Source organism: Neobacillus bataviensis LMG 21833 (assembly GCF_000307875.1).
In the GTDB taxonomy this organism is placed as follows: Bacteria; Bacillota; Bacilli; order Bacillales; family Cytobacillaceae; genus Neobacillus; species Neobacillus bataviensis.
On record NZ_AJLS01000135.1, the window covers coordinates 1 to 48,724 of the forward strand.

A 48,724-nucleotide genomic window follows, 5' to 3' on the forward strand; every position below is an offset into this window, starting at 1 on the left:
CTTTTTAGACTAACTTTAATTTTGCTTTGCATAAGCGGAAAATCTACGCTTATATACCCCTAAACGAGCTCCATTCTGCATTTAACCGGAAAATCTCTGCTTATTTTACTTTTGCTGGTTACTCTATTAAGGACAGGACATATTATTTAAAAGGGAGTGAGGTTTATCTCAAAAATTCAAGAGAACCTCGGTGAACCTTATCACAAGTAAGTGAGGTTTTATATTATAAATATGGTTTTTGTATTCTTAAGGCAATCCTTTATCTGATTATAACTCGAAATAATCATTAAAATAGCACCGGTTTTAGCATAGTAAATAACATACGTACGGAAACTTCTGTACACAGAAAAATTTGATGTCTAAAACGTTATCTAAATTGACGTTTAATGGACTCTAAACATTAATAAATCAAGAAAAACAAAGGCTCTAATTTAGTTGATAAATTAGAGCCTAATTTGATATTTATTTGATGTTTTGCACCCAAAAACGGAACCCGTTAATAAAAAATGTGGGTTTCTTTACCTTTCATTATGACAATTTTCTTTTTTATGACATTTCTAGACAAGCACTTTTTTCAGCTTGTCCGTTAAAGCTGGGATCACTGTCTTGTAGTCAGCAATCACGCCAATATTAGCGCGTTTAAAAATGGGTGCCTCAGCATCAGTGTTAATGGCAACAACGGTCTTTGCGCTTGTGATGCCTGCAAGGTGCTGGCTTGCGCCGGAAATCCCAACGGCAATATAGAGGTCTGGAGCGACGACGGCCCCGGTTTGTCCTACCTGCAGGTTAGAGGGAACCCACCCAGCATCGCAAGCAGCACGCGATGCACCTACAGTACCTCCAAGCAAGTTAGCGAGATTCTGCAGCTCAGTAAATCCCTCAGGGCCACTAAGACCGCGTCCACCGGAAATAATAATTCGGGCATCTTCAAGCCTGACATCGGATAAGGCAGCCTGGATTTTCACCACGAGCTTGGTTACAATTTCCTCTTCAGATGCAGCATATTCGAAAGGAATAATTTTTCCGAAACGATGCTCATCCGGTACAGCTGCCTTTTGGCTCTTTTGACGAATACCAACTATCACCTTTGGCCGTGTTGTTTGGTATTCTCCAAATGCCTTATCGCCATAAATTGGGCGGATCCACGTTAGTTTTTCATCATCAGATTTGAAATCGACGACCTCTGTAATGGCCGATGCATTTAGACGAGTAGCCAGCCGTCCAACTAAATCCTTCCCCATTCTGTCAAATGACACTATCATCATATCAGCATTCGTTTGTTGGAACACATGGGAAAGACAATTCACATATAAATCTACATCGTACTCTGTGAGCAGCGGATTTTGCACGTTGTATGCAATACTCGCTCCATATGAAATGGCCTCTTTAGCACTTTGTTCAGAAGTAGTGCCTAATAAGACAGCACGAACCTCTCCGCCAATGGAACTAGCTACACGGGAGCCGAAGACAAGCGCTTCTCTGCCGCCCGGTGTTAAAGAATCACCCTGTTGATGTGCAAAAACAAGAATATTGGACATGTCGACACCCCCTATAAAATCTTCAGTGCAACAAGTTTGTCAGCCAGCCCGCCTGCAAGTTCGGCACCATCATTGCCAGGCAATACCTCGCAGTTTACTTCCTTATTCTGCACGTATGCTTTAATTAATCTTGATCCTGGTTGACTCCGCTCACTATCTAAATCAAGATCATCGCTTTCAAACAATGTTATTGGCTTGCTTCTAGCAAGTCTAATATCCTTAACCTTCGGCAGACGCGGGACATTTGTCTCAGCGCTGATTACGGTAAAGACTGCCGGGGAAGGAACACTTACCACGGAGTAACCTCCCTCAGCCTCATATGAAGCCTTTACATGGTCTCCATCTAATTCAAGGTCTGAGACGAGTGTCACACATGGAATCTTAAGTTCTTCTGCCATTACAGGACCAACCAGACCCTCCTCTATATCACTTGCTTGGTATCCTGTTAAAACTAGCTCTGCTCCGCCAAGTGTCTTGATTGTTTGAGCTAAGATATGCCCAATTACCTGGCCATCAAGATCGAGACCTTCCCACTCTTCGTCCCAGACACGAATGGCTGCATTTGCTGTAAATGCAAGGGCCCTGCGCAGGACTTCCTCAGAGTCTTCATCCCCTAGACAAAGAGCTGTTACCGTAGCGCCCGGTGTTTTATCCCGCAGTTGAATGGCGAGTTCGAGCGCATTCTCAGCGAAGGAATCCAGCACCATATCGGAATCACTGGCATCAGGTCGATTGGTCTCGGGATCGATCTTAAAATAACGTGGTGTGATTTCCGGATCAAGGACATGTTTTAGGCATACAACGATATGCATTTCTGGTTCACCTCGTTCTATTTGTTAAAGTTAATCTATGAAGTTTGGAATTTATTCATTTTAGTTCCAGTGCCCTAGCGGACTGCCCACGGTCACTTTTCGGATCTGGGTTCGGCTCCAGCCCATACATTTCTCTTAATCTAGCAACTGCGTCATATGGTGGTTTTGCATTGAAATAGCCGCGTCTGGTCATATAAACCCCGGACACTCTACGCAAATCTGCTAGTGACTCACACATTTTGATTCCTGCTCCAAAGGAATCGACAATAGGCACATCCCCAATTCTTGAAACTCCATGTGTTGCAAGAAAGACGTTCATTGGACCTTCCCCAGGTACAATCACATCGGCGCCTTCGGAAATCGCCTTTTCGGCCGCCTTTTTAAATGAGGCAATGACAGGCTCTGGATCATTAAATCCTGCTAAAACTGCATCAAATCCGGCCTCGGTTTGAATAATTGGCCCTAGTTTGCCACCAAGCCCATAGCGGGCAGCATTTTGACGGAGTTCATCTGCAAGCGGTGCCAGAAAATTGACAACGCCAATACAATCACCAAGCATGGAAGCCATATGGAAGGAAGCTTGCCCATATCCTACTACAGGAATATCCACTAGTGTTCTTGCTTCTAATAGCCCTACATCTGGAATAGTCGCAATGAACATAGCATCGTATCCCGCTGCTTCAGCCGTAAGAGCAGCCCGAACAAACTGTTCGCGGTGGAGGTTTTGCAAGTAGGCATGGGTGATAAATATTCCCGGATAATGAGTAGGATACGTTTCCTCTGTCATCCCATGTAAAACTACCTCAACGTCTGGACGGGCGATCCGATTTACGTGATTCATAATCGCATCACGATATTGCGGTACCCGATCAATCGTGGTGAGACTCTGATGCCAGATTTTCATTTCTTTAACCCCCTTTTTGATATTTTTTAAGTAAAACCTGCAAAATTTATTCATCAATTCGACGCGTTAAATAACAAACCTACTCTTATTTTTAAAAAAAGTAATTATTTTCTCGAAGATATGAATTTTATTTGCGAAACTAGGCGGTTTATTTGCGAAACTGCCCCATTTATTAGCGAAAGCAACAGTTTTATTTGCGAATCGAGCCATTTTATTTGCGAATCTATGATTAAACCTTTATCTCAGCTATAGCTGTTTGAACTGCAATCCTTCCAAATACTGCCGCTTTCCCCAGCGAGCTGCCCGTCATGTATCCAGCACCATGGAATCCACCGGTTATTTCACCAGCTGCGTACAAACCAGGAATCGGCTCCGCATATGGGTTGACAACTTGCCCCGCGGCATTCACCGCTATCCCTGCATAGGTTGCCAGCATGGCGACTGTCGATTCAAACGCATAAAAAGGTGCTTTTTCAATTGGTGTTGGCTTGCCATAATTATGTGTTAATGACTTCCGGCCGAAGTCTGGATCCTCTCCGTTTTGGATTCCTTGATTGTACCTTGAAATGGTATCTTCTAGAACCTCCGGAGGAACATCTATGCAATCAGCCAGCTCCTCTAATGTGTCAACCACATATAGTAGGCGACGGCGGCGAAGTAATTCAAAATCATATAACGGGTCATCAAACACACTCTTATCCATTACCGTTTGATCCCATACCTGATACGTGATTTGCTCCGGCTGCTCAAATGCTGCTTTGCCTAATAACTTATAGGAAATTGATTCGTTGACAAAGCGCTTTCCAAGCTGGTTTACAATAATACCGCCTTTGTAAAAAGCCAGACCCTGGGATTTAACCGCACCAGATGCAGTCGGATGGAAACCGTATGTTCCATTTAAGTAAGGCAGATCCTGTACCCATGCACCATGCTCCCAAGCCATCTGTAATCCGTCCCCTTGATTACCGGCACCACCAATCCGTAGCGCCCCATTTAGTTGGGGAGCAAACTGCTGCAATAGCTCCTCGCTTTTCGCAAAACCACCAGAAGCAAGAATGACCCCTTTTATCGCTGCGACGGTATGATCCGCTCCATCAAAATCATATACAATCCGGTCAATTCGACCCTCTGTATTCTTCAATAGCCGTTTTGCCGATGCACAAAAACGAATTGTTACGTTTGGAAGATCCTTAACCTTGCGATATAGTGACTGAATCGCTTGATGCGGATCAATAATGTGCCCCCTTGGAACGCTGTGACCGCTGACGGCTTCAAGTGCACGGAACTCAATACCATGTTCCACAAGCCAAGAATAGGTATCAAATTGATGACGGCCGTACGTATTGACCAGTGAAGTATCATTGACCCCTCCACCAACTTCAATCATGTCGTCCAAAAGGGATTCAGTTGAATCAATAATTCCTGCTGCATCTTGCATATCCGTTCCAGCAAAGGCCATATACCCGGAACTAAGCACCGTGCTGCCGCCAAGTTCATCCTGTTTCTCAAGAAGGAGGACGTGTGCCCCCTGCTCACCTGCCTCGACTGCAGCACACATCCCTGCTAAACCTCCGCCTAAAATAACCAAATCATAGGATTCCATCGGTATTTACACCTCTTACTCTAATGTATTTAACACTTCTAAGGCCGCCTGGCATACCTGCATATCATGAGAATAGTGTCCACCGCTTACACCGACACCGCCAATAAGTTCGTTATCAATTTTAATCGGATAGCCTCCGCCAAATATAACTAATCTAGGTGTGTGGACAATACCGTGCAATAATGGGGGATCGTCCTTCAGTCTGTCGTACCATTCGTGTGTTGCTCTGTTATATGTAGCTGCGGAAAATGCTTTGTTCTGAGCAATATCTAAACTCAGTACTGGAGCTCCATCCATAGCGGAAAATGCTTTAATATTTCCAACCCGGTCAACAATCGCAATGCTGAACGGCATTCCTAGTTCTTCTCCCTTAACTAAAGCTGCTTCCAACATTTTTTGCGCTAATGCGAGACTAATATTTTTAGATTCAATTGCTGGTTTTAATTTTTCCATTTTTTAAATCCCCTTTTCCTATTTTTATAGATTTACTGGTCGCCCATTTCCAAATGCCTCAATTGCTGTAGCCGTTACGGCTTTACTTTTCGGCAGACATAAATCAACGATTACATTTGCAAGATCAATTGGACGCAGCCAATTTTCCTTATTCACATCCGGTGCAAGATCCTCCATCATTTGAGTGTCAACAGGACCTGGACAAACGGCATTTACTCTTATTTTGTATGGCTTAAGTTCTTCCCCCAACGCTTTTGAAAAACCAATGACTGCATATTTTGAAGCAATGTAGGCACTTCTGTCCGGACCGCCTTTTGTTCCCCAGATGGATGAAAGATTGATAATGACTCCTTCTCTTTTTTCTCTCATTTGTGGAACAACGGCCCTGGCACATAAAAATCCCCCGCGCACATTAACATCCTGAACGAAATCCCATTCTTCCACTGTTGTTTCATGGAATGGCTTCAGAAGCATCACACCGGCATTGTTAATCAAGATATCAATCGAGCCCAATTTTTCTTGTGTTTCTTGGACAGCCTTATTTATATCGTCTTCATTGCGAACATCTCCAACGAGGGAGATGGCTTCCCCGCCAAATTCTGTAATAATGTAGCTGGCTGTTTCTTCACTTTCAGACTGATTATTGGAAAAAACAGCGACTTTAGCGCCTTGTTTCGCCAACAGAATACAGGTTTCTCTGCCGATTCCTCTACTGCCTCCTGTAACAAAGGCTACCTTATTTTTTAATTCCAAAAAGACATCCCCTTCCTTAATAGCAATGATTCCTGCTTATACCTCAAGCTTCGCTGAATCCGTTACATATGATACGGCATGGGCACCCGCACGGCGGCCAAATACCAATCCTCTAAGTACAGAGGTTCCTCCAGGATATTTTCCGTAATAGAGACCAGCTGTTTCCCCTATTGCATATAAACCCGGTATCGCATCATTGTCTTGGGACAAGACCCGCCCGTTTGTATCAGTTGCTAACCCGCCATTTGTAAATACATTAGAGCAGACAATTGGATAGGCAATATATGGTGCCTTGTCAATTGGAATCGCCCAGTTTGATTTTGGCGGCGTAATCCCCACAGCTTGTTTACCGTCCTTTTTATCCCAATGGAATTCACCCGGCTGTACTGCGGCATTATACTCATTGACAGTAGAAGCCAGCTGATCAACAGGCACCCCAATTTTTTCTGCTAGTTCTTCAAGCGTCTCAGCTACAATAGCAGGTTTATCCGTTTCCACTGCCCGTTCATAATTTGGAATCTCATACATCTTTTGATCGCCAATCATATACGCCACGTGACCTGGGAGATCGTAGAAAATCTTCCTGGCAACCTCTTCATATTGCTCGTCGATGGTCGTTTTCCCCTCATCCACGAACCGCTTGCCATTTTGATCGACTAAAATAAAGTAAGGGAATGTCATAACGGCAGCTTCTTCACGTTTGCTTCTTGGATCAACCGGTTCGGCATGGAAAGAATCAAACTGTCCTGCCGTTTTGGCCCCAATCTCCATTGCCATGCGAATGCCCTCACCCTTGTTAAATAGACCGCCCTCTGCTACAGTCGGGATTTTATGGGCATCCCGGCCAACGTATTGTGCCATCATTTCCTGATTTCCCTGGAAGCCCCCAGCGGCTAGGACAACTGCACCTACTTTTAATTGGAGTGACGTTCCGCCTTTTACACGGACATTAAGGCCATTAACGTTGCCTTCATCGTCAAGCAGCAATTTCCAGGCAGTTGCCTCGTAAATAATCTCTACACCAAGTCCGCCAGCCCTGCGGGACAAAGTGTCTATAATCGCACGGCCCCCGCCAACTGGGAGCAGACGCGGCCTTGCAGCTGTTAAGAACATCGTCGGCAGGTAATCAAATTCAACGCCTTTTTCCTCTACCCACCTCAGGGTGCTGCCAGCATCCTTGGCGAGAGTTTCTATGTACTCTCGATCTGAAAAGTTATCAGAGAATGCCATCATATCTTCAACAAAATTGTCAGCCACCTCATCGAGATTTTTCATTCGCATATAAGAGGCCGTCCATCTTGAATTGCCTCCTCGATGATCAAAATCAGCCCGTTCTAAGATGGCGATTTTTAAGGTCTTATCTGCTTTTTTTGCCGCCTCTGCTGCAGATAATGCAGCGGAGGTACCGGCCACCCCGCAGCCAATTACTATAATGTCATAATCTACTTCTCTACTCATGTCCGCTTCCCCCTCATAAATTAATTACCTTTTCAATAATTCTTGATTTTCCGAGTACTTTTCTTCCCACTCTTTGATCTGATTGAGTTTAAAGAGCGATTGTCTTTCTTCCCACGTACAGATTAAATTGTGAACATTTTCTTGTGATCCTTCAGCTTTTAATATTTTTAAAGAATCCGTGATTCCTTTTATTGCTGAGCGAAGAACGGTATTGGCGCAAAGCATGATTTTAAAGCCAATTTCTTCAGCCTCTTTTAACGAAATGAGCGGAGTTTTACCACCTTCCACAAGATTAATAACTTGAGGAATCCCTTTTAACGAACCTGTAATTTGTTTTAACTGTTCTATTGTTGTAGGCGCTTCCACAAAAATGATATCGGCTCCCGCTTCCTTATAGGCGTGCGCCCGATCTAATGCATCATCTATGCCATTAACGGCCAAGGCATCTGTGCGGGCAATGATTGCTAGGTTTGAATCATTCCTTGTGTCCACGGCCGCCTTGATTTTTCCCACCATTTCACCTTTGGAAATCACGTCCTTTCCATTAAAATGGCCGCATTTCTTTGGTGAAACTTGGTCTTCCATTTGAATGGCTGCTACTCCAGCTCGTTCAAACTCACGGACAGTCCGCATCACATTAATAGCGTTGCCAAATCCAGTGTCTCCGTCCACAACAATCGGAATGGTCGTGACATCAGCCATTCGGGCAACGATATCCACTACCTCTTTTAAAGAAGTCAAGCCGACATCTGCCCATCCTAATTGGGCATTGGAAATCCCTGCACCTGTGGCATAAATCGCTTTAAAGCCGATTTCTTCTATTAATCTAGCAGACATGGCATCATACGCGCCTGGTAGGATAAATGATCCTGGCTTTTTCAAAAGATCTTGGAACTGATTCGTTTTATTCATTTATCGGATCTCCTTTTTTATTTATGCCATACTTAAATTTTAGAAAATTACAAAATTAAATACAAAGGTAAAAACTAATCAACTTTTAGAAATTTTCCAATAGATTTTATTGGTTTTTCTTTGAAAATTTATTTCACAGCTTTTAGAGTGCGTGAAATTTAAATAAAAAATTATTAAAGACTTATAAAGGACTTCTATTTGATAACAATCCAATAAAATAGTTTATGGTAGTAAAATTAAAATCAAAATTAATGGAAAATTAGAGGTAATTTATTTACTAAATCATAATCGGGATTATTACTTATCGTTTTCCACACCTCTTCAGGAGCAACTATGTTTGCAAACAGACAACATTCAATAAATTTATTCTTTACTTCATCAATAGTAACTATTGGTAGAAAACGTTCTATATGTCTTTTAGTTCCTTGAGTAGTTTTTACCTCAATATCACCATGGGGTAGCCCAAGCGTATCAGGTTGTGTGTGTTTAATTTTTACAAGTTTAGTTAATTCTAATACTTGTGAATCCATAAGAGCCTTTTCTGTTAGGTTATTCAAATTGACCCTTCCATGTACAAATGTAAAGGCAACCATAAAAGGTATGCTGAATTTAGCATCTTGTAAGGTTTTGGGACGGCAACGCTCCTCTATTGGATGACACAACATACTTGCTGTTTCATTTACCCCTATTACAAGGTTTTCAATTTGAGTATGTTTAAATTGATTACGAAGGATTAGCGCCGATTTTATATAAGGGTGTGAATAACGACAGCTCGGGAAAAGTTTAATAGCTGTATCTGAAAATGCCCACGATTCTGTATCTAATAAAATTTTTCGCTGATCTTCGCTTAGATTTTCCCCAAAATAGTTTCGAAAAAGACCTGTTTTACCATCCATACTGCTTTCAGGAGCTGATACCCCCTCTCGAGCCAAAAATGCTGCTTGAACACCTCCCATAGAGGCAAATGCAGGATAAATTGATCTAGCTTGAGAACCTACACCTACTCCTGGCTCTTTTCCACCGGCTAATTGCATGTATGCTAGACCTAATGCGTTAACCAATTCTGAATCATCTAACCCAAGAACAAGACCAGCAGTGATTGCGGCACCAAGATAACCAAAAAGTTGACTTAGAAACCATTTTGAATCAGCTCCAGTACCTCTCGGTTCAATAGCATATCCAAGCCTACAAATTAACTCATTTCCAAGTCCTACCGCAGTGACAAGATCCGTAGCTCTAGAATCAGCAATGTCAGCAGCAGCTAATGCAGCCGCTAAAATTATGGGAGTAGGATGTATTCTCGCTAAATCATTTATATCATCATAATCTAATGCATGTGCCAAAGCAGTATTCGAAAATGCTGCATAGGCTGGTGGTAATTGATGTTTACTTCCAATTACTCGACCAGCACCACCTTCGACTCCCAAAGATATCCCCGATATCGATTGTAAGGCAATTGGTGCCCCTTTATGAGCCGCCAATGAGATTCCAATAGTATCAGAAATATGAAGTATTACCTTTTTATGGATTTCCTCAGGCAAACCACGATTTTGTCTTTGACGAATGGCATTTACAATATCAAAGCTCAATGATGTCAAAAATAGGCCCCCAAAAATATTTCTTTACTTATGATCCACTCCAGACGAAACTATATTTGGTAGAGTGTAACCAATTCTGCCCAGTAAAGGAATCCTTTACTTCCTCTCTAATTCTTTGGTGCCAAGTAACCGATACAGTTGTATTACCATTTAGAAATAGTTCTGAAATACTTAAAAGTGGAATTATTTCCTTCTCACTTGTGACAATCACATCCATCTCTTGTGAATAACTTTCTCCAGTTAACGTAACCGCATATCTGCCGGAAGCAGGAATGGTATAGTAAGGCCTGGCCGTTAAACAACTGCCATCCCATTCACAGCCCACTTCATAAGATCGTCCCAGGAAAGCGGGTAAGTCTTCCACATTTCCTTTAGCCAACTTTTCCCGGATACAGGTGGAGCTAATTTTTTCCCCGTTGCATTCAACTTTATTAACCTTCGTTACCTCCAAGATTCCCATTGAATCCGCTTTCAATCGATCCATATTTCCCTCACCGCGAAAGCCATATGAATAATCAAAACCAGCAACTGCATGGATGACACCGAGATCAAGCAAATATTTTGCAACAAACTTTTCTGGCAGCAACGACGTGAACTCCCGATCGAATTCAACAATATAAAAAATATCGACTCCCAGATCAGAAAAGAGTTTCTGTTTATCAGGGAGCGGCATGAGATAATCCACTTTAGTTTTTCCATTTGATAAAACGGTTTTGGGATGTGGAAAGAAACTCATAACCGTTAAAAGTAGATTTTGTTCCCTAGCCTTCTGAAGAGCTATTTGAATGACTTTACGGTGTCCGTTATGAATACCGTCAAAGAACCCAAGCGCCATGACACTCTGTTTTGCCTTTTGCTGCCAATACTTCAGATTCTCGGGATTCAAATAAATCGTTTCCATGCAGGTGCCCCCTTCTTAATTACTTTAAGCCTCAATGATAATTTTGCTAAATACTTTTTGCATTGCTTCCTTTTTTCTAATTTATTATTCATCTATATCAGTAAACAATTAATCCATTTTTAGATTCCTGATTAATTTTAGAAAATTCTGCATCCTTAAACTAGAGTAAAAATAGTTTAAGTTCAATAAGATTTTCAATAATTTTTATTGGTTTTTTGTTCAATCTGAGGTTTTTATTGATATGAATATGTTGAAAACGAATCGACTCCATAAAAAAACACCTAAAATGAGATTTTAGGTGTCTCCTATGCTGCTGTTTCCTTATTACCCATTAATCGATACATCAAAGCCAAATTGTGTCTTTCCAAACGACTCAACAGAGTCTTCGTAAAGATTGGATCGATGTGTACATACTGCCAAAAGATCACGTATGAACATTTCAATTGGATCTCCTTTGAACATGGAAAATCCGCCAAGTGTCAATAAAACTTTCACCGCAATGTCTGCTACGTTCTTCGTAATTTTTGCCCTTATCGCGGCGAATTCACCACGTTTATCTTCTTTTCCCATTTCATAGTTTTCTAATAAAGAAATATATTTATCTAATAGACCTTCTGATTCGTAATATTTAATCGTTAATTCTGCCAATACCCCCTGATGCCGGGAATCTTTAGCAGAATTTCCTCCCATTCTGACCCGATTTTCCGTTCGGTTCTTAAATTCCTGCAGTAAACGCTCAGCACCACCCAATGCTACCATTGGGAACCCGACACAAAAGGATGAGAAAAATGGAACATCATAAAGGGGATAGTCTTTATCATACCCCTGTGGCGGTCTGCCTGTACGATCGGCAACCGTCAGCCGTATTAAATGGTGCTTTGGCACATAGACATTATCGACAATAACCTGGTTGCTTCCCGTACCCCTTAGTCCTAACGTATCCCAATTTTCTACTATTTCCACCTCAGATATCGGTATATTTAGCATGCATAGTTCAGTCTCATCACTGTCTTCCATTTTCATTTTCACAGCAAGAGCCACCCAGTCACTGTATAAAATACCGCTTACAAAACTATACTTACCGGTTATCCGATAACCATCCCCATCTTTTTCTACTTTTCCTATAGGAGCAAAAATATCTGCTATTAATCCGCCTTGATTCATCACTTCTTCTGCTCCTTCATTCGTCATAAAAGCTACTAAACTATTATGAATGGAATAAAGAAAGGTTAACCACGCGGCAGAAGTATTGTATTTTCCAACCGTACGGATAATTTGAGAATACTCTCTTAAATTTACTTGCGGCTCCCCGTATTTTTTGGGCAGCAACAACTTGGATAAACGAGCCTCTTTTATCGCATCTATAACATTCTTTGAAACTGTTTTGTTTTGATCTGCTTCTAGCGCTTCCGATTCTGCAATTTCCCCAACCTTTTCTGCCCCTTTTAATAACAAGTCCAAATCGGATTTGTTTTCATCCAAAACATTGTTTACCATATTTCGCACTCCTTTTTCATTTATCTACACGTTAATGTTTGCTTGCTGTATAAAGCGTAAAGCATTTTCACCGGCTATTTTCCCAAAAACAGATCCTGCCATTAATCCGGCGCCCCCAGGATAATTAAAATAAAATAACCCGCCTACAAGTTCACCGGCAGCATACAATCCCGGGATCGATTGATATAAAACGTCTTGCACTTCACCGTTCGAATTTATTTTCAAGCCTCCAAAAGTAAAGGTGATGCCGCATGTAACAGCGTAGGCTTCAAATGGGCCTTCATCCAGCGTATTTGCCCAATTGGATTTCTTTACTGCTATTCCTTCCGTACAACGGCCATCCTTTTCATTAGGGTTGAAGGGGATAGCTTTAGTGACAGCCTCATTGTATTCCTTTACCGTCCGTAAAAACCCTTCTTTATCAACACCCTCAAGTTTCTCTGCTAACTCTTCTAATGTACTCGCTTTTACTTTTGTGACCTGTTTGCCACGATATTCTTCACGCAGAAGACCGGACACTTTTTGATCAAATATCTGCCAAGCAAATTGGCCGGGCTGTTCAAGAATCAGCTTGCCATACTTTGCGTACGTATAGTTGCGAAAGTCTGCACCTTCATCCACAAAGCGTTTCCCTTCAGCGTTAACCATAATCCCAAATGGATAGCTTAGCTTTTGGAAACCTTCTGTGAATTCCGGTAAATAACGGTCTCCGCCTACCGAATGGCACCCAGACCAGTTTCCATTGGCAATCGCGCCAATATTTAATGCCATTTGAATCCCCTGACCCGTGTTATAACGGCTGCCTCTCGCATGAGCTAAATCCCATTTCGGCCCTAGATACCGCGTCCGCATTTCCGGATTGGCATGAAAACCCCCAGAAGCTAAAATCACTGCTTTCGCATGGACTTCCGTCGTTTTCCCTTTATGTTTAAAAATAACCCCGCGAACCCCACCATCGTCATGAATGAGCTCTGTTGCCATAGCATCGAATAATACTTGCACACCTAGTCTTGCTGCTTCCTTATGCAGTGAGTCGACTAAACCAGGGCCGCCACCGACCGATTCAGCAATCATGCCACCCCAAAATTTGAACTTACCGTCGACTTTAAAAGCTTGGCGGCCATAAATCGGTACAAATCTTACCTTATGAGACACGAGCCATTTCATTGTGTCCAAACTTTTTCCAGTTAGGAGAGAAGCCAGCTCTGGATCGGTTCGGTAATCCGTCATCCGGCACATATCATGAAAGAATTCCTCTTCCGTGTAAGATCCAAAGTCGGTAATCGCAAAATCTTCCGCCGTTAGATCAGGCATAATTTGTTTTAAGTCCTCATTGCCATCATAAGCAAACCGGATGGAACCATGTGTATAGGTGCTGTTCCCGCCTTTCTCCGCCTCAGGTGCCTTCTCAAGTACGATGACCGAAGCACCATTTTCCCCTGCTGCAATGGCAGCACACATCGCAGCATTTCCTGCTCCAACGACTACAATGTCTGCTTCATACTTTTTAATTTCAGTCACAACCCTCTTCCTTTCTTTTTAAAAAAGCTGACTCAATCTGGTGTTGGGTCAGCACATAATTTAAGCTTTAATAGTTGGTTTATTCATTTCCTTATCCATCACGGAATCGCCCCAATAGGTGTTGCCAATCGAATGCTCCTCTTCGGTCCATTCAACAGGCTCCCAATCCGGTTCAAAGATTAAGTAGGATCCGCTGAACAATTCAACACGGCAGCCGCTTCCCGGATCAATTACATAAAGATAAAAGGCTTGAGAAACACCATGCTTTCCAGGTCCGATAAAGTTGATGCCGTTTTCTTTTAGAATATCTGCAGCCCTTAAAATATCTTGGGCATTATCATGCCAGTAAGAGATATGATGAAGTTGATTTGGCGTTTCAGCCTGTGGTCTTGAAATGACCGCAATATCATGAACTAATGGAGTGACACTCATCCAACCAGCGACAACCGTTTTTTGATGATACTTTACATATTCACGAAGCTTAAACCCTAATTGGCTGCCCAAATAATCTAGAATTTCACCAACGTCCATGGAAGTCGCAATATTAACATGGTCAAATCTTCTTGGTGAGCAACCGCGAGCCCATGCCTTGTATGTTTGATTTTTCAAAACCGACCGTCTTTTTTCATCAGCCTTAGGTTTTTCCACATCATAGTAAATTTCAAAGGAGTGCTGACTAGGCAGTTTAAAACGGATTGCCCTGCCTTGTCCCGTCTCCTCGCCTGCTTCAATCCACCTGACTTCTGTACCTGCTTTTTCTAGCAACTGGGCAAATCCTTCCACATCCTCAGGCCGCTTAGTTCTCCAAGCAATATGATCAACGTAGCCGCTGTCGCCTGCTGTTAACGAAAGGCTGTGATGTTCGAAATCCCCCCATGCCCGTAAATAGTGGGTTCCATTTACTTCTTCTGTTACTTCCAATCCAATTACATCCCTGAAAAACCAAAGTGATTTTTCAATGTCCGGTGTGACAAGTGCTACGTGACCTAGTTTTGCAATCTCTGGTAAAGACATATTTCCTACCTCCATTTTAGAGTTTATTTGAAAAATAATTTTGAATTAAAAGATTAAAGCTATCCTTCTGTTCAATTTGTGTCCAGTGACCGGTTTGCCCGTAAACATGGAGCTGGACATTCGGCAAATAGGATAATAGATAATAACTGGACTCGACAGAGCAAACCATGTCATCGCGGCCATGTACAAGTAAAACTGGATTTTTGATTCGCTTAAGAGCGGTCACCGGGACTGGTACTGCAGCTGTTGCAAATATAGATTCATTGGAAATGTGGATTTCTGACCGCATTGCTGTTTCATAACGTGTTTGTGCGAGAGCATCAATTTCGGGTGCCAGTTTTTCATCATCATACACAAACCAGCTCATAATTTGACGCATTTTCTTTTCGGATGGATTGTCGTAAAAACCTTTAGCACGGGCGAGTTCCGTACTAAGCTTTGTATTAGGAGTCCCACCTGGCCCCATAAGGACAACCTTATCAAATCGTTCCGGATGTTCTAAAAGCAGCTCAAGTGCAATGGAGCAGCCTAATGAGTTCCCCACAATATGGGCCTTTTGAATACCAAGCACATCTAACATTTCAATCAACTGGTTGACCCAATGATCCATCCATCCCTGTCTATTCTTCGGAATTGGATTAGGATGACCGCTATTCCCGAAACCGAGCAGATCCGGTGCCAGACAGTCATACTTTTCATTGCATGCATTCAAAGCATATCTCCAATTGGCCCAGGCGAACACACCAGGCCCGGATCCGTGCAGGAATAAAATGGTTTCTGAATTACCTTCACCCGATCGATTTAAATAGGTTTCATAGTTATTTGTTTTAATTAATTTTTGCGTAATATTTGACATACTAGATTTGTTCCTCCTTTTTTTAGAAGATTGAAAGCCTTTCCATTCATTTTCAGAAAGGGCTTTAACTTACTTTAATTTTAGAAAATTCACTAATCTCTTTCTAGAGAAAAAATCATTTGATTCCCACTACTTTTTCGGTAATTTTTATTGGTTTTTATCAAAAAATAAATGAAACCGGGTTATTATGGCCCGGTTTCATCACCTGAAACAGTAGTAGGAATATTAATTCGGAATCTCCACGGATCCACCATCCACTATATCCTGCTTATCATTTTTCACTAATTTTAAGCTAAAGAGCGTGATCAAACTGATCAGCAAGAATGCTGCAATGATGTACATTGCTTGTGTAAAATTGAAGACCCCCATGATCATTGGTCCAACAAAGCCGCCTAAAGAGGAGAGAGTGCTTACTAAAGCTATACCAGCAGGTGCAGTTGATTCCGAAAAGAAAAAGGTTAAATAGGCATAAAAAGTACCAGAAATACCATATAAACCTGCAGAAGTAATCGAAAGCATTAAAATCATTAATGGAACAGTAGTTGCAAATGAACAACCAATGAATCCAATCATTGCAACAGATACACAAATGCCTAAGTGCAGTTTATGTGAATTTGTTCGATCGGCGTTCCACCCTGTAAAAAGGATAGAAGGAATAGCAATGATAGAAGGAATCATCGCAAGCCAGCCGATTTGCAGGTTAGTAGTTGAAGAAGAGGATAAAGATTTAATAATCGTTGGCATCCAATAGGACAGGGCATTCACTGCGATAAAACCAGCAATATTAAATAGGGATAATTTCCATAGTTTTGAATCCTTTAACATACCAGTGTGGGAGGTTTTGTTTACTTTCGCGCTTAACTGACGCTCCTTTTCTAATTCACCCTCAAGCCATGTTTTTTCAGCTTCCGTTAACCATTTGGCGTTGGCAGGCTTGTTGGTCAAGTAGAACAAAACGACAATACCTAAAATCACTGCCGGAATTCCCTCCATAATAAACATCCATCGCCAGCCAGCCAAACCGTTCCATGAGATATTATCCATGATCCAAGTTGACAACGGTGCTCCAATCAAACCGCTTACTGGCAAGGCTACAAAAAATAGGGCCGTTGCTTTTCCTCTCTCTCGGGCACGGAACCAATAGGTTAAGTAAAGAATAATCCCAGGAACGAAACCGGCCTCCGCTGCCCCGAGTAAAAAGCGTAAAATATATAAATGTGTGGCTGATTGAATAAACCCAGTACATATAACCACAATTCCCCATGTGATCATAATCCTGGCGATCCACAGGCGGGCACCCACCTTGTGCAAAATTAAATTACTTGGAACTTCAAAGAGAAAATAACTGATAAAGAATAATCCAGACAATAAACCAAATGTCTCTGCTGTTAAAGCCAAATCCGCATTCATCTGTAAAGCGGCAAAACCTAAATTTATCCTGTCCAAGAAAGCAACAACATAAAGAAGTAAAATAAATGGCAGGATTCTTTTCATGGTTTTCTTAACCGTGATTTTTTCAAGAGCATCAATAGATGGAGCTTGTTTCAAATAAATTCCCCCTAAAGTAATTTTGGAAACCCTTACATATTTAAATTTTAGAAAATTCAATATTTTTATTCTAGAGGAAAAGCTATTTAAGTTTTCACTATATTTAAGTGGTTTATATTGGTTTCCGTTTTTCGTTACTTTTTATTGGTTTTTTCTCCGAAACAAAAGTAAAAAAATAGCAATCCTAGACTAGGACTGCTTTTTTTATATCTCCAGCTCCCCCAAAGCCTGTAGAGAATCAAGTATGAGTAAAAGCTGATAGCTTTGCGTGGAATCTCGTAAATTTTTATTGATTAATGTTTCAATTTTGTTTATCCGATACATAAGTCCACTCATAGACAAAGAAAGGTCATCCATAGTTTGCTGGAGCTTTCCGCCATTTGCTAAAAATACATATAGCGTTTTGATTAACTCTTTTTGTTTCATGTCTTTCTGCTGATAAAGCGGTCCTAATTCTTGTTTGGCTATTTTTTTGATGCCGCTGATATTTTTTGAATTAATTAGTACCCCAACAATCCCTAAATCTTTAAAACTGATTATTTTCTTTTCAGTGGCCATCCTCAATGCTATTAATGATTCTTCCAGGTAATCTACTATACACTCAATTTCTTCTGATTTATCACTTATGCCGATTTTATATTGGTAGGAAGGATAAGTAGTTTCTACATGTTTTAAAATTTTTTCCATTTTCGGCAGTAGATTATTCATTTCAGGAATCAGCATAATAATTTGACCCTCATACAGGCCAATCAACACTTTATATCCTTGTATATCAAGATATTTTGCAATAGTCTCTAAAACCTGATCATAGTGATCAATCTGATTTTTAACTGTCTTTCCTCTCTCTTGATAATCTATTGCAGCAATATAAAATGGTTTTTCCAGTTCAAAGCCCATATGCCTGCCGCGGTTGATGATTTCCTCTTTAGTAGAATATTGTCCTTTTATAATTTGCTCCAAAAAATACCCTTTCATTTTTTCCAACGCTTCAAAACTGGTTTTTTGATTCAAAAGGTATAAGGAAGCGGCATTGGCAAACCGCTCGATAAACATAATATTATTCTCTATGTTGTTCACTGTATTCTTTTTATAAAGGAATGTGCAATAACCAATTACCTTTCTTTGTACAATGATTGGTGTTATAAGACGTTCTTGATTTTCCGTTCTCAATTTAGTGGTTTCATTAAATAGTGGCAGGATGTTATTATTTTTCCTATTTTTTCGAATCAAGCTCTGTTTCAATTCATGATTAAGCCGACAATACTCTTCCTCGTCATCCCCTGAGAAAACTATTTTTTGAAAACTCAAGTCCTCTATCGATATTGGAATTCTAAATAATTTAAAGGTGGTATCGGCAATATCCTGCAAATTGCTCCCATTCGATACACTTTCAGTTAATTTCTTATGAAATTTCGATACCTTATCGATATAATTCCGTTGCTCTAACAACTGTTCGTACGTATACTCTAACTCTTCAATAATATTTGATTCACTATAAAATTTTTGCTCCTCATGAATTTCACTTCCCCAATCCTCCTGGAGCCTTGCTTCGAAGCAACATTCAGCGTCCCCTTTAGCAATGCAGCTAATTTCCTTTACAATGACGCCCTTCTTGCAAACTGTTGTCATATAACCGCTTGCATACCCAGTCAAGGTATGACAAACAGGAATGTCAGATGTACCATGATGCTTAAGGTGCTCATTTGCTTCAAATGAATCAATCCATTTTCCCTTTCCAAGAATCGATTTAATTGTTTCCGAATCGCTCATTTCAAGGATTCTTTCAGATTGAATATCTTTAATATGCCCTGTACTTAAATGTAGAATGGAAGCCTGTCTTAAAAGTTCGTCAATAGAGGTAGTAGTTTTCATTGCTTCTTCCGCATCAGTGGCTCCTAAGCTCCAGCCATACCGAAGAAGAAATCCCTTAGCCCTTTTTGTACCTAAATTTTCGATTATACCTTTACGTAAAAGTCCAAATGCGCTGGTCGTGGTTAGAATTTTTTTATTATCTTTGATGTCGCTAGGTTCCAGTATATTAGCTTGATGACCGTTCATACTCTCCCCCATTTCCTTCTATGGATTTTCAATAGAAAATAATCTATCTATTTGAAATCGACAAGTTTATTTCTTTACTCATGACAACGGTATTTAGTTGTTCTCCTAAATCGATTTCACCACTTGCACTTTTAATTTTGCAGCGAATGGTATCGCCATCCTTTAAGTATTTTCCACTTTTCAATTGATTTTCCACCAATAATTCTAGTTTCTGTTGATAAGGAATCGACAGGTTTGCTATGAGTGCATTTACCTCTGGTGTTAGGTTCATTGCCACCCCGCCTGCTGTCCCTGTCAGAATGAGATCCCCTGGTGATAAATCCATTACTTCTGAAAGATCTGTTAATGTTTCGGCCGGTTTGTAGAGCAATTGACTGGAGTTGGCAGATTGCCTAAGTTCATCATTCACCCAGAGATCAAGCTCTAGGTCATGTATGAATGGTAGTTCTTCCTTATCAAGCAGGTAAAGATAAGGACCTGTTGGACAAAAAGTCCGGTAACTTTTTCCCTTTAGCCATTGGCCTTGAGGAAGCTGAACATCCCGTGCAGAAACATCATTTACTATAACCAATCCAGCGATATATTGATGAAGATTTTCATCTGTTACTTCTACTGCTTCTGAAATTTCTTTCCCAATCACAAGTCCAAGCTCTAATTCATAATCTAATAATTTTACATGGGAAGGTCTCTCAATTTCACTGTAAGCCCCGGATAAAGAACTATCGGCCTTGTTAAAAATCATGTTATAAGGGGGTCTAGAAGCTTCCATTCCCGTCTCAGAGCGATGTGTTGAATAATTTACTCCCTGGCAAATAATTCTTGCCGGCTTTGTTACTGGGCTTAAAATTGTCACTTCATTGAACGGAATGGTTTCAACGTGTTCCTTTGTTTGAATCAATGCAGCCTCTTCTTTTCCCTTTTCCAAAAATTCTGCTAAACTTTTATATGTATTTGTAAGAACAAGTATTTGATCATCAGATACAACGCCCCACTGCTCTCGGTTTTCTCTTTCAAATCTAACAACTTTAATTCCCATTTCGCACCTCCTGATTTTTATAAGAAAGACTCCTTCAGTTCGAAAAGGAGTCTTTATCTATTATGAAATTACAAATGATAGTAATTAAATAGTAACAGGCGTTTCTTCTGAAAGTGCCCGGTACCGCCCACTGTAAAAAATCAGCGGTTCTGCATCTTCTAAGTGAATATCGGTAACCCTGCCGATAAACAGCGTATGGTCGCCTTCAAGATGTTCCGCTGAAACCTCGCAGGCAATTTGAGCTACCGCACCAGCCAAAACTGGCTTTCCATCAAGACGATCAAACGTCACTTCGCGAGGTTCTTTTATCTGCCCTGCAAAAATCATCGACAGTTCTTGTTGGTCAGCAGCTAAAATATTTACAGAAAATGTATTGCTTTGTTTAATTTTTTCAAGAATGCGAGCATTTTCCCCAATTGAAATGACAACTAGCTTTGGACTAAGTGAAACAGACATGAAGGCATTGGCTGTCATGCCATGCACATCCCCCTCAACATCTGTGGCAATAACGGTTACACCTGTTGCAAATTTCCCCATTGCTGTACGAAATTGACGATCATCCATTTTTTGTTCCCCTTTCTGCATTTAAAATCTGTTAAAGGTCTACTATTCTATTAAAAACGTTCCATTATGCTTCAATCGTTGGATTGTTTTCCGGAAGCGTATCCATTTGGTCACCCCAGAAGGTGAAACCGATATCCATTTCATCTACCGTCCACTCGATTGGCTCCCAATCAGGTTCAAATATTAAATAACCATTTGTGAATAATTCTACGCGTAAACCGCTTCCAGGATCAATCGCGTAAATATACATTGCTTGTGAGATTCCATGTTTACCTGGTCCTTTGAAGAAAATTCCATGTTCTTTTAAAATATCTGCAGCTCTAAGAAGGTCTTGGGCATTATCCAGCCAGTAGGATATGTGATGAATTTGATGTGTAGTTGGTGCAAATGGGTCATGACTGACAGCAATATCATGTACTAAAGGTGTGACACTTAACCATGCACCGACTAATGAGTCGTCAGGTGCTTTTACGTATTCACGCATTTTAAATCCTAATTTCTCTTGTAAGAAATCAGAAATGACATTTGCCTTTAATGATGTAAGTAGATTAACATGATCAATTCTTCTCGGTGAGGCACCGCGTGCCCAGGATTTATATGTTTGATTTTTTAATACGGAACGTCTAGATGGGTCAGCCAATGTTTTTTCCATATCATAATAAATTTCAAAGTGATGTTCACTAGGCAATTGAAAACGAATCGCTCTTCCCTGTCCTGCTTCTTCTCCTGCTTCAACCCAGGTCACTTCTGTACCGGCTTCTTCGAGAAGTTTGGCAAAGCCTTCAACATCTTCAGGTCGTTTTGCCCGCCAAGCGATATGGTCAAGATGCGCTTTATCTCCAGATTTTACGGAAAGAGTATGGTGTTCGAAATCTCCCCAAGCGCGTAAATAATGGGTACCATCTACTACTTCTGTTTCTTCTAAACCAATCACTTCTTTATAGAACCAAAGTGATTTTTCAAGATCTGTAGTCACTAAAGCAACGTGCCCTAACTTTGCAATCTCCGGTAAACTCATTTTGAATCCTCCTATTATTTTTTTAGTAAGAAAGCCCTTCCATTTTAGATAAAACAAGTGTTATACAAAGTAACTATTCGGTTCCTGACCACAGAGCACTCTTCCATAGGTTTCGATTAAACTTGAAGGTGTGATGAAACCATGCAAATGCATCGTTAGAAAATCACGATACACAACTTGGAGTGGGTTTGTCTCGTAGGTGAACATCGAGCCAACCCCAGCGACTAGAAGATCAATGGCTTCCTTACATAATTGATTTACATATCCAAAATCTGCCTTCACTTTGACAATTTCCGCTTTATCCATCACTTCACCACGTTCAGCATAGCTGTCAATTTTGTCTACAGCCCGATAAAGATGAAGTTCAGCAGAGTCAATTTTAAGCTGTGCCTGGGCTACTTGGTGGTGTGTAACAGCTGCTTCGCTTTGTTTTCTATAGAAGGTATTTCCTATTCCTGCCTTTGGGAGCCTTTCCATATATAAATCCATTGCCGCCTGAGCGAGTCCTAATGCAGGTGCAACAATTGACAATGTTAGGGACGGTACGAAGGAAGAACGATATAATGCAACATCTTTTAACGGCTCAATTAGATAGTGGCCTTTGCTAGCTAAGCGATCCAACGACACGTGATGATCGGGGACAAAGACATTTTTAATATTGCAGCTGTTACTGCCTGAGCCCTTTAACCCCATAACATACCAGTCATCAAGAACCTCTAGCTCATCACGTGGAATGATCATAATCGCCATCTCTACGCCGCCATTATCATCCTCGATTGGAAATCCAAAGTAACACCAATCTGCATGCGGGCTTCCCGAAACAAACGGCCACTGTGCTTCCTCAATATAATAGCCGCCCTCCACTTTCTTGATATCACACTTAATAGGTTTAAAATTTCCCGCTAAAACAACTTCTTTTCCCGGTTGGTAAATTTCATTTAAAGCTTTCTCACCAAAAGTATAGGAAATCATATAATCTCTGATATTACTTAGTGCTACAAACCAGCCTGCAGACCCATTGCCACGGGCAATCTCGGTTACAACCTCTGTATAGGTACGCATATTTGTTTGATAGCCGCCGAAGAGATGCGGACGTAATACTTTTAAAGTGCCTTCTTTTTGCAGATCTTCAATGATCGTTTTAGGCAACGTATTCGTTTTCTCAATTTCTCCACTATATTCCCGTAATTTTGGGATTAACGACCGTGCCTTTTCCACTAATTCCTTTTTTGTATCCAGCACACTTTGTTCCATTATAAATACCTCCCGCAAAAATATGTTTATTCCTTTTTCTTTTGCTTGGTCATTTGGCTAATTAAAAACCCGCTCATTTATTTTAATGTCCTGATATTTTTCCCCGACTAACTGAGAAACCCGCCGCATATGCTTTTCCATCAATCTATTTGCCATTCTACTGTCTTTTTCTATTAAACTGTAAAAAATACTCCAGTGTTCTGTTTGAGATTGTTTCCTTCGTTGATCGTTAAATAAATCCTCTGGATTTCCAACAAAATTCAGGTAATCCCACAATTGATTAGCCAAATTAAATGTATAGGTTAACTTTGATGCTTCATAAATGGTCTTATGAAAATCAATATTCAGGCTGGCATAATCTTCGGGTGACAACTTTGGATTATCCATCTTCTTTAATATTCTCTCCATATAATGGAAGTCTTCTACGGTCAAATGCGGGGCTGCTTGCTCCGTCATTAATGCATCAAGATTTGCACAAACCAATAAGCGCTCGATGATTTCATTAGGATCAGGTCTTTTTACATATACCCCTACTTGAGGAATAATTGACACAAATCCTTCTAACTCAAGCTTCGACAGTGCCTTGTGGATTGGCGTTTTACTGATGTTTAATGTTTCGGAAAGTTCATTCACATTAATGGCTGCTTCAGGTTCCCATTTGCTCTCAATAATTTGTCTTTTAATATAACGATAAGCCTTATCTATTTTCATTTTCATACACCCTCGATTCTCTAGGATTCTTGTTTTATCCCTATATTATGGTAATTTATATGTAATTGTCTACCAAATATAATATGCTGCCATACTAATAGGGAATCAACGGTGTATTTAATGCCTACTTAAATTGCTCCATTTTCATTACCTTCTACAGTTCACCGTTGAAAAAATTTAATGTTAGTTTTACAAATCTTTCTTTTTGCTCCACTTGGGCCCAATGTCCGCAGCGCTTAAAGATATGCAGCTGTGCATTTGGCAAATAATCCATTACATATAGACTACTTTGGAGCGGGACAAATCGATCTGCATGTCCATGAATCAGTAAAATAGAATGGTTCATTTGTTTTAGTGCAGATGGTGGAACCAGCATATCTGATAAATGCGATTTCGAGAAATTTTCTTCATAAGATCGGCGGACTTCCGGTTTTAAAAAGAGCTCCAATCGCTCAGCAACAATCTGCTCAAGCTCATCTTCGAGGACACTTTGATCATATAAAAACCAGCTTAATAGATTTTTAAACGCGATAGGATTTGGATCTTTATGGAAGTTTGCTAATTTAGCAAGTTCTGGTGTTGGTTCTGTTAATCCGCCGCCGGCCCCCATCAATACTACACGGTCGAATCGTTCAGGAGCATACATGAGAAGATGCAGGGCAATGACACCCCCAAGGGAGTTTCCAACCAAATGGGCTTTTTCAACCCCTAATTCGTCCATTAATGCCAGAACTTGTTTAATCCTTTCATTCATCCATTCTGCCCCATTTTTTGGGTAGGTTTCGGGATGGTCTGTGTTGGCAAACCCGAATATGTCCGGTGCCACTACATGAAAATTCCCTTTGAAATGTGGTAATATATGCTGCCAATTTGACTTTGCACTTACTCCAGGTCCGCTGCCGTGAAGAAAAATGATTGTTTCAGAGGCTGATTCACCACCTTCATGGATAAATGTTTGATAGTTTCCTGTTTGTACTTTTCTAGATATCACTTCTGTCATTCTTTTATAACCTCACTTTGTAAAAATAATTTAGAATCATCCATGAATCCGTTTACTGGAATTTCAGTCTCGTGTTTTCACTATGAAAATAGTGGAATTATTTCTATATAAAGCGCTTTCTCTTCTTAACTATAATTTTACCTTTGTTTATTTCACCTTGTCGATGAATTCTAAATATTTTTTTAATTGTGATTATAGGTTTCTTTTTTTTTTATTTCTTTAATATAAGCGGTCTTTTAATCACTTCCATAATTTCAGTGGCAGGTAGTCCATTCTCAATGAGTTGAACCATTACTTTTAAGTACCTATGAATATGGTGAAAGTATTTTTTATAGCCTGCACATAAATAATTTAATCCCGGTTCCCCATCAGGTGTGAGAAGAAAGCGATGCTTCGGGCATTCTCCATTGCAGGCAAATCGGACTTCGCAAGTCTGACAGTAGCTTGGCAGTGATGACTTTTTATTTTCTCCAAATGCACGCTGCCTGCTCGATTCAATCATTTCCGTAAATGTATCATTGAAAATATTCCCTAATTTATAGTCTGGATACATAAAATGATCACATGAATAAACATCTCCATTATGCTCCACAATTGCCGCCCTACCGCATGTCTCAGCGAAGAAGCAGGATGTTGCGGGAAGGCCCAGCCATGCGGTAAGGGCGTGTTCAAAATTCATGACATGCACTTTTCCTACATCCTTTCTCACCCACTCTTCAAATATAGCAATTAAAAACTCACCATATTTCTCTGCTTCAACTGTCCATGAAGAAACGGCTTGCTGAGATTCTTGCCGATTAATAGAAAGTGGTGTCGCATGCCGCAGCCCTAACTTTTTGGCTTCTATATCCGGCATTCGCTCTACAATTGGGATGAATTGAATGAACTCTACCCCCTCCTCTTTAAAGAAGTGATAGATCTCGAGCGGATAGTTAGAGGAATCCTTAGTAACACAAGCTAAAACATTAAAAGCCACTTTATATTTTTTTAATAGACGCAAAGCGTTTACAACTTTTTTAAAGGTCGGTTTTCCCCCGCGATCCACCCGATAGCGGTCATGGATGTATTCCGGTCCATCTAGACTAAGGCCGACAAGGAAATTATTTTTTGCTAAAAACTGACACCATTCTTCATTCAATAACGTGCCGTTCGTTTGCAGTGAATTTGAGATTTGTTTACCTTTTCCATACTTCTTTTGTAATTCAATCACACGCTTATAAAAATCAAGGCCCATTAACGTCGGTTCGCCCCCCTGCCAGACAAACGGAATATCAGGGGCATTTTGTGTGGTTATGTATTGGCGGATAAACTCCTCTAATGCTTCATCAGTCATCCGAAAGCGGCTATTTCCGGTAAAAAGAGCCTCTTTCTCCGTATAAAAACAATAATGGCAATCTAAATTACAAATCGGTCCTGATGGTTTGGCTAAAATATGATATCCTTTTGTCTGTTCAATTGAATTTGTCATTATTTTCACTCGTTTCTTTTTATAATGATAGGCCAGTAACAATAAATCGTTACTGGCCTTTTGACTTACCTACATAACTATTTGTTAGTGAAGTTCGTAAACAACCTTTTCCAGTTCACCTGTAAATGTAAATATGCCTTTATCTGCATATTCTGGACTCACAGGATAGTGAGTGTCTCTACCAATATCTAACCCTTCAAAACTCACTTTAAATTTGTGCGTTTGGTCGATTGTTACCTCTCCGGTTTTCTTGTCGTTAATATAAAGGCTGCCAATTCCTTTATGTTGTTCGGTAGGTTTAAACTCATATTTAATTGTTGCTTGGCCTATTGGAACTTCGGATTCAACTCGATAGATTTTCGTACCGATATTATACTCATAAACCAATTTGTTATCTTTTATATATAATGTATAACCACTTTCATAGTTCCCTAATGCCACAAGTACTCCTTCATCTGATGCCTTTTCCCGATTAATAGGGACCGTTATCGTATACGGACGATTAATAATAAACGGTGATGCCCCTTCGGGAAGCAAGGACATGCCAGGATAGAAAGTAAAGGTATTTCTGGCACGGATCGAATCACTAGGAATGGCTAAAAACCCATCTCCCATCACATCTGACATTGGCAGTACATCATATTTCTTCGCTTCTTTCTCCCATAACTTCTGTAGTTCTTTTAGTTTTTCCGGATGCTTTGCAGAAAGGTTGTTGGTTTCAGATGGATCTTCAACTACATTGTACAATTCCCATACATCTTTATCGTAAGGCTGTCCTTTGGCATGAAGCGCAATTGCCTTCCAGCCATCATGATAAATAGCATGCTGGCCATTATTTTCATAATACTGCATTTTCTTTCCCGGGGCTTTTGCATCCGTGAGTGTATTGGCAAAACTTTCTCCATGCAGCGGCATTTGTTTAACTCCCTTTATTTCTTTCGGAAGTTTGATTCCAGCTAAATCATAGACAGTTGGAGTAATATCACTGACATGGACATATTGATTTCTAATTTCTCCTTTAGCTTTAATGCCTTTTGGATAATAGACAATCATAGGTGTTCTCGTTCCAGCTTCGAACATAGTAGACTTATATAATTTAAATGGTGTATTACTTACCTGAGCCCAGCCTGCTGGAAATTCGATTTTCGTTTTATTACTGCCGAACTGATCCATTTTTCCGACAATATCTTCTAGCTTTTCCGGTATATCGTTATAAGCGAGTGTATGGTTAATTGAACCTGTATTTTTTCCCATTGCACTTGCACCATTGTCTGATAAAAAGACAATCATCGTGTTATCTAATTGACCGATAGAACGTAAGTTGTCAATGAAGCGGCCAATTTGTTCATCCGTATGGGTTAAGAAGCCCGCATATGCCTCTTGGAAATGGGCGAATGCTTTTTTCTCGTCTGCAGACAACTGATCCCATGGTTTTACCCCTGGGTTAAGGGGAGCTAGTTTGGCATCTTTGGAAATGATGCCAAGTTCTTTTTGCTTGTTAAACCGTTCTTCTCGGATTTTATCCCATCCTTTGTCGTAAACACCTTTATACATATCGATGTATTTCTGTGGCACCTGTACTGGCTGATGCTGCGCGCCAAAGGCTAAATACATGAAGAATGGCTTTTCTGGGTTGACTGAAGCCTGATCGGTAACATACTGATTAGCGCGATTCACAATATCCTCTGAAAAATGGTAGTTTTCTTTTTCAGGAACATCTATAAAACTATTATCTTGCACAAGTTCTGGTTTATATTGATCACTGGAGTCTTCAAGGATGCCGTAGAAACGGTCAAAGCCTTTTGCTAACGGCCAGTTTTCATACGGACCAGCAGCTGTTGCCTGATGGGATGGTGATAAGTGCCATTTCCCTAATGCATAGCTATTATATCCTTCATCCTTAAGGACTTCGGCAATAGTCCCTGCTTCAGGTTTGATTCTCCCCCGTTTATTTGGGTATTCAGGGCCTAAATCAAAATTGGCGACGGTGGACATGCCAACCGAATGAGGATTTCGCCCGGTAAGTAAGGCTGCACGCGTTGGTGAGCAGACAGGTGTAACATGGGAATTGTTGTAGCGGAGTCCATTTTCCGCTAACATATCAAGATTCGGTGTTTTAATTTCGGATCCATAGCTTCCAAGGTCTGAGAACCCCGAATCATCTAAAACAATATAGACAATATTTGGTTTTGTCGACGACTGCCCCTTATTCTTTTGCCCCATATTATTTTGTTCTTTTGGTTTAATGGTTTCTGCTTTCACTTCTTGGGTTGTGAAATTTTTGACCGAACATCCTGATAATAATGCTACAGCAGAAGCAAAAACAGCTAACCTTTGTAATGGTGATTTATTCCATACTTTTAATTTATAATCCAACATTTATCCTCCTCTTTTGCCGATTCAATATGTACTCCGGCGCTATTTACGAGACTACTACAACTTTCGCTCCCTCAGCAGCGAATAATTTTTCAAACCTCTTCACCCCTATCCCAAAGATTGAGAATATAAAAAGCTAAAATGACGAATACATCAATCCATCATTTTAGCTTTTTTCCTCTTGTCATTGACCGACCGTTACCTCTAAATCCCGCTTCGGATCTCTTACATTCAGTGCCCAAATCAATGCTAAAACAATTAATCCAACAGCACTTACAGCTAATGGGAATCTGCCAATATCCTGCTTAAATACGGTTTGGACTAGTTGAAAACCAAAAGGTCCCAGGATACCACCCAGTCCTTGACCTACAACGACTAATCCCACAGCAGATGCACCAACAGGAGTTAGTTCAGAAACTTTAGTAAATACTCCAGGAAGTCCAACTCCCATTCCAAAACCGCCAATAATACTTCCAACAAAAATCAGTAGTAAACTTGGTGATAAATAACAAATGGCCATCCCTAATCCTGTTCCTAAAACAGCAATCGGCAGGTAATAATTAGGAAGTCTATGTTTTATTTTTCCAAATAAAAACCCTGCAATCAGTGTTCCAAAGGTAAAAACTGAGATTGCTAGACCAGCCTCGGTGGCATTTCCTAATTTATCCGCTTGGATTACTACCGAAATATTCGTTACATAACCAAAAATCAAACCGGAATAGATTACCTGTCCTAAGCATACCCAATAGATTGCTTTCGGTAATTTAACCTTTTGCCGGCCTTTGGTGTCATTTGCAGCAGCCTGTTGTTTCCTTTCAGGCTCAGGAAGATAAAGAATGGTAACAGCAAGAATCCAGATTGGGAATAAATAGGTTAAGAACCCATAGTGCCAGCCAAAAGAATCTGCTAGAATTCCACCCACTAATTGAAAGAATATCGCTCCAATACATGCGATGGTAGAAGTTCCAAAACCGATTAAGAAATCTCTTTCTCTTCCTTCAAAGAAATCGGTAATCACGTCCACTGACAACGGCATTGTAATCCCAACACCAAGTCCTAATAAACCACGCATTACAATAATCAGCGGTAAACTGTCAATAAAGGTAGGAAGTACTCCACCGATAATGAAAAGGCTTAAGCCTATGAATAACAATGTCCGCTTCTTGAACATTTTGGTAAGTTTACCGTAAAACAGCGCCGGGAAAATTTGGATTAAACCAGGAAAGGTTGCAACTAACATAACTATGGTAGGGTCATATTGTGGAAATGCCTTTATGATGTCTGCCATAATGGATCCCGCTACCCCTGCAGCAACATCCTGGAAAGCAAGAATGACAACTAAAAACTTTAAGAAATTTCTACTGATTGTTTTTACTGCCAATAGATAAACCTCCCTTTTGTTTATACTGCTTAAACATTGATGAAAAATAAGAAATGAATTCGCTTTCAGAATAGAACAAATTTGATACTGTTCCTGTCGTTTTTGTGGCCATCAAAAACAACATACAAAATTCCAGTATTATTTATACTAAAATTTTAATTTTACATTTTATTACTTAAACACTGTCGAAAGTGATAAAAAAGGCGCCTTCTTTCACTAACTGTAATTCTACATAGCCTGAAATTGCTTGTCAATATATTCTAAATATTTTTTATTTTATAAACAACTTGTTATTATTTCACAAAAATACAGAAAAATACGCTGAAAATATCAGCGTATTTTTCTAAAATCCATATTCAAGTAAAATATTACTACGAATCTTTCCTTATTGAATCTTTTTCTAAACAACAAAACTCAAAAACCATAAAAAACTATCTATACTGGTTTATTTCCCCATTACTCCTCTGCCAAGCTTCGATATTTTCCACTATAATAAATTAGCGGATCAGAATCATTCACGTGAATGTCTGTAACACGCCCAATAAAAAGTGTATGATCACCCTCAACATGTGCAGCTGTGACCTCACAAGAAATTTGCGTCAATACATTAGGTAATACCGGAACCCCGTCAAGACGATCAAACACTACTTCTTGATGATCCTTCATCTGCCCAGCAAAGACCATTGATAGATCCTTTTGGTCAGAAGCCAGTATATTTACGGAGAATGCCCCGCTCTGTTTAATTTTCTCAAGCATTTGTGCTTTTTCGGCAATTGAGATTACGACAAGCTTTGGGCTAAGTGACACTGACATGAAGGCATTAGCCGTCATCCCATGAACGTTTCCATCCACTTCCGCAGCTATCACTGTTACCCCTGTTGCAAATTTCCCCATTGCATTCCGAAATTGACGCTCATCCATTTCTATTTCCTCCCCTTCATCCACCCAGTCCAGAAATAAGAATTCCAAAGCAGGCTGTCAATAACAATATATTTAAAACCAGGCCGAACAATGCTCCTTGCCCTGAGGATTTTTTTAACAACTAGTGAGACTTCCTCCTATTTCTTTTTCACCTTGCGATATACTCGATAGCCCTTTCGGATTCCGTCGACAATATAAAAAGGTATGGAAGGGTGATATTTATAAAGAAAGGGTTTATAAATCTTATAATAGGCTCTTTTCAAATCATCCCACTTTCGGCAATACCCTTCTTTATAAAAATCCGATACATCCACGATATACCCTTTGCCTTCAAACATGACAACATTTTTTCCGTGAACATCAAAAGGATTTAAACCGACAGACCGGGCGTATTCTAAACCTTGATCGATATCCTCAATCACAGATTCAGGTATTTGGATGCCGTTTACAACAGCATTAAATAAAGTAATCCCATCAAGTTTTTTTAACACTAAGTATGTTTCTCCATGTTCATAAAGGGAAGAAAAAGCTCCATGGTCTCCTAATGTTTTATAGACTTCAATTTCCTTCTTAAGCTCCTCAGGGCTTCTACCATACACTTTTACAACCCTCTCCGGATACGAATCATGGGAAAAGACCCCTGCATAATTGCCGCTCCCGATTGTTTTCCATGAGTTAGACCGATTGTTTACAATTATCGGGTCAAATGGGCGGTTAGTAGATAAGTGTATTTGCGGTAATAATTCTTTTTCTATTAAACTAATATACTTTTCAATTTTCATGACACACCTTCTAAACTTTTGGATCTTCAATTCAAAAATATTTTTTCTACATTCTAACATATCCCTTGGAAATTTATGATGGAAATTTCTTTTCTGCCAATATACACTTATGATAAAGGAAATATTCAGTTTTCCAAAATTTAATGCCACTATAATGTACATCTGTTATGGCATTTTTTTGAAAGGAGCTGCCATGGCTTTTCCACTTTTAGAAACGAAAAGATTGAAATTGATTGAAATAACACATCAACATGTAGATTCACTATACGAAATTTTATCATTAGAGGATGTGACAAAGTTCTACGGTACCAATCGCTTTACATTGCAGGTTGAGGCATCTAGATTAATAGACATGTTTCACAAAAACTTCCTTGAAAAACGAGGGATTCGCTGGGGAATTAAGTTGAAGGAAAATCAAAGAATCATTGGTACTGTCGGTCTCAATGCATTACATCTGAAGAATAAACGTGCGGAGATTGGGTATGAACTCCATCCTTCCTTTTGGAGAATGGGGTATGCCTCAGAGGCAATCAAAGAGGTGCTGCGCTTTGGTTTTAATCAATTGGATTTAAATCGAATCGGGGCTCTGGTATACCCTGAAAATGAAGCATCCGTAAATTTGCTTATGAAGCTAGGCTTTTCAAAGGAAGGTATACTTCGCGGCTACATTCACCAAAATGAACAATTTCACGATACATATGTATTATCCCTTTTACAGCAGGAATGGAAAAACAGCCAGGAGTAGGAGCTCCTGGCTACTTTTATTCTTCGAAATACTCCTTAAGTACTTTAGGGTTTTTGACCTCTCCCTCTTGATAATACGGATTATTTTCAGCAGCATCCTTTGGATCAAGATTTGTTTTGATCACAAGCATCGGGGTTGGCGAACTCTCTGCAATAATTCGGTCGTTTAATTGATCAAAATCAGGCAGCTTCTTATTTCCAGGTTGTCTTGGAACCATACAAACACCTCCTAAAAAATAGCTTGCTGATTTTAGCAGTTAACCATTCATCTAATTTCTGTTGACGTAAAAGAAAAAAACTAGGAAGTATTACCTTCCTAGTGTCTTTATTCCTCTTCGGAACCGACCAAGAAATCCGGATTTAGTTCTTCGAATTCTTCATCGTCCACATCCAGTCCCCAATCTTCGTCATTGTCTTTGCAGCCTTCAGAGCTGACACGGACACAAACCTTTGTCTCGCCAATCACCTCTACAAGGAATTCCCTTTCGACATGGACAATGATTCGGTTACCGTTAGGGGAAATGACAGCTTCACAGCAGTTAGGCTGTTGCAGCACTCGAGCACAAATTTCGTTGTCATCGAGGCAATCATTGTCACGATACTTTAACTTGATGACATCTGTATATTGAACACGTTCAGTCACTACTTCTGTTTTGGTATTATCATTAAATGAGTACCAAACGTTGATGTCATATGAGCCATGTATCTCTACGGTCTTACCGACTTTTTTCGCGTTATATTTATGGTTGATGATCCAACAGCCAAGAATACTTGTTGGACTATGTGCCGGGCTAATCGTATGATTGGACTGGGTAAATTTCCGTCCTTTCGCTACTACGGCCTTCGTAATTATCTCTCTATATTCTCCCATTTCGCGCGAACCCTCCTCATTCATTTTCATTTCATCGTATGCTAATTTGTAGACTAGTGTGATATATATTTTTGTGAACACTGGTTAAAAGTTTAGTCATAGTTCATTTTATGCGGGATTTATAGGTGTGTGCCTTTCATGCATGTACTTTAAAATGGAGGAATGCAGTGTTGAATAATTCGGAGTTATCCTTTAAAATGCAAAAAACCAGGCTTCGTTTAGAAGCCTGGTCTCATTTTTAATGTTCGTGGTCGCAATCGTCGTGGCCTTCACAAGATCCGCCGCCATTTTTCATACTGGCGCCCGTTTCACCCATTAATACGTCTCCACCTGTTGAAATAATAATTTCATCAGTAACTGTATTAGATATAGTTGAAGCAATAAGTTGAAGTAATTCATTGACTTCTACCTGTGATTGTTTGAAATCCTGTACCACAGGAATGTCATCCAACTCTTGTTCAATAGTAGCAATTTTATTTTCTACCTTCTTTAACGCTTCTGATTTCCCATAATGCTGCAAGTTAACGGCTTGCTTTTGCAATCCTTTAATATCTGCAATTAAGGTTTTCACCTTTTGATTATCATGAATATGAGCTTCTGCGCGTTTGAAGAAGTCGACTTCCTCAGTTTCTGCTATTATACGTGCTAAATCCGTTGCACGAGCGACGATATCGTCTTTTGTATACTTCGCCACTTTATTTCACCTCTACTGGTTCTAATTCTTCCACCATTTCTCCGTTTAATGACCATGTTCTTGCTTCTGTAATTTTTACTTTTACAATTTTACCAATTGATGACTTTGGAGCAGCAAAGTTTACAAGCTTGTTCCTTGAAGTGTATCCCGCTAAAACATCCGGGTTGTTCTTACTTTCCCCTTCAACAAGAACATCAAGAATTTGACCTTCATGTTTTTTCATTGCTTCTAAAGAAAGCTCATTCACAAGTGCATTAAGACGCTGCAGGCGGGCTTTCTTCACTTCCATCGGAACATTATCCTCCATTTTTGCTGCAGGAGTTCCTTCCCGTGGGGAGTAAATAAATGTGTAAGCCAATTCATACCCAACCTCACGATAAAGGGACATGGTTTCTTCAAACTGTTCGTCCGTCTCGTTCGGATAACCAACGATAATATCTGTTGTCAAAGCAACATTCGGAATCGCCGCTTTTATTTTTCTTACAAGCTCTAAATATTGTTCTCTTGTATATTTACGAGCCATAATTTTCAACACATCGGTTGAACCTGATTGTACTGGTAAATGGATATGATCCATTAAGTTACCGCCTTTTGCAAGCACTTCAATTAAGCGGTCATCGAAGTCACGCGGGTGGCTTGTTGTAAACCGAATCCTTGGAATATCGATTTTACGTAAATCATCCATAAGCTCCCCAAGGCCGTAGTTAACTCCCTCAAGGTCTTTCCCATAAGCATTTACGTTTTGACCAAGTAATGTAACTTCCTGGTAGCCCTGTGCTGCCAATTGGCGTACTTCCTGGATGATTTCCTCAGGCCTGCGGCTTCGCTCCTTCCCGCGAGTGAAAGGGACGATACAATACGTACAGAACTTATCACAACCATACATAATGTTAACCCATGCTTTAATTTTACCACGACGGACTTTTGGAAGGTTTTCAATCACATCGCCTTCCTTTGACCATACTTCAACAACCATTTCTTTAGACATGTATGCTTCATGCAAAATATTAGGTAAACGGTGAATATTATGGGTACCAAAAATCATGTCGACCTGTTGATACGTTTTTAAAATTTTATTAACAACAGATTCTTCCTGCGACATACATCCGCAAACACCGATAAGTAAATCCGGTTTTTCCAATTTTAAAGCTTTTAAGTGTCCAAGTTCACCAAATACCTTGTTTTCAGCATTCTCACGAATGGCACAAGTATTTAAGAGGATAACATTTGCATCCTCAGTGCGATCGGTTGGTTCATAACCCAATGCTAAAAAAATCCCGGCCATTACTTCTGTATCATGCTCGTTCATTTGACAGCCGTAAGTGCGGATATAAAACTTACGCCCCTCACCCATTCCCCGAAATTCTTCCGGAATGGCAAAGTCATTATGATATTTTACTTCTTCTTTGCCACGTTTTTTTGCTTCTTTTAAGGAAGGTGCGGTAATGACTTGCTCAAAGTATTTACTGTAATCCTTGGCGGATTTTTTGTCCGAAGAATTTTCAGTTGCTACTTTTTGACCTTCTAATCGTTGTTCTTCATTCATCTATTTTATATCCCCTTTCTTTAAAAATTTTCTTTTTACGGTTTATTGGATTTCCAAATGTTATTTTTTACCTGTGCATAAAGATGAATAAATCCACTATATCTGCACATTATTATAGTATAAAGGTTTACCTGTGTGAAAACAATAGAAATCCCTGTAAACGTAACTGTAGCAACATCCTTAACAAATGAGTGTAATCAAATTTACCTCAATTAGATAATTGTATAGAAAAACATAAACTATATATGTGATGGAATTCACTAAACCTCAATAAAAAAATCCCGAGAATATTATTCAACGGGATTTTTTTATTCATTTATTACATAAACTCTGCAACAAGTTTATCAAAGTGTGCTTGATCAAGGGTCAATTCTGCATCCACTAATGGTTCTTCTGAATAATCAGTAAGTAATTCCTGATAAGAAGGACGTTCCGTGTTTTGGTAAATAAGTCCAGTAACTAAGCCATTATGCTTCATTAATGTCTGCATTGCCATTTCACGATTTGATGGATCATAACCTTCAACATCATTAAGCTTCGTTAGGTTTTCTTTAAACCAATCATATGTGTTTACTTTATTATAAGTTACACATGGACTAAATACATTGATTAAAGAGAAACCTTTGTGATTAATACCAGCTTCGATTAAGGCAGTTAAGTCTTTTAAATCAGTTGAAAAGCTTTGTGCAACAAAAGTTGCACCAACTGTTAAAGCTAATTCCATTGGGGAGATTGACTGTTCAATTGACCCCATTGGAGTGGATTTTGTTTTAAATCCGACTGCTGACCGAGGAGATGTTTGTCCCTTTGTTAACCCATAAATTTGGTTGTCCATGACAATGTAGGTAATGTCAACATTACGACGAATGGCATGAACTGTATGTCCCATCCCAATCGCATATCCGTCACCGTCACCGCCGGAAGCAATAACCGTTAAATCACGATTAGCCATTTTAACACCTTGGGCAATCGGAAGTGAACGACCATGGATACCATGGAAACCGTAAGAATTAATATAACCAGAGATCCGTCCTGAACAGCCAATCCCTGAAATAACTGCTAAATTTTCTGGTACTAAACCCACATTTGCTGCCGCACGCTGCATTGCTGCCTGTACAGAGAAGTCGCCACAGCCTGGGCACCAGTTCGGTTTAACATCATTTCGAAAGTCTTTAAAAGTGGCCATTTAGAACAACTCCTTACATTTTGAATGAACTTCGTGAGGTAGGAATGGATTCCCATCATATTTAACATATTTCGTGATCTTTTCAGCATGTCCAACATTCATTTTCATGATATTGGCTAATTGTCCTGTCGCATTATTTTCTACGACAATCACTTTCTTCGCTGAACGAATAAGCGGTAGAACTTCATCAGATGGGAACGGATGAATTAAACGAATTTGGGCATGGTTTACTTTCAATCCGTCTTTTTCTAAACGTGTCATCGCTTCTTCAATTACACCGCGTGTAGAGTTAAAACCTACAATTAATAGATCCGCATCTTCGTGTGGTGCATTTTTGTATACTGGTGTATTAAAACGAATATTTTCAACCTTGCGCATACGTTTATCCATCTGTGCAATCCGGTTGGTTGCTGATTCAGACGGTTTTCCTGTTTCGGCATGCTCAACACCAGTCACATGGTGAATACCATTCTTCATACCAGGAATCGTACGAGGTGAAACACCATCTTCTGTTACTTCATAGCGTTTGAAATAACCTTTATTTTCAATCTCCGGCAACTCTTCAGTAACAAGCTTACCTCGTCTAATTTCAACCTTTGAAACATCAAGAGGTTCTACTGTTTGTTTACCTAAAGATAATTGAAGGTCAGATAAAACGATAACAGGACATTGATATTCTTCTGCAAGGTTAAAAGCTTCTGCTGTATCATAGAAAGCTTCCTCGACAGTACTTGGAGCCATAACAATTTTCGGAATTTCTCCATGTGTACCATAGATCATTGCCATTAAATCGGATTGCTCTTGTTTTGTTGGTAATCCTGTTGAAGGACCTCCACGTTGTGTGTCAACAATAACGAGCGGGGTTTCTGTAATCCCGGCAAGTCCAATCGCTTCCATTTTTAATGATAATCCAGGGCCTGAAGAAGCAGTAATCGCACGAACTCCGCCATAGCTAGCGCCGATTGTCATTGTACATGCTGCAATTTCGTCCTCAGTTTGAATCACCGTTCCGCCAACAGCCGGAAGTTTTTTAATTAAATACTCCATGATATCAGATGCTGGTGTGATTGGATAGGCAGCCATGAAACGGCAGCCTGCTGCTAATGCGCCCAATGCGATTGCATCATTACCAATCATATACATGCGCTTTTTGCCATCTGCTTTTTCAAGTATCATGGTCGGTACATTGGCATCCATTTTTTCTTTCATATACTCAAAGCCAGCTTTGATTGCATCCATGTTTTTGGCAACAACTTTGTCGCCTTTTTTGCCAAAAATCTCACGAACTACTTCTTCAAAAACATGAATATCTAAATCTAAGACTGCGGAAGTTGCACCGATTGCCACCATATTTTTCATTAGGGAAGTCCCTAATTCGGTCGCAATTTCAGTAAAAGGAACCGCATACATTGCTGCTTCAGTATCTTCTGGTTTCTTTGGAGTAAATTTTGCATCTGCAAGGATTACCCCTTTACTATGAAGCTCTTTGTAGTTTACGTCGATTGTTTCTTGGTCAAATGCTACAAGGATATCAAGGTCATCAGAAATAGAGCGTACATCTGTTGTGCTTACTCTGATCTTATTATTTGTATGACCGCCTTTGATACGTGATGAAAAGTGACGATAACCATACAAGTAATATCCTAGGCGATTCAGTGCGATAGCAAAGATTTCCCCAGTACTTTCAATACCTTCCCCTTGTTGTCCGCCAACTTTCCACGAAAGTTGATTGATCATTTCCTTACACCCCTTTGGATATGTAAAAAATCAGTAGATTAAATCATTTATTAGTGTAGCACTTATCCTAGCAATTCACTAGAAATTAGCCTTTTTAATGCGTTAAAGACTAAAAAAATGGAAGAAAGGATATGTACTAAACGCTTACAATTCTAGACCTATGCACTAAAAAATGCAACCCTTTGGCGCGAAATATTGTCTAAAATATGAATATTTTTTTATTATTAAAAAATTGATTTTTTCTTCAAAGGAGAAACTAAACAGAATATTGGCTAAATCCCTCACTTTAACAGCTTTTTTCCTTTTTTTCGAACTTCAATGTTTGTATTTTCACACCTTTTATTATATTTCAGAATAATATTTTTATAATAATGGAGGAACCCCCCACTGAAAAATCCTTGCGGAATTGTTTAATAACACAAACAAAAAACCGCTTGTAAAAAAGAACAAGCAGTTTAAAATAAAGTATTTCTTTATCTAGCCCACTGGAAAAGAGTCTATCTCTTTCAACGCGGCTCTACGATCAGTTTAATAGCTGTGCGTTCTTCCCCGTCAATTAAAATATCGGTAAACGCTGGGATACAGATTAAATCAACTCCGCTAGGTGCTACAAATCCTCTTGCAATCGCTACTGCCTTAACGGCTTGATTTAATGCACCCGCACCAATAGCCTGTATTTCCGCTGCACCTCTTTCACGCAGAACTCCGGCGAGTGCACCAGCTACAGAATTAGGATTAGATTTTGCTGAAACTTTTAATATTTCCATTCCCCTAGCTCCTCCCTAGAAAATCCCGATCCCGCATGAGCAGTTTCATGAACAAATCAGGTTATAACATTCCACTGCTACTATATTCAGTTGCCAAAAGACATATTCCAGCTTGGACAAAAAAAAGAAAATCGGAAGCGCCTAGGTGCTGGAGCTGGACAATTCTCAAATTTGAAAAAACTCCTCAAAAAGGAGTTTTGCAATTTAACTATAAAATGGATGGTCATCATTTATTAAAATACGGTCTAGTTTTTTACAATGACCACTTTTTCTATCTAGTTCAATATAAACCGCGCTGAGTTGGTTACGGCCAGATTTAGGCACTTCAAAACGGACAGGCAAGCTCGTTAGAAATTTCTTAAGAACAGCTTCTCTTTCCATCCCTAGAATACCGTCATACGGCCCTGTCATACCCACATCTGATAAATAACCTGTTCCACCTGGTAAGACACGGCTGTCGGCTGTTTGCACATGTGTATGGGTACCAACGACCGCAGATACCCTTCCGTCTAAAAACCAGCCCATTGCCTGTTTTTCACTTGTCACTTCCGCGTGAAAATCCACAAAAATAAATGGTGTTCTTTCTCGAGCGATCTCAACTAATTCTTCAGCTTTTCTAAATGGGCAATCTAGTGGAGCCATAAATGTTCGACCTTGGAGATTAATGACAGCAACTTCTAAATCATTCACCTTAAAAAAGGCTAAGCCTTTTCCCGGCGTCCCTTCCGGAAAGTTAGCCGGCCGAACCAAATTTTTTGCTGTTCCGATAAACTCAAATATTTCCCGATTATCCCAGGCATGATTTCCAAGTGTGATCGCCTGCGCCCCATAAGCCAAAAATTCCCGATAGATTTTCTCGGTAATCCCTCTGCCGCCGGCTGCATTTTCACCATTAATAATGGTAAAGTGAGGTCGATATTTTTCTTTTAATTTTGGCAGATATTCCTTTACCATGTCACGTCCTGATGAGCCGACAACATCGCCGATAAAAAGTAGATTCATTTTTTCCCTTTCCTTAATCCCTATTGTTATTGTAAAAATTGTATCATATTCACACGGTTACTAAATTCACGTTTTCAATAATAAAAGCGGTGCATGTGCACCGCTTTATTTTGCATATTCTACAGCCCGTGTTTCACGGATCACTGTCACTTTAATGTGTCCTGGATAATCGAGTTCTTCCTCAATCCGCTTGCGAATATCGCGCGCTAATCTGTGTGCTGCAAGATCATCCACTGCATCCGGTCTTACAATGATTCGTACCTCACGACCCGCTTGAATGGCGAAGGATTTTTCAACACCTTCATACGACTCGGAAATCTCCTCAAGTTTTTCAAGACGGCGGATGTAGTTTTCAAGTGTCTCACTACGTGCCCCCGGTCTTGCGGCTGATAAGGCATCAGCAGCAGCAACGAGAACTGCAATAATTGATGTTGGCTCTGTATCACCATGGTGTGAGGCAATACTATTGATTACCACCGGATGTTCCTTGTACTTCGTTGCCAGTTCTACTCCGATTTCGACATGACTTCCTTCCACTTCATGGTCGATTGCTTTACCAATATCGTGAAGCAAGCCTGCACGACGGGCGAGTGTTTCATCTTGACCAAGTTCAGCGGCAAGCAATCCCGAAAGCTGGGCCACTTCCATTGAATGTTTAAGGACGTTTTGCCCGTAGCTCGTACGGAACCTTAAACGGCCAAGAATTTTAATAAGATCTGGATGGAGTCCATGAACACCCACTTCAAATGTGGTTTGTTCTCCAACTTCACGAATATACTCATCTACTTCACGACGAGATTTTTCTACCATTTCCTCAATTCGTGCCGGATGAATTCGTCCATCTTGGACTAACTTCTCAAGTGCTAAGCGTGCCGTTTCTCGACGAATAGGGTCGAAGCCTGATAGAATAACTGCTTCAGGAGTATCATCAATAATTAAATCAATTCCCGTTAATGTTTCAAGTGTACGAATGTTTCGTCCTTCACGGCCAATAATTCGACCCTTCATTTCGTCATTTGGCAAGTTGACGACAGAGACAGTCGTTTCCGCAACATGATCAGCAGCGCAACGCTGGATTGCTAACGAAAGTATTTCTTTCGCTTTCTTGTCGGCCTCTTCTTTCGCACGGTTTTCGCTTTCCTTAATCATTATTGCAGTGTCATGGGTTAGTTCCTGTTCCATTCTGTCAATAATGATGGTTTTTGCCTCTTCGCGCGTTAAGCTCGAAATTCGTTCGAGTTCAGTCTGTTGTTTTCGTACCAACTCGTCCACTTTGCTTTCCATCTCTTCAATATGCTGTTGTCTTTGGTTTAGAGAATCATCCTTCTTTTCTAAAAGATTTTCACGCTTGTTTAACGTTTCCTCTTTTCGATCTAAATTCTCTTCTCTTTGCAGTAAACGGTTTTCTTGTTTTTGCATTTCATTTCTTCGTTCACGAACCTCACGTTCAGCTTCTGTTCGAAGCTTGTGAATTTCATCCTTTGCTTCTAGCAAAGCTTCCTTTTTCATTGAATCAGCATCACGTTTCGCATCTTCTAGAATCTGCTCTGCAACATTCTTTGCACCTGCTACTTTTGCTTCAGCAATGGATTTATGAACAAAATAGCCAACAACGGCACCGACGATAAGGCCAAGCAAAATGGAGATGATTGTAATAGTATCCATCGTTACACCTCCTCTTGCTATGAACTTTTGTTACATTTTTCAAGTGTCGGCATGTACATTGTTTAGACTCAACATACAGCAAGCACCAAGGCTTTTTCGCATTGTAATATTTCCAAAAATGTAAAATATACATGTTAATTGTAAAGGTGGGAATATTTATTGTCAAGGTTTAGTCTAAACAGCAATTTGAAATACCTAGAATAGGACATCATTTGTTCTTCTTAAAATTAAAAACGGATATATTTCATACATTAATATAAAAAATTATTTTATTGAAAAAAAGGAGCAAAACTTTATTTAGCTTTGCTCCTCTACCCTAGTCTATTAATTCAAATTGTTCATCATCATCTTTTTCAGTGACAAATTTTTCACTATCTAAGCCATAATTCGCACGGATTTTCCCTGAAATTTCGAGGCGGATATCCGGATTTTCCTTTAAGTATAACTTTGCATTTTCGCGGCCTTGACCTAATCTTTCACCATTATAGGAGTACCATGACCCGCTCTTTTCAACGATATCTAATTCTGAGCCAAGATCAATGATCTCGCCTTCTTTAGAAATTCCTTCACCATACATGATATCTACCTCTGCAGTACGGAAAGGAGGAGCGACTTTATTCTTAACTATTTTTATCTTTGTCTTGTTACCTACAATATCAGTTCCCTGTTTTAACGCCTCTGCACGACGTACTTCAATACGAACAGTGGAGTAGAATTTTAATGCGCGTCCTCCTGGCGTTGTCTCGGGGTTTCCAAACATAACGCCAATTTTTTCACGAATTTGGTTAATGAATATTGCAATGGTCTTCGATTTATTGATAGCACCAGATAATTTACGCAGTGCTTGCGACATCAAACGAGCTTGTAAGCCCATGTGAGAATCTCCCATTTCGCCTTCAATTTCCGCTTTTGGAACTAAGGCTGCTACTGAGTCGACTACAATAATATCAATTGCACCACTTCGGACTAATGCTTCTGCGATTTCAAGTGCTTGTTCGCCGGTATCTGGCTGTGACAGCAATAACTCATCAATGTTAACACCCAACTTTTGGGCATACGCCGGATCAAGGGCATGCTCTGCATCGATGAATGCTGCTTGTCCACCATTTGCTTGGACTTCAGCTATCGCATGCAAGGCAACTGTTGTTTTACCAGAGCTCTCAGGACCATAAACTTCGATAATACGGCCTCTAGGATAACCACCCACTCCAAGTGCTGCATCAAGTGCTAAAGAGCCACTCGGGCTCGTTAAAATCTGGGTATCTGTTTTCTCTCCCATCTTCATGACGGAACCTTTACCGAATTGCTTTTCTATTTGCTTTAACGCCATTTCTAATGCCGCTTTACGATCACTCACGAATAATTTCCTCCCTTATATATAAACACTCGCTTTTTGCCATAATCTATTAAATACCTATAAATAATATAACCTCTTTTTTGATATTTGTCGAGTAAAAAATCGAACATTTATTCTGTTATTTTTTAAACAATTTATACTGAGTTAGGCGGCTTATTAACCCCTTTTTTGTATTTCTTCTACAAAATCACCTTCGAAAATCACTTTATCTTCTTTAATTTGAAAATTCAATTTTGAACAAAAAAAAATCACAGAACACTATTTAGCATTCTGTGATTCTTTTAAATTTTGCAAGATGAAATAACAGCCGAATTTTACCGATCGATTCCGGTTGGCTTCCCTCGTACCCGCAAGGATCATTTTTTCCACCACAGTCGGTCTTCCTTTAATAGCAATTCCAATATAAACCGTACCAACTGGCTTTCCTTCCACCTCATCAGGACCTGCCACCCCAGTGAAGCTAATCCCAATATCGCTCTCCAACAGCCTGGCAGCATTTTCAGCTAACTCTTTTGCACACTGTTCGCTTACAGCACCATGTTTTTCAAGTATTTCCGGTTTCACCTGCAATATATGCTGCTTAACTTCATTTGAATAGCAAACAATCCCGCCTTTAAATACAGAACTCGCACCGGCAATAGAAGTTAACTCTTGTTGGAATAGTCCCCCGGTTAAACTCTCAGCGGCTGTAATCGTTAGTTTTCTTTCCTTTAGACTTTTCGTCAATTCTGCCAAAAGCGAAGTGTTATCATACCCATAGAAAAATTCCCCGACACGTTGATTAATCGTTTTTTCCACTTCATCCAGCATTGTTTGCGCGACCGCTTCATCCACATGTTTAGCCGTCAGCCTTAAAGTAACCTCGCCATCACCCGCGAGCGGAGCAATGGTAGGATTACTTTGCGAATCAATGATATCGATAATTTCCGTTTCCAATGCAGCTTCGCCAATCCCAAAAAACCGTAACACCCTCGAGACAATTTTCTCTTTCGACTTATTTTTTGAGGATAGTGCCTGACACCCATATTGGAGAAACATCGGTTCCATTTCCTTGGGAGGACCAGGTAAAAGCACATAAATGTGGCTGCCGCTATCTACAACCATTCCGGGCGCCATCCCATGATCATTCGGGAGAATATGAGACCCTTCTAAAACAAGTGCCTGTTTGCGATTATTTTCCGTCATCACACGGTTTGTCCGTTTGAAATAGAGCTCAATTGATTCTAATGCTGTTTGATCCATAATTAGTTCTTTTCCGATGTGGCGGGCAATCGTTTCCTTCGTCAAATCATCCTTTGTCGGTCCCAGCCCGCCAGTAAAGATAATCATGTTCGCGCGGTTCTCTGCAATTTCAATCGCTGTCTTTAGACGGTCGTGGTTATCGCCAACTACCGTATGAAAAAAAACATTAATGCCAAGACTAGCTAATTGCTGTGATAAAAATCGTGCATTCGTGTTAACAATTTGACCTAGTAATAATTCTGAACCGACGGCAATAATCTCTGCATTGATCATCAAGTCACCCCTTATTAAACCACTGTAAATCTTATTTTGAGTTTTTTAACACATGACTATTTTTAGCAAAATAATCCCATCCAGACCAAATTGTAAATATCATGGCCACCCATAATGCCACAATATCAAAACGAAACGGAATTAAAGCAAAAATTATATTATGTAACAATAGGGATGAAATCGCGATGATTTGTGCCCATGTCTTAATTTTACCGAGCATATTTGCCGCAACAACCTCCCCTTCTCCAGCAAGTAAGAGGCGAAGACCCGTTACAGCAAACTCTCTGCTGATGATGATAATCACAATCCATGAAGGTGCATATATATCATTAATTTCAACAAGTACTATAAGAGCAGCCGAGACAAGTAATTTGTCAGCAAGCGGATCAAGAAATTTCCCCATATTGGTCACAAGGTTATACTTGCGGGCATAGTGTCCGTCAACCCAATCGGTTGTTGATGCCAATATAAAGATGAGTGCCCCGACAAAATGGGTAACAGGCATGTCTGCCCCTAAAAGACTCATAGTCCCCCAATCAAATGGGGCTAACATAATAACCAAGAATATCGGAATTAATAATATCCTTGATACGGTAATTCGATTTGGAATATTCATAATTTCCCTCCAAGTAATGATTGAAAGTGAAAAATAGCCATCAACAGATGACTATTCATTCTTCAGAACATTTTGAATCGTGATGTTCTGAACATTCGCTGTCGCTGGTATAGCATACTCAAGCAGTTGGTCATTCACAAATATGTCGGTATCTGCAGCGTTACCGATCCTAATAACAGCCGTGCTCTCTCCAGATAAATCTTGTGTTTGGCTCTCAGTAGCACCCGTTTTAAGTGTCCCTTGAAAAAAGGTCTTCCCTTTTCCATTTTTTATGCTTACCCAGGTGTTTCCTTTAGAAACCAATTTCACAACAAATTTATCGGCATTTTTTAGATCATACGTGGAATTAGTGCCGCCACTTTGAACTACTGTCAGCTCCTGCTTTGGCGCTTCCACAATAGGTGTTTTATCCTCGTCTTGTTTCGTGGCTTGATCCTCTTTTTTGCTGTCTTTCTTTTTTTTCTTTTCTATTTCTTCCGCTTTAACCTTTTCTAGGCTTTCCGATTTTTCAATTTTAACCTGCTCATTATCATTTTTAATCGCCTCATTTGTATTGTTGCCTGCATGGTTTGATAAAAAATAATATAAGAGACTAGCCACACCAATCACAAACACAACAATCAAAATTTTCGGAAGAATATCAAAGAGCTTTGAATTTCCTTCTGAGATAGCTTTGTGTGTTTTGACCCTTGATAATTGCTGCGGCAAATCATCATTATAGGAAGCTGGTATGTCGGTTTTATAGGTTTCAAAAATTTCATCCGGATTCAGTTCTAGTGACTCTGCATACTGCTTGATAAAGGCACGCACATAAAAATTACCAGGCATACTGGAATAGTTACCTTCCTCAATTCCTACTAAATACCGTTTTTGAATTTTTGTCATCGTTTGTAAATCATCTAAGCTTAATCCTTTGGCTAATCGGGCTTCTTTTAGTCGATTCCCTAATTCAGTCAACTGTAACACCTTCCAATTTATTAAAAATCAAAATCTCCAAAATCTGATCTGGAAAACATATTATGCTGATCCACGATATCGTATGTAATCTCTTCATCTGCATCATTTCTAAGTTCAATAATATAATCGAAATCATCCAGCGTGTACTCCGAGTTTTGTACGAAAATATCAGGATGCTCAATTACCTTAACAGACGGTAGACGCATAATTTCTCGCACCAGCTGCCAGTGTCGCTCATTTGCCCGTTTGGTTGAAACAATCCCATCAAGAATAAACAGATTATTTTCGTTGTACTCATCCTCAATAAGCTGATTGCGGATTGTTTGTTTTAAAAGAGTGGATGAGACAAATAACCAGCGTTTATTCGCACAAACACTTGCCGCCACCAGTGACTCTGTCTTGCCGACTCGCGGCATGCCGCGAATACCGATTAGCTTGTGTCCCTCCTGCTTAAATAATTCTGCCATAAAATCAACTAATAATCCAAGCTCATCCCTCACAAAGCGGAATGTTTTTTTATCATCTGCATCCCTTTGAATATAGCGACCGTGCCTGACGGCAAGTCTGTCACGTAATTTCGGCTCTCTTAGTTTGATTAATTTTATTGTGTCCATAGTATGTAAAATTGACTCAAGTCGTTTAATTTGGTCATCGTCTTTTGCTAATATAAGCAGACCCCGCCTGCCCTCATCAACACCATTAATGGTTACAATATTTATAGCAAGCATTCCTAATAAGGATGAGATGTCGCCAAGAAGACCCGGTCGGTTTTTCTGAATCTCATATTCTAAGTACCATTCTTTTTTCATGATAAAACCCCCAAAAGAAGTTTCGACAATTTTTTTAAGTTTTTTTATCTAACCCCTATAATAAATGATTTTGATGGAAGATGAAAGAAAAAACAAAGAGAATGACTTATTTATCTTAAATTTTCACTTGACAGTAAAAAGAGAGAGGAACCCAAAGGCTCCACTCTCTTCTATCGGCTTCCGTTATTCGATATCAGTTTTACCATTATATTGGCGATGGCTTGCTGTTCTTGTTTATCAGCAACTGACCAAAGATCAGAAAGAATTCTTTCTTGCTCATTTTTCGGCTCGACTTGGTTTGCTAAATAATCACCAATTTGAAAAGCAAGGTTACTAACTGCCCCTTCACTCATACCTTCATTTTGTGCATGATGAAGACGATCCGCTAAGAAGTCTTCCCACTGTTTCCAGTTATCTAAAACAGACATAATATTACCTCCTTTAGAATAGTACAAGGTTATTTTGTGAAGATTGGGCGTAAACTATTCATAAATAAATTGTGAAATTTACGTGTACCAGCCTCCATTTATCCCAAGAACCTGTCCAGTAATATAAGAAGAATCATCGGATAACAAGAATGCAACACTACCCGCAATTTCTTCAGGCAGTCCCAATCTCCCCATCGGAATCTCAAAAGAAATCTGCTCCACCTCTTCAGGGGTAAAACTCTCCATCATCGGTGTTGCCACCGCCCCTGGTGCTATCGCATTTACACGGATACCGTTTAATGCGACTTCTTTACTGAGCGCCTTTACAAACGCAATTTGAGCACCTTTGGCCGCAGAATAAGCAACTTCACAAGATGCACCGGTTTGTCCCCAGATAGAAGTGATCACAATAATATTTCCTGACCCTTTCCTTAAAAATTTTGGCAGCAATTCTTTAGTTAACATTAACGGATTTACTACATGGACATTCATTAATGCAACTGCATCTTCCTGCTGCAAATCCACCAACAGCCCATATTGACTGTTGCCGCTGCAATGGATGATGGCATCTAAAGAAAAGATGTGCGGTGCTATGGATTTATATCCGCCTGAGTCCGCCAAATTCGCTTGAATAGGGATATACTCACCACCTAACGGCCTCAGCTTGTCCAACAAACCCCTAATGGATTGATCATTTTTATTATAATGTAAATATAAGGAATATCCCTTTTGAGCTAAATTAATCGCAACCGCTTGGCCGATTCCACCACTCGCTCCCGTTATCAGTACAAACTTTTTCATTTCAATCACTCTCTCTTTAGGGTTAGAAAAGCGCAAGCGCCCTGGTCAGCGGCGTATGGCCTGGAGCGCTCCAACTGAGATAAAGGAAACAC

General features: G+C 39.9%; 44 protein-coding genes. 1 reads left to right on the forward strand and 43 read right to left on the reverse strand.

Features of this window, described 5'->3' with window-relative positions; translation table 11 throughout:
* Positions 1–557: 557 nt before the first annotated feature.
* From BABA_RS20300 to BABA_RS20430, 27 genes are all read right to left on the reverse strand, one after another.
* The gene (locus tag BABA_RS20300) at positions 558–1,538 is read right to left on the reverse strand and encodes an electron transfer flavoprotein subunit alpha/FixB family protein (RefSeq protein ID WP_007087121.1); all 981 of its coding nucleotides are present in this window, start codon (positions 1,536–1,538) and stop codon (positions 558–560) included.
* Positions 1,539–1,549: 11 nt separating this feature from the next.
* A complete protein-coding gene (locus BABA_RS20305; RefSeq protein ID WP_007087122.1) occupies positions 1,550–2,350 on the reverse strand; it encodes an electron transfer flavoprotein subunit beta/FixA family protein in 801 nt (266 codons plus the stop codon).
* A 55-nt stretch (positions 2,351–2,405) separates the two neighbouring features.
* On the reverse strand, positions 2,406–3,254 hold the full coding sequence (locus BABA_RS20310; protein WP_007087123.1) for an aspartate/glutamate racemase family protein: 849 nt from the start codon (positions 3,252–3,254) through the stop codon (positions 2,406–2,408).
* Positions 3,255–3,483: 229 nt separating this feature from the next.
* Positions 3,484–4,857 carry an FAD-dependent oxidoreductase gene (locus tag BABA_RS20315; RefSeq protein ID WP_007087124.1) on the reverse strand — a complete coding sequence of 458 codons (1,374 nt, stop codon included), beginning with the start codon at positions 4,855–4,857 and terminating at the stop codon, positions 3,484–3,486.
* Positions 4,858–4,872: 15 nt separating this feature from the next.
* Complete coding sequence (locus tag BABA_RS20320; RefSeq protein ID WP_007087125.1) at positions 4,873–5,310, reverse strand: GlcG/HbpS family heme-binding protein; 438 nt, start codon at positions 5,308–5,310, stop codon at positions 4,873–4,875.
* A gap of 24 nt (positions 5,311–5,334) precedes the next feature.
* Positions 5,335–6,063 (reverse strand): SDR family NAD(P)-dependent oxidoreductase, encoded by a 729-nt coding sequence (locus tag BABA_RS20325; protein ID WP_007087126.1) that lies wholly within the window; start codon positions 6,061–6,063, stop codon positions 5,335–5,337.
* Between the two features lie 36 nt (positions 6,064–6,099).
* A complete protein-coding gene (locus BABA_RS20330) occupies positions 6,100–7,521 on the reverse strand; it encodes an FAD-dependent oxidoreductase (RefSeq protein ID WP_007087127.1) in 1,422 nt (473 codons plus the stop codon).
* A gap of 24 nt (positions 7,522–7,545) precedes the next feature.
* Positions 7,546–8,433 (reverse strand): isocitrate lyase/PEP mutase family protein, encoded by an 888-nt coding sequence (locus tag BABA_RS20335; RefSeq protein ID WP_007087128.1) that lies wholly within the window; start codon positions 8,431–8,433, stop codon positions 7,546–7,548.
* Between the two features lie 248 nt (positions 8,434–8,681).
* On the reverse strand, positions 8,682–10,031 hold the full coding sequence (locus tag BABA_RS20340; RefSeq protein WP_007087129.1) for an MmgE/PrpD family protein: 1,350 nt from the start codon (positions 10,029–10,031) through the stop codon (positions 8,682–8,684).
* A 28-nt stretch (positions 10,032–10,059) separates the two neighbouring features.
* On the reverse strand, positions 10,060–10,932 hold the full coding sequence (locus BABA_RS20345; RefSeq protein ID WP_007087130.1) for an FAD synthetase family protein: 873 nt from the start codon (positions 10,930–10,932) through the stop codon (positions 10,060–10,062).
* Between the two features lie 324 nt (positions 10,933–11,256).
* Positions 11,257–12,429 carry an acyl-CoA dehydrogenase family protein gene (locus BABA_RS20350; protein WP_007087131.1) on the reverse strand — a complete coding sequence of 391 codons (1,173 nt, stop codon included), beginning with the start codon at positions 12,427–12,429 and terminating at the stop codon, positions 11,257–11,259.
* 24 nt (positions 12,430–12,453) lie between these two features.
* Positions 12,454–13,950 (reverse strand): FAD-dependent tricarballylate dehydrogenase TcuA, encoded by a 1,497-nt coding sequence (gene tcuA / locus BABA_RS20355; protein WP_007087132.1) that lies wholly within the window; start codon positions 13,948–13,950, stop codon positions 12,454–12,456.
* A 60-nt stretch (positions 13,951–14,010) separates the two neighbouring features.
* Positions 14,011–14,964 (reverse strand): VOC family protein, encoded by a 954-nt coding sequence (locus tag BABA_RS20360; RefSeq protein WP_007087133.1) that lies wholly within the window; start codon positions 14,962–14,964, stop codon positions 14,011–14,013.
* A 16-nt stretch (positions 14,965–14,980) separates the two neighbouring features.
* A complete protein-coding gene (locus BABA_RS20365; protein ID WP_007087134.1) occupies positions 14,981–15,820 on the reverse strand; it encodes an alpha/beta fold hydrolase in 840 nt (279 codons plus the stop codon).
* A gap of 225 nt (positions 15,821–16,045) precedes the next feature.
* Positions 16,046–17,368 carry an MFS transporter gene (locus BABA_RS20370; protein ID WP_007087135.1) on the reverse strand — a complete coding sequence of 441 codons (1,323 nt, stop codon included), beginning with the start codon at positions 17,366–17,368 and terminating at the stop codon, positions 16,046–16,048.
* Between the two features lie 204 nt (positions 17,369–17,572).
* On the reverse strand, positions 17,573–19,426 hold the full coding sequence (locus BABA_RS20375) for a XylR N-terminal domain-containing protein (RefSeq protein WP_007087136.1): 1,854 nt from the start codon (positions 19,424–19,426) through the stop codon (positions 17,573–17,575).
* Positions 19,427–19,469: 43 nt separating this feature from the next.
* Positions 19,470–20,462 carry a fumarylacetoacetate hydrolase family protein gene (locus BABA_RS20380; RefSeq protein WP_007087137.1) on the reverse strand — a complete coding sequence of 331 codons (993 nt, stop codon included), beginning with the start codon at positions 20,460–20,462 and terminating at the stop codon, positions 19,470–19,472.
* A gap of 84 nt (positions 20,463–20,546) precedes the next feature.
* A complete protein-coding gene (locus tag BABA_RS20385) occupies positions 20,547–21,026 on the reverse strand; it encodes a flavin reductase family protein (protein ID WP_007087138.1) in 480 nt (159 codons plus the stop codon).
* A 64-nt stretch (positions 21,027–21,090) separates the two neighbouring features.
* On the reverse strand, positions 21,091–22,044 hold the full coding sequence (locus tag BABA_RS20390) for a VOC family protein (RefSeq protein WP_007087139.1): 954 nt from the start codon (positions 22,042–22,044) through the stop codon (positions 21,091–21,093).
* Between the two features lie 60 nt (positions 22,045–22,104).
* Complete coding sequence (locus BABA_RS20395; RefSeq protein WP_007087140.1) at positions 22,105–23,298, reverse strand: acyl-CoA dehydrogenase family protein; 1,194 nt, start codon at positions 23,296–23,298, stop codon at positions 22,105–22,107.
* 57 nt (positions 23,299–23,355) lie between these two features.
* The gene (locus BABA_RS20400; protein WP_007087141.1) at positions 23,356–24,009 is read right to left on the reverse strand and encodes a GntR family transcriptional regulator; all 654 of its coding nucleotides are present in this window, start codon (positions 24,007–24,009) and stop codon (positions 23,356–23,358) included.
* Positions 24,010–24,163: 154 nt separating this feature from the next.
* Entirely contained in the window at positions 24,164–25,009 is an 846-nt protein-coding gene (locus tag BABA_RS20405) for an alpha/beta fold hydrolase (RefSeq protein ID WP_007087142.1), read from the reverse strand.
* Between the two features lie 211 nt (positions 25,010–25,220).
* The gene (locus BABA_RS20410; protein ID WP_007087143.1) at positions 25,221–26,477 is read right to left on the reverse strand and encodes an anaerobic sulfatase maturase; all 1,257 of its coding nucleotides are present in this window, start codon (positions 26,475–26,477) and stop codon (positions 25,221–25,223) included.
* An 84-nt stretch (positions 26,478–26,561) separates the two neighbouring features.
* Positions 26,562–28,856 carry an arylsulfatase gene (locus tag BABA_RS20415; protein WP_007087144.1) on the reverse strand — a complete coding sequence of 765 codons (2,295 nt, stop codon included), beginning with the start codon at positions 28,854–28,856 and terminating at the stop codon, positions 26,562–26,564.
* Between the two features lie 181 nt (positions 28,857–29,037).
* On the reverse strand, positions 29,038–30,234 hold the full coding sequence (locus BABA_RS20420; RefSeq protein WP_007087145.1) for an MFS transporter: 1,197 nt from the start codon (positions 30,232–30,234) through the stop codon (positions 29,038–29,040).
* 456 nt (positions 30,235–30,690) lie between these two features.
* Complete coding sequence (locus BABA_RS20425) at positions 30,691–31,155, reverse strand: flavin reductase family protein (RefSeq protein WP_007087146.1); 465 nt, start codon at positions 31,153–31,155, stop codon at positions 30,691–30,693.
* 137 nt (positions 31,156–31,292) lie between these two features.
* Positions 31,293–31,937, reverse strand: a complete 645-nt coding sequence (locus BABA_RS20430; RefSeq protein ID WP_040347118.1) for a protein kinase family protein — start codon at positions 31,935–31,937, stop codon at positions 31,293–31,295.
* Positions 31,938–32,130: 193 nt separating this feature from the next.
* On the opposite strand from BABA_RS20430, the gene BABA_RS20435 reads away from it, so the two are divergent.
* The gene (locus tag BABA_RS20435; protein ID WP_007087148.1) at positions 32,131–32,682 is read left to right on the forward strand and encodes a GNAT family N-acetyltransferase; all 552 of its coding nucleotides are present in this window, start codon (positions 32,131–32,133) and stop codon (positions 32,680–32,682) included.
* A gap of 16 nt (positions 32,683–32,698) precedes the next feature.
* Here the strand turns inward: BABA_RS20435 and BABA_RS20440 are convergent, their stop codons facing one another.
* The 16 genes from BABA_RS20440 to ymfI form a co-directional block, all read right to left on the reverse strand.
* A complete protein-coding gene (locus BABA_RS20440) occupies positions 32,699–32,899 on the reverse strand; it encodes a hypothetical protein (protein WP_007087149.1) in 201 nt (66 codons plus the stop codon).
* A gap of 107 nt (positions 32,900–33,006) precedes the next feature.
* Positions 33,007–33,552, reverse strand: coding sequence for an outer spore coat protein CotE (locus tag BABA_RS20445; RefSeq protein ID WP_007087150.1), 546 nt, complete (start codon positions 33,550–33,552; stop codon positions 33,007–33,009).
* A gap of 238 nt (positions 33,553–33,790) precedes the next feature.
* Complete coding sequence (locus BABA_RS20450) at positions 33,791–34,246, reverse strand: YlbF/YmcA family competence regulator (protein WP_007087151.1); 456 nt, start codon at positions 34,244–34,246, stop codon at positions 33,791–33,793.
* 1 nt (position 34,247) lies between these two features.
* On the reverse strand, positions 34,248–35,792 hold the full coding sequence (miaB, locus tag BABA_RS20455; protein WP_007087152.1) for a tRNA (N6-isopentenyl adenosine(37)-C2)-methylthiotransferase MiaB: 1,545 nt from the start codon (positions 35,790–35,792) through the stop codon (positions 34,248–34,250).
* A 319-nt stretch (positions 35,793–36,111) separates the two neighbouring features.
* Positions 36,112–36,978, reverse strand: coding sequence for a 2-oxoacid:ferredoxin oxidoreductase subunit beta (locus BABA_RS20460; protein WP_007087153.1), 867 nt, complete (start codon positions 36,976–36,978; stop codon positions 36,112–36,114).
* Positions 36,979–38,715: a 2-oxoacid:acceptor oxidoreductase subunit alpha gene (locus BABA_RS20465; protein WP_007087154.1), complete on the reverse strand. Its 1,737-nt coding sequence runs from the start codon at positions 38,713–38,715 to the stop codon at positions 36,979–36,981.
* A 506-nt stretch (positions 38,716–39,221) separates the two neighbouring features.
* The gene (gene spoVS / locus BABA_RS20470) at positions 39,222–39,482 is read right to left on the reverse strand and encodes a stage V sporulation protein SpoVS (RefSeq protein WP_003211281.1); all 261 of its coding nucleotides are present in this window, start codon (positions 39,480–39,482) and stop codon (positions 39,222–39,224) included.
* Positions 39,483–39,686: 204 nt separating this feature from the next.
* Positions 39,687–40,484, reverse strand: coding sequence for a TIGR00282 family metallophosphoesterase (locus BABA_RS20475; protein ID WP_007087155.1), 798 nt, complete (start codon positions 40,482–40,484; stop codon positions 39,687–39,689).
* Positions 40,485–40,589: 105 nt separating this feature from the next.
* The gene (gene rny / locus BABA_RS20480) at positions 40,590–42,149 is read right to left on the reverse strand and encodes a ribonuclease Y (RefSeq protein WP_007087156.1); all 1,560 of its coding nucleotides are present in this window, start codon (positions 42,147–42,149) and stop codon (positions 40,590–40,592) included.
* 316 nt (positions 42,150–42,465) lie between these two features.
* Positions 42,466–43,506: a recombinase RecA gene (gene recA / locus BABA_RS20485; RefSeq protein WP_007087157.1), complete on the reverse strand. Its 1,041-nt coding sequence runs from the start codon at positions 43,504–43,506 to the stop codon at positions 42,466–42,468.
* Positions 43,507–43,764: 258 nt separating this feature from the next.
* Positions 43,765–45,018, reverse strand: coding sequence for a competence/damage-inducible protein A (locus BABA_RS20490; protein ID WP_040347121.1), 1,254 nt, complete (start codon positions 45,016–45,018; stop codon positions 43,765–43,767).
* A gap of 34 nt (positions 45,019–45,052) precedes the next feature.
* Positions 45,053–45,637 carry a CDP-diacylglycerol--glycerol-3-phosphate 3-phosphatidyltransferase gene (gene pgsA / locus BABA_RS20495; protein ID WP_007087159.1) on the reverse strand — a complete coding sequence of 195 codons (585 nt, stop codon included), beginning with the start codon at positions 45,635–45,637 and terminating at the stop codon, positions 45,053–45,055.
* A 51-nt stretch (positions 45,638–45,688) separates the two neighbouring features.
* Positions 45,689–46,594, reverse strand: coding sequence for a helix-turn-helix domain-containing protein (locus tag BABA_RS20500; RefSeq protein WP_007087160.1), 906 nt, complete (start codon positions 46,592–46,594; stop codon positions 45,689–45,691).
* 20 nt (positions 46,595–46,614) lie between these two features.
* Positions 46,615–47,406 (reverse strand): DUF3388 domain-containing protein, encoded by a 792-nt coding sequence (locus BABA_RS20505; RefSeq protein WP_040347104.1) that lies wholly within the window; start codon positions 47,404–47,406, stop codon positions 46,615–46,617.
* A gap of 167 nt (positions 47,407–47,573) precedes the next feature.
* A complete protein-coding gene (locus BABA_RS20510; RefSeq protein WP_007087162.1) occupies positions 47,574–47,831 on the reverse strand; it encodes a DUF3243 domain-containing protein in 258 nt (85 codons plus the stop codon).
* Between the two features lie 78 nt (positions 47,832–47,909).
* Positions 47,910–48,632, reverse strand: coding sequence for an elongation factor P 5-aminopentanone reductase (gene ymfI, locus BABA_RS20515; protein WP_007087163.1), 723 nt, complete (start codon positions 48,630–48,632; stop codon positions 47,910–47,912).
* Between the last annotated feature and the right edge of the window lie 92 nt (positions 48,633–48,724).

Coding starts and splice junctions, on each gene's coding strand:
- BABA_RS20305 (WP_007087122.1), bottom strand. CDS start 2,350: ATGCATATCGTTGTATGCCTAAAACATGTCCTTGATCCGGAAATCACA.
- BABA_RS20360 (WP_007087133.1), bottom strand. CDS start 14,964: ATGTCTTTACCAGAGATTGCAAAACTAGGTCACGTAGCACTTGTCACA.
- BABA_RS20375 (WP_007087136.1), bottom strand. CDS start 19,426: ATGAACGGTCATCAAGCTAATATACTGGAACCTAGCGACATCAAAGAT.
- BABA_RS20475 (WP_007087155.1), bottom strand. CDS start 40,484: ATGAATCTACTTTTTATCGGCGATGTTGTCGGCTCATCAGGACGTGAC.
- BABA_RS20385 (WP_007087138.1), bottom strand. CDS start 21,026: ATGGATGATCGTCAATTTCGTACAGCAATGGGGAAATTTGCAACAGGT.
- ymfI (WP_007087163.1), bottom strand. CDS start 48,632: ATGAAAAAGTTTGTACTGATAACGGGAGCGAGTGGTGGAATCGGCCAA.
- BABA_RS20390 (WP_007087139.1), bottom strand. CDS start 22,044: ATGAGTTTACCGGAGATTGCAAAGTTAGGGCACGTTGCTTTAGTGACT.
- BABA_RS20395 (WP_007087140.1), bottom strand. CDS start 23,298: ATGGAACAAAGTGTGCTGGATACAAAAAAGGAATTAGTGGAAAAGGCA.
- BABA_RS20330 (WP_007087127.1), bottom strand. CDS start 7,521: ATGAGTAGAGAAGTAGATTATGACATTATAGTAATTGGCTGCGGGGTG.
- BABA_RS20410 (WP_007087143.1), bottom strand. CDS start 26,477: ATGACAAATTCAATTGAACAGACAAAAGGATATCATATTTTAGCCAAA.
- BABA_RS20315 (WP_007087124.1), bottom strand. CDS start 4,857: ATGGAATCCTATGATTTGGTTATTTTAGGCGGAGGTTTAGCAGGGATG.
- BABA_RS20300 (WP_007087121.1), bottom strand. CDS start 1,538: ATGTCCAATATTCTTGTTTTTGCACATCAACAGGGTGATTCTTTAACA.
- BABA_RS20440 (WP_007087149.1), bottom strand. CDS start 32,899: ATGGTTCCAAGACAACCTGGAAATAAGAAGCTGCCTGATTTTGATCAA.
- BABA_RS20335 (WP_007087128.1), bottom strand. CDS start 8,433: ATGAATAAAACGAATCAGTTCCAAGATCTTTTGAAAAAGCCAGGATCA.
- BABA_RS20320 (WP_007087125.1), bottom strand. CDS start 5,310: ATGGAAAAATTAAAACCAGCAATTGAATCTAAAAATATTAGTCTCGCA.
- BABA_RS20310 (WP_007087123.1), bottom strand. CDS start 3,254: ATGAAAATCTGGCATCAGAGTCTCACCACGATTGATCGGGTACCGCAA.
- spoVS (WP_003211281.1), bottom strand. CDS start 39,482: ATGGAAATATTAAAAGTTTCAGCAAAATCTAATCCTAATTCTGTAGCT.
- BABA_RS20465 (WP_007087154.1), bottom strand. CDS start 38,715: ATGATCAATCAACTTTCGTGGAAAGTTGGCGGACAACAAGGGGAAGGT.
- BABA_RS20345 (WP_007087130.1), bottom strand. CDS start 10,932: ATGGAAACGATTTATTTGAATCCCGAGAATCTGAAGTATTGGCAGCAA.
- BABA_RS20510 (WP_007087162.1), bottom strand. CDS start 47,831: ATGTCTGTTTTAGATAACTGGAAACAGTGGGAAGACTTCTTAGCGGAT.
- BABA_RS20365 (WP_007087134.1), bottom strand. CDS start 15,820: ATGTCAAATATTACGCAAAAATTAATTAAAACAAATAACTATGAAACC.
- BABA_RS20445 (WP_007087150.1), bottom strand. CDS start 33,552: ATGGGAGAATATAGAGAGATAATTACGAAGGCCGTAGTAGCGAAAGGA.
- miaB (WP_007087152.1), bottom strand. CDS start 35,792: ATGAATGAAGAACAACGATTAGAAGGTCAAAAAGTAGCAACTGAAAAT.
- BABA_RS20460 (WP_007087153.1), bottom strand. CDS start 36,978: ATGGCCACTTTTAAAGACTTTCGAAATGATGTTAAACCGAACTGGTGC.
- BABA_RS20425 (WP_007087146.1), bottom strand. CDS start 31,155: ATGGATGAGCGTCAATTTCGGAATGCAATGGGGAAATTTGCAACAGGG.
- BABA_RS20435 (WP_007087148.1), top strand. CDS start 32,131: ATGGCTTTTCCACTTTTAGAAACGAAAAGATTGAAATTGATTGAAATA.
- BABA_RS20405 (WP_007087142.1), bottom strand. CDS start 25,009: ATGACAGAAGTGATATCTAGAAAAGTACAAACAGGAAACTATCAAACA.
- pgsA (WP_007087159.1), bottom strand. CDS start 45,637: ATGAATATTCCAAATCGAATTACCGTATCAAGGATATTATTAATTCCG.
- BABA_RS20400 (WP_007087141.1), bottom strand. CDS start 24,009: ATGAAAATAGATAAGGCTTATCGTTATATTAAAAGACAAATTATTGAG.
- BABA_RS20380 (WP_007087137.1), bottom strand. CDS start 20,462: ATGGGAATTAAAGTTGTTAGATTTGAAAGAGAAAACCGAGAGCAGTGG.
- rny (WP_007087156.1), bottom strand. CDS start 42,149: ATGGATACTATTACAATCATCTCCATTTTGCTTGGCCTTATCGTCGGT.
- BABA_RS20350 (WP_007087131.1), bottom strand. CDS start 12,429: ATGGTAAACAATGTTTTGGATGAAAACAAATCCGATTTGGACTTGTTA.
- BABA_RS20415 (WP_007087144.1), bottom strand. CDS start 28,856: ATGTTGGATTATAAATTAAAAGTATGGAATAAATCACCATTACAAAGG.
- BABA_RS20430 (WP_040347118.1), bottom strand. CDS start 31,937: ATGAAAATTGAAAAGTATATTAGTTTAATAGAAAAAGAATTATTACCG.